The organism is Streptomyces sp. NBC_01198 (genome assembly GCF_036010485.1).
Lineage (GTDB): Bacteria > Actinomycetota > Actinomycetes > Streptomycetales > Streptomycetaceae > Actinacidiphila.
In genome coordinates this window covers 5,290,172-5,345,191 of record NZ_CP108568.1, presented here as the reverse complement: position 1 = coordinate 5,345,191, position 55,020 = coordinate 5,290,172, and the positions used below count along the sequence as shown (strand labels likewise).

The following is a 55,020-nucleotide window of genomic DNA, read 5'->3' as shown; positions in this document are numbered from 1 at the left end:
CGGGGGTGGGGGGCAGGCGGCTACATCATGTCTTCGATGTCCGACGCGATCGGGTCCGCGTCCGTCCCGATGACGACCTGGACCGCGGTGCCCATCTTCACGACGCCATGCGCGCCGGCGGCCTTGAGTGCGACCTCGTCGACGAGGGAGGGGTCGACGACCTCGGTGCGGAGCCGGGTGATGCAGCCCTCGACCTCTTCGATGTTGTCGAGCCCGCCGAGCCCGGCGACGATCTTCTCTGCCTTGGTGGCCATCTGGGTCTCCCTGTGTCTCTGACCCACCACGGGTCCGTAATGTCACGTTAACGCACGGTTGCCCCGCCTTCACGGGCGGTCGACCGCCCGCCGGCCCACCCTGCCGACCACCAGCGCGGGCCGCGGGCTTGGCGGGGTTCGTACGCGGGCGGGCGCCCGGTCTACAGCTCGTAGACCGCGCCCGCCTTCGCCAGTTCCACCGGGCCGTCGAAGGCCGCCTGCGCGTCGCGCAGGTTGGCGGAGGGGCTGGTCCACGGGGGGATGTGGGTCAGGACCAGCCGGGAGACCCCGGCGCGGGCGGCGATCTCGCCGGCCTCGCGGCCGTTGAGGTGCAGCTCGGGGATGTCCTCCTTGCCGGCGGTGAAGGAGGCCTCGCACAGGAAGAGGTCGGCGCCCTGCGCGAGGGCGTCGAGCGCGCCGCAGGGGCCGGTGTCGCCGGAGTAGGCCAGGGCGCGGCCCTGGTAGTCCAGCCGGAAGCCGTAGGCCTCGACGGGGTGGCTGACCCGGTCGGTGGTGACGTCGAAGGGGCCCAGGCGGAAGGTGCCGGGGCGCAGGGTGCGGAAGTCGAAGACCTCGCTCATGCACTTCTCGTCCGGGATGTCGCCGTAGGCGATGTTCAGCCGCTGCTCGGTGCCGGCCGGGCCGTAGACCGGGATCGCGGCGGCCGGGCCGCCGTCGTGCCGGTAGTAGCGGGCGACGAAGTAGCCGCACATGTCGATGCAGTGGTCGGCGTGCAGGTGGCTCAGGACGACCGCGTCCAGGTCGTACAGCCCGACGTGGCGCTGCAGTTCGCCCAGGGCGCCGTTGCCCATGTCGATCAGCAGCCGGAAGCCGTCGGCCTCGACGAGATAGCTCGAGCAAGCCGAGTCCGCGGACGGGAAGGACCCCGAGCAGCCGACGACGGTGAGCTTCATTCCTGGAAACACCTCCGTGGGCGCGCCGCAATCACCCCATTCCTGAAGGGTGGGGGGTGTGGCGGAATGCGGTCCGCCTGTCTTGCGAGGGTAAAGCGCGAGGCGGCGCGCCGGGCCTCCACGGCGCCCCGTTGTGGGCGGAATCACCAGTCCGGGGGGTCTTTTACGTCCCGTACGGCCGCACTTGGCGCTTTGTGCTCGGCTGCCGAACGTATCGTCGAGGTTCTGCCGGGGTAAAGAACCGGCGTTACGCCGGACGGGCGGGCTCTCCCGTCCGGCGCCGTGCGCCCGCCCGCCCGCCCGCTCGGCGCCGGGCCCTGGGGCGCGAGCTGCCGGGCGCGGCGGCCCGGGCCGCAGTCAGGCCCAGAGCTGGCCGTGCAGCGCCTCGACCGCGGCCTCGGTGGTCGGGGCGGTGTATATGCCGGTCGACAGGTACTTCCAGCCGCCGTCGGCGACGACGAAGACCACGTCGGCCCGCTCGCCCGCGCGCTCGGCCTTGGCGGCGACGCCGAGCGCCGCGTGCAGGGCCGCGCCGGTGGAGACGCCGGCGAAGATGCCTTCCTGCTGGAGCAGTTCACGGGTGCGGCGGACCGCGTCCTGGGATCCGACGGAGAAGCGGCTGGTCAGCACGGTCTCGTCGTAGAGCTCGGGCACGAAGCCCTCGTCGAGGTTGCGCAGCCCGTAGACCAGGTCGTCGTAGCGCGGCTCGGCGGCGACGATGGCGACGCCGGGGACCTTCTCGCGCAGGAAGCGGCCGACGCCCATCAGGGTGCCTGTGGTGCCCAGGCCGGCGACGAAGTGGGTGATCGTCGGCAGGTCGGCGAGGATCTCCGGCCCGGTGGTGGTGTAGTGCGCGCCGGCGTTGGCCGGGTTGCCGTACTGGTAGAGCATCACCCAGTCGGGGTGCTCGGCCGCCAGCTCCTTGGCGACCCGCACGGCGGTGTTGGAGCCGCCGGCCGCGGGCGAGGAGATGATCTCCGCGCCCCACATGGTCAGCAGTTCGCGGCGCTCGGAGGAGGTGTTCTCGGGCATCACGCAGACGATGCGGTAGCCCTTGAGCCGGGCGGCCATCGCCAGCGAGATGCCGGTGTTGCCGGAGGTCGGCTCAAGGATGGTGCAGCCGGGGGTGAGCCGCCCGTCGGCCTCGGCCTGCTCGACCATGTGCAGGGCCGGGCGGTCCTTGACCGAGCCGGTGGGGTTGCGGTCCTCCAGCTTCGCCCAGACGCTCACGGCGTCGGACGGTGACAGGCGCGGCAGGCGGACCAGCGGGGTGTTGCCGACCGCCGCCAGCGGGCTGTCGTAGCGCATCAGGCCATGCCCCCGGCGACGGCGGGCAGGATGGTCACACTGTCGCCGTCGGTGAGCTTGGTGGCGATGCCGTCGAGGAAGCGGACGTCCTCGTCGTTGAGGTAGACGTTGACGAAGCGGCGCAGTTCGGCGCCGTCGACGACGCGCTCGCGCAGGCCGGTGTGCCGGGTGTCGAGGTCGGCGAGGAGCTCGTCGAGCGTGCTGCCCGCGCCCTCGACGGACTTCTCGCCGCCGGTGTAGGTGCGGAGGATGGTCGGGATGCGGACCTCGATGGCCATGTCTGCGCTCCAGTGAGTGCGTGGGTGCGGTGCGTGCTGCGGCTCGGTGGCGTGCGGGGTGTGACGGGTGCGGCGGGCTGCGGTGCTGTGCGGGCCGTACGGGGGCTGGCAGCGGCAGGGGGCCCGCGGGGGCGGGCGGTCCTGCCGGTGGTGCGGTCAGGCGCGCGGACAGGCCGCGCTGGTGCGGCGGCACAGGTCGACGTGCAGCCGCGCCACGAGCAGCGAGCCCGGCGCCTTGTCGCTCACGTCGGTGGAAACCATGGGCTCATCGTATCGATTCCCCGAACGGGGCCGAGGCGCGCGTCTCGGTATCCGGGACGTCAGGCGTACGAAGCCACTACTTTGACCGGTTCCTCGGTCACGGCACCGTCCACGATGCGGAACGAGCGGAACTGGAAGTCCTCCGCGGTCGAGACCAGGACGTAGTGCGCGCCCGGTTCGTTGGCGTACGAGATGTCGGTACGCGACGGGTACGCCTCGGTCGCGGTGTGCGAGTGGTAGACGATCACCGGCTCCTCGTCCCGGTCGTCCAGGTCCCGGTAGAGCTTGAGCAGGTCGGTGGAGTCGAACTCGTAGAAGGTCGGCGAGCGGGCCGCGTTCAGCATGGGGACGAACCGCTCTGGCCGGTCGCTGCCCTCCGGCCCCGCCACGACGCCGCAGGCCTCGTCGGGGTGGTCGGCGCGGGCGTGGGCCACGATCGCGTCGTGGAGCTCCTGGGTGATGGTCAGCATGCGGGAAAAGTAACAGGGGCGCCCGCCGCCGCGGCAGGGCGCCACCGTCTCACAGCGCGGGGGCGTCCGGCGCCGGCTGCGGGCCGTCCCGCAGCCCGGTCTCCGGCGCGGGGGGTACGTGCGCGCGGCGGGTGAAGGCGGCGGGGTTGCGCCGCCTGAGCACCCGGTAGCCGGCCGCGAGCGCGGCGAACCACACCGGGACGCCGTACAGCGAGATCCGGGCCTGGCTGTCGGCGCCGATCAGCACCACGACCGCGGCCAGGAAGACCAGCGCCGCCCAGCTGGCCGCGGCGCCGCCGGGCGCGGTGAACCACGCGGTGGCGGCGCGTCCCTCGCGCACCGCGGAGCGGTAGCGGATGTGCGAGGCGAGGATCACGCCCCAGGTCCACACCCCGGCCACCGTGGCGAAGGCGGTGATGTAGGTGAACGCGCCCGCCGGGTCGACGTAGTTGAGCCACACCCCGATGCCCATCACGCCGACCGAGGCGAGGATGCCGGCGGCCGGGGTGCGGCGGCCGGTCAGCCTGCCGAAGACGCGCGGCCCCTGTCCGTTGACGGCCAGGTCGCGCAGCATCCGGCCGGTGGAGTACATCCCGGAGTTGCACGAGGACAGGGCGGCGGACAGCACCACGAAGTTGACGATGCCGGCGCCGAAGGGGATGCCGATCTTCGCGAACGCGGCGACGAACGGGCTGACGCCGGGCCGGAACTCGGTCCAGGACACCACGCAGAGGATCACCGTCAGCGCGCCGACGTAGAACAGCACGATGCGCCACGGCAGGGTGTTGATGGCCTTGGGCAGCGTCTCGCGCGGATTCTGCGCCTCCCCCGCGGTGACGCCGACGAGTTCGACCGCGACGTAGGCGAACATCACGATCTGCAGGGTCAGCAGCGAGCGGCCCAGCCCGTTGGGGAAGAAGCCGCCGTCGTGCCACAGATGGCCGACCGACGCGGTGTCACCGGCCGCGGACAGTCCCAGGGTCAGCACCCCGACGCCGATGAGGATCATCCCCAGGATCGCGGTGACCTTGATCATCGACAGCCAGAACTCGACCTCGCCGAAGAGCTTCACCGAGATCAGGTTGGCCGTGAAGAGCACCACCAGGAAGCCGGCCGCCGCGCTCCACTGCGGCACCTGCGGCCACCAGTACGCCAGATACGTGGCGGCCGCGGTCACCTCGGCCATCCCGGTGACGACCCACATCAGCCAGTACGTCCAGCCGGTGACGTAGCCGGTGAACGGGCCGAGGAACTCGCGGGCGTAGTCGGCGAAGGAGCCGGACACCGGCCGGTAGGTGAGCAGTTCGCCCAGCGCCCGCATGATCGCGAACACCGCGACCCCGGCGACCGCGTACATCAGGATCAGGCTGGGGCCTGCCTGGTGGATGGCGCGGCCGGCGCCGAGGAAGAGCCCGGTGCCGATGGCGCCGCCGATCGCGATCATCTGGATCTGCCGGCTGCCGAGCCCGCGCTCGTAGTCCTCGTCCGTCCCGGCGTGGGGCGTTGCGTCCTTCACGTCCGTCATGCCGGATTCGTACCACGGGGACGCGCTGCCGAAATCCCGGCTGCGCCACCCGAGGGGTGGCGGACACCCGTGGGCCGCCCTACGGGATCAGCGTCTCGACCAGTGACTCCTGGAGGGCGCCGAGCCACAGGTAGGCGACCACCATGGGCTTGCGCTCGTCGTCGTCCGGCAGGTGGTACAGGCCGTTGTCGTCGTCCTCGGTGATGTCCAGATAGGCGCCGATGGTCAGCCGCAGGTCATTGAGGGTGCCCAGCCACTGCCGGGACTCGTCCGGCGTCAGCGCCAGCTTCCCGGCGCCGCGGTCCAGGCAGTGCACCACGGCCAGCGCGTCGTCGCGCTTGCGGGCCCGCAGGTCGTTCTCGGTGAAGCGGCGGAAGTCGGAGGCGTCCGACTGCTCCTCGTAGGCGTCGGGGAACAGCCTGGCGAGCGCCGGGTCCTCCGGCGGTTTGCTGGGGCCCTCGGCGAACAGCTCGGCCAGCGGGTCGTCGTCGGCGTCGGCCGCTCCGGGCCCCGGTCCGACCAGTTCCAGCAACTGCACCACCAGGGAGCGCAGGATGGAGATCTCGCCCTGGTCCAGCACGATGCTGGCGCCGCCGCCCTTGGCCGCCTCGAAGTAGCCCGAACGGGCTCGCCTGCGGGCCATCAGCGGTCCTGCGACAGGGTGGCCCACAGGCCGTAGCCGTGCATGGCCTGCACGTCGCGCTCCATCTCTTCGCGGCTGCCGCTGGAGACCACGGCCCTGCCCTTGTAGTGGACGTCCTGCATGAGTTTGGTGGCCTTGCCCTTCGAGTAGCCGAAGTACGCCTGGAAGACGTACGTCACGTAGCTCATGAGGTTGACCGGGTCGTTGTGCACGAGCGTCACCCACGGAACGTCCGGTTCGGGGACCGCGGACGGCGCTTCGCTCGACTCGGTGCGTTCGGTCTCGACGGGCTCGACTGGGGCGACACTCACAGGTTCCATGCTGCCGCTCTTGTGGGGTCTCGCACAAATGGGCGTGCCCGCACGGGTGTGAGGGCGCGCACAGCGGCGACATCTCGTCACTCTGACGAGATAGGGGGTAGCATCCCGGCCATGAGCACAGCAGAGCTGGGACTGCCGGTGGACGTGCCGTCCACCGCGCTTTTCACCGACCGCTACGAGCTGACCATGCTGCAGGCGGCCCTGCGCAGCGGGGCGGCGGGGCGCCGCTCGGTCTTCGAGGCCTTCACCCGCCGGCTGCCGGAGGGCCGCCGCTACGGCGTCGTCGCCGGCACCGGCCGGGTGCTCGACGCGGTCGAGAACTTCCGCTTCGACGCGCCCGTCCTGGACTTCCTGCGCCGCGAGCACGTCGTCGACGAGGAGACACTCCAATGGCTGAGCGGATACCGCTTCACGGGTGACATCTGGGGCTACCCGGAGGGTGAGGTCTACTTCCCCGGCTCGCCGATCCTGCGGGTGGAGGGCAGCTTCGCCGAGGCGGTCGTGCTGGAGACGGTGATCCTGTCGATCCTCAACCACGACTCGGCCATCGCCGCCGCCGCCTCCCGGATGGCGGTGGCCGCCGCGGGGCGCCCGCTGGTGGAGATGGGCGCCCGGCGCACCCACGAGCTGGCGGCGGTCGCCGCCTCCCGCGCGGCCTTCGTCGGGGGTTTCAGGACCTCCTCCAACCTCGCGGCCGGCTACCGCTACGGCATCCCCACCGTCGGCACCAGCGCCCACGCCTTCACGCTGGTGCACGACACCGAGCGGGACGCCTTCACCGCCCAGGTGGAGTCCCTCGGCCGCGGCACCACCCTGCTGGTCGACACCTACGACGTGGCGACCGCGGTACGGGCCGCGGTGGACATCGCGGGCCCCGAGCTCGGCGCGGTCCGCATCGACTCGGGCGACCTGCTGCTGCTCGCCCACCGGGTGCGCCAGCAACTGGACGACCTCGGCGCGAAGAACACCAGGATCGTGGTCACCTCCGACCTCGACGAGTACGCGATCGCGTCGCTGGCCGCCGCGCCGGTCGACTCCTACGGGGTCGGCACCTCGCTGGTCACCGGCAGCGGCCAGCCGACCTGCTCGATGGTCTACAAGCTGGTCGCCCGTGCGGGTGACGACGGCGAACTGGTGCCGGTGGCGAAGAAGTCGCTGGGCGGCAAGACCAGCATCGGCGGGCGCAAGTGGGCCGCCCGCCGGGTGGACGAGGACGGGGTCGCCGTCGCCGAGGTCGTCGGCAGCGGGCCGGTCCCCGGCGACCTGGCCGACCGGCAGTTGCTGGTCCCGCTGGTGCGCGGCGGTGAGGTCGTCGGGCGCGAACCGCTCGACGCGGCGCGGCTGCGGCACATCGAGGCACGCGCGAGCCTGCCGGTGTCGGCGACCCAGCTCTCCCGGGGCGAGCCGGTGCTCCCCACGGAGGTCCTGTGAGGGCGCGGGGCGCCCGTTGAGGCACCCGCGGGGCCCGGCGGGGCAGAAAGCCGCCCGGCGGCGTGCAAGGCTTCGCGGGCGGGGGAGAATCCCTACGCTCGGCCCACATCAACCGACCCACATCGACCCGCAGCCACCGACCCACACCCACTCATCCGCCGGAAGGGCAAAATGCACCGCGCACTGATCGTCGTCGACGTGCAGAACGATTTCTGCGAGGGGGGCAGTCTCGCGGTGACCGGAGGGGCGGACGTGGCCGCCGCGGTCACGGACCTGATCGGGGAGGCCGCCGGGAACTACCGGCACGTCGTGGCCACCCGCGACCACCACATCGACCCCGGAGACCACTTCTCGGCCGAGCCGGACTTCGTCACCACCTGGCCCGTGCACTGCGTGGCGGGCACCGAGGGCGTCGGGTTCCACCCGAACTTCGCCCCCGCGGTGGCCTCCGGCGCGGTGGACGCCGTCTTCGACAAGGGCGCACACGCGGCCGCGTACAGCGGCTTCGAGGGCCGGGACGAGAACGGCGTGGGGCTCGCGGACTGGCTGCGGCAGCGCGGGGTCGGCGAGGTGGACGTGGTGGGGATCGCCACCGACCACTGCGTGCGGGCCACCGCCCTGGACGCGGCCGGGGAGGGCTTCACGACCCGGGTGCTGGTCGGCCTGACCGCCGGCGTCGGGGCGGAGAGCACGCAGCGCGCGCTCGGCGAGCTGCGCACCGCGGGAGTGGAACTGGTGGAGACCCAGGGCGTCGTCTGAGACGGCGGCCTAGATCCGGTTCAGTGTCGAGATCGGGTGCCAGGGATCGGATGTCCTGGCGTGGTGGTCGCGCCAGATGAGGCCGTCCGGGTGATGCAGCACCGCGGTGATCTCGTCCGGGGTGGGGGGCTCGGCGTTGCCGGTGAGGCGGGTGCCGCGGAAGCCCAGGTTGCTCAGCCGGGTCAGCGCGCGCTGCCGGTTCAGGGCGTGCACCACGACCCTGACCGCGTGCGCCGGCTCGGCAGGGTGAGCCAGCACGAGGGCGACGACCACCGTGCCGCTCGGCAGCTTGACGAAACCTCCGACCGCCATGGTCACATCATCGGCCGTCCGGCCGCCGCCCACCAGCAGGCGACGGCCGAACGCTGCGTTACCGCAGGTCAGACGCCCGATGTCGTCAGCGGTGCGACGGGCCGACCTGGACCGTCATAGTGCTGCCGCTGAGCGGCTCGGCGACGATGCTGATCCGGGTGTTGGTGTCGGGCACCTGCACGCTGCCGTACGGGTTGCTGTCGTACCAGTACGTGCCGTAGTGGTCGTCGAAGATCGGCGAGCCGAGCTTCGCGCCGACCCTGGCGGCGACCCCGTTGTTGTGCAGGGTCAGGCCCTGCGTCGGGTACCAGCTGAAGGTCGAGTCGTAGGCCTGGATGCGGTTGCGCATCAGCGAGCCGTCCGACCACTTCTCCGGCTTGGCGTGGGCGTCGACCGGCAGGATCTCACCGGAGCCCGGGTGCGCGCCGACGTTGTTGTCCGCCTGCGAGGTGTCCCACAGCCACACGAGCAGTCCGTTCTGGTACGGGAAGTGCTCGACCTTCTTGGCCTTGGTGTCCAGCCAGCCGAAGTTGTACGGGCCGGTCTTCAGCGTCTGGTCGAAGCTGACGTACTGCCGGTTCTCGGCGATGTAGAACTCGGGGTAGTCGTTGGTGAAGGACGCGCCGATCCGGGTGAAGCCCTTGGCGGTCCAGCCGTTGTCGTCGGTCTCTGCGCCGTCGCTGACCACGGCCGCGCCGTCGGCGGTCACGGTGATCGCGTCGGCGGTGAAGCCCTTCTGCGCCACGCCGCCGTCGGTGAGGTAGCGGAAGCGCAGCTGGATCTGCTTGCCCGCGTAGGCGTCCAGCGGGAAGGCCAGGTCCTCGTAGGCGCCGCTGGTGCCGGTCAGGGCCGGGGCGTCGCCGCCGTCCCTGGGCAGCGACTTGCCGTTCGCGGTGCCGTCCAGCGCGGTCCAGCTGGCGCCGCCGTCCGCGGAGACCTCGGTGTAGAGGTAGTCGTAGTTCTCCTCGATGTCCCACCACCCCTTGAGGGTGAGCGACGCCGACGACTTGCCCGTGAGGTCCACCGAACGGGTCAGCGTGTTGGACAGGTTGTCACCGCTGCCCGACCACCACTGCTTGCTGCCCTCGGCGGGCGCGGTGATGGAGGTGGTGACGGTCTTGTCCGGCAGCGAGACGATCAGCGCCTGCTTGTCCTTGGTGTTGTACTCGGCGACGCCCAGCTTGGTGGTGGAGCGCGTCGCGGCCTTGGCGGTTCCGTAGTTGAGCCAGCCCAGCTGCAGCTTGTCCCAGGCGTTCATGTCGTCGGGGCGGTCGCCGATGGCGTTCTTGCCGGTGCCCATCCACGAGCCGGACGACATCAGCGTCCAGAAGGCGGTGTTGTTCTCGCCGATGTACGTGGTGTCGTACTCGTCGGGCAGGCCGAGGTCGTGGCCGTACTCGTGCGCGAAGACGCCGAGGCCGCCGTTCTCCGGCTGGAGGGTGTAGTCGCCGACCCAGATGCCGGTGTCGCCGATCTGGGTGCCGCCCGCCTTGTTGGCGGCCGGGCCGGTGCGCCCGGCGTCGGTGCCGTAGGCGTACCAGCGGTGCGCCCACAGCGCGTCGGTGGCCTGCGCGCCGCCGCCGGCCGACTCGTCCTCGCCCGCGTGCACGATCTGGAAGTGGTCGATGTAACCGTCGGGCTCGTTGAAGTTGCCGTCGCCGTCGTAGTCGTAGCGGTCCCACTGGTCGTACTGCGCCAGGTCCGCCTTGATCTGCGCGGAGGTGCGGCCCTGCGCCTGCTGGTCGGCGACGTAGGCGGTGGTGGCGTCGCGGATCAGGTCCCAGGCGCTGGAGCAGATGGTGCTGCCGCAGTAGTTGGAGCCGTAACGGGCCTCGTTCCAGGGCACCTTGACCCAGGCCGAGACCTCACCGTCGACGGAGTAGCGGCCCGAGGACTGCTTCTCGTAGTAGGTGGCCAGCGAGTCCTGACCGGCCTTGTGCGAGAAGTACAGGTCCTTGAAGTGCGCCTGGTTGTAGTCGGCCTGCCAGGCGGTGCTGTTGTCGGTGGCCGGGTCGGGCTTGGCGATGGTGTTGTGCGCCGGGCCCGGGGTGCCGCCGTACTTGGTGACCGGGGCCTCGGGGCCGTCGGGCCCGTCCGGGTCGTAGGTGCTTGTGCTGTCCACCTGGTCGCCGAACTCGGCGAGGATGGTGAAGATCTTGTCGGTCTTCTCCCGGCCCAGCTCGACGTACTTGCTCTTCTTGCCCTTGCCGGAGCCGAGTTGGACGACCTTGGAGGCGCCGATCTGCTGGACCGTCGCCTGCCCGGCGACCACCTGCTGCAGGGCGGCTGAGCGCTCGGCCGACTGCTGCTTGCTGAACGGGCCCGGCAGGTCGTGCGCCTGGCTGTCCGCCGGGTCGTGCGTCGAAGCCGCAGGTACGGTGCCGGTTGCCGGCGCCGCCGCGCCCGCCGCCGCGGCGGTGGGCAGCACGCCCAGGACGGCGATTGCCAGGGCCAGGGCGGCGGGTTGGGTGATCCTCCGCTGATATTTCAAGATTACTTGACCTCCCCTTGGGAAAGGCCATTGCACCGGAGTGGCGGGCGAAAAAACAGACCTTGACTTGAGCATGGCAGGACAGTACGTTTACCGGTTCCACGGCTCCGCTGACCGGACGTCAGGTCCGCCACGTGCCACTTCGGCACTGCCGCGTCGAGACCACGCCGCTCCCGGGCGCCACCACAACCGGACACGCGTGCGACCCCGTGCGCCCCCTCGTGCACCCCGCGGCGGGTTAGGTCATGCTTACCAGGTGTTCGCCCCGGGCATGCCGAACAGGAACCACCCGTCAGCGTGCCCCCGCTTCGACGTACCCGAGGACGGTTCCCCCGATGCCACGTCCGACGACCGCGCAACTCGCCTACGGTTCCCTGACCGTCGTCCTGTCCACCCTCGCGACACTGCTGCTGTCCGACGTACGCTCCGGCGCCGCCGTCGTCGCCGTGGCCGCCGGCGGGCTGCTGCTCGGGCTGCTCGTCGCGGTGGGCGTGACCATGCCGGTGGCCGCCCGCCGCCGCGCCTCGCTCGGACCCGCCCCGATCCCCCCGGCCGCCGTCCCCGTCCCGCGCTCGCGCGTGACGAGCGGCGCGGGCTCCCGGGTCGGAGAGCGTTCGCTGCGGCGCTGACCCGCTGGTGCGGGCCATCAGACGGCGGTCACGACCACGGTCCTGGCCGCCTTCTCATGCAGCCCCTGCTTGTACGGCTTGTCGAACAGCACGGTGATGCCGATGATCAGGAACCAGAAGCAGCTGCAGCAGAAGGCCGGGAGCCACAGGACGGCCGCGCGCACCGCCGCGGCCCGCTGCGTCGGCACGCTGCCGTCGGAGAGCATCGCGGCCCGCAGGCCCGTCAGCCTCTTCCCCACCGTCTGGCCGGTGGACTGCGTCATGTACCACTCGTAGAGGAAGCCGAGCACCGCGGTGAAGACGCCGCCGGTGGCGCCGCGGCCGGCGGTCCAGCCGCTGCTGTGCACCCCGCCGGACGCCCAGTCCAGCAGCGCCGCCGGGATGAAGACGATGATCAGGTCGATGACCCGGGCGAGCACCCTGCGGCCGGAGGCGGCCAGCGGGGGCATGCCGGACAGCGGGTCCTCGCCGCCGCCCCCTCCCCCGCCGTACCCCGGGTCGTCGTACGGGTTGCCGCCGCCGGGGGGCGGGCTGCCGTACGGGTTCCCTGCGGTCGGCTGCTGCGGGGGTGGCTGATCGCTGCTCATACCCCGAGTGAATCCCGCCACCTGACGCACCGCCCGCTACCCGTACCCATCCGGGCGACGCCGGTCCCCCCCCGCCGGCGCGGCGGGGCCCGCCGGGGCGTCAGGTGGCCGAGACGAAGGTGTGCGCGGCCTTGTCGTGCCAGCCCTGGCGCCAGGGGCGGTCGAAGAGGCACCAGGCCACCCCGACGACACCCACCACGAAGAGGTTCAGCACTGTACGGGTCAGCCAGCGCCGCAGGCTCGCACCGAAGGCGGGCGGCTGCTGCGCCTCGATGTCCAGCACCTTCAGGCCGACCAGCTTCTTGCCGAGCGTGCGCCCCCACCTGGCCGTGGGCAGCACTTCGAGCAGCACCCCGGCCAGCAGCGCCACCAGCAGCACCGCGCCCAGCTCCGCGCCGGTCGTGGCGTCGAGCAGCCACACCTTGACCGTCTCACCGGTCAGCTTCGCCGCGTCCACCTTGTCCTTGGCGTGCTGATACGCCGCCGAGCCCAGCGGCACCGCCGCCGCCCCGGTGACCGCGGCGAAGACCACCGTGTCCACCACCCGCGCGGCGAACCGCAGGAGGAGGCCGCCGGGCCGCTCCAGGGAGCGGGAGCTGCCGAACGGGTCGCTCGGCACCGGCCGCCACGGCGCGACGCCCTCGCGGGCGAGCTCGTGCACCTGCTCGGCCCAGGGCGCGGGCGTCTGCGCGGGCACGGCCGGCTCGGGCCGGGCGGGCTGCGGGGTGACCCTCGGCTGCTGATGCGGGGGCCGGTACTCGGCCTCCGCGGCCGGCGCCGGACGCGAGGGCTGCGGCGACGGCTGCGAGCCCGGCGCTCCCCAGGAGATCGGCGGCAGTTCGGTGCCGGGTGCGCCCGCCGCCGCGGGCCACGCGGGCGCGGGGGCGGGCTCGGCGGCGGGCGACGGAACCGGGGCGGATGCGGGTGCGGGCGCCGGCGGGGGCGTCTCCGGGACGCCCTGCACGGCGGCCGGCGCCGCCGGATCCGCGTCGAGGAACATCGGCCCCGACTCGTCGACCGCGGGCTGCGCGGCGGCCGGCTGCGAGCCCTCGGGCGCGGGCCGGCTCGTACCCGGCACCCAGCCCGATCCGTCCCAGTAGCGGATGTAGTTCGGGATCGACGGGTCCGGGTAGTAACCCGGCGCCGGGGACGCGGACGGCGAAGAACCGGGGGAGCCAGAAGGAGGTGCGCTCATGGTTCACAGGTTCCGTATCTGCTCGGCCGGGGGTGTGCAGCGTCCAGACATACCAGACCGGCGGACCCGGCGGGACCGCGCCGCCGTACACCACCCTCTCTGACATGTCCTTACCCCCCCGGCGCGCCGCGCGCCCCCTCTTCCGGGATTTTGAACCGAATCTCGCGAACCCGCGTAATGGTGGGAGTGGCACGCGCTCTCTCCAGGTGCTGGCCCCGATCGCGAAACCCGCCAAGAGGGGCCGCCGCGCCAAGGAAAGGACGTCGACTCGATGCAGACCGTGGTGGAACGCGAACTCGAAATGCAACTGATGCTGTCGCCCGAGCGCAGCATCCCCGTACCGGCCAAGCTTGCCTACCGCACGGACGATCCGTTCGCCGTGCACGTCACCTTCCACGTGGGCTCCGACGCGCCCGTGAACTGGACGTTCGCCCGGGAGTTGATCGTGGAGGGGGTGTTCAGACCCTGCGGCCACGGCGATGTCCGGATCTGGCCGACGAAGGTCAACGGCCGCAGCGTGCTGTGCATGGCGCTCAGTTCGCCGGACGGCGAGGCGCTGCTCGAAGCGCCGTCCTCGCCGGTGGCGTCCTGGCTGGAGCGGACCCTGCGGGTGGTGCCGCCGGGCACCGAGCACGAACAGCTGGGCATGGACGACGGGTTGAGCCGCCTGCTGGCCCCGGTGGCGGGCGACGAGCTGTGGCTGGGCAACCCGTCCCCCGGGCAGGGCCGGCCGGACGACACCCCCGACGCGAGTGCGTGACGGCCGCTGCCGCGGTCAGAAGACCTTGCCCGGGTTCAGCAGTCCGAGCGGGTCGAAGACGGCCTTGATGCCGCGCTGCAACTCCATTCCGGTGGGCCCGAGTTCACGTGCGAGCCAGTCCCTTTTCAGCAGCCCCACCCCGTGTTCGCCGGTGATGGTGCCGCCCAGCGCCAGCCCGAGCGCCATGATCTCGTCGAAGGACTCCCTGGCCCGCCGGGACTCGTCGGGGTCGTGCGCGTCGAAGCAGACCACGGGGTGGGTGTTGCCGTCGCCGGCGTGCGCGCACACGCCGATCGTCAGGCCGAAGCGCTCGGCGACCGCGGCGACCCCGTCCAGCATCTCGCCGAGCCGCCCGCGCGGTACGCACACGTCGTCGATCATGGTGGCCGTCGAGACCTTCTCCAGTGCGGTGAGCGACAACCGCCTGGCCTGCAGCAGCAGTTCGGACTCCGCCGCGTCCTGCGCCGGCACCACCTCGGCGGCCCCGGCCGCCCTGCACAGCTCGCCGAGCGCGGCCAGGTCGGCCGCCGGGTCCGGGGTGTCGAAGGCGGCAAGCAGCAGCGCCTCGGTGGACTCCGGCAGCCCCATCTGCGCCATCGCGTTGACCGCGCGGATGGTGGTGCCGTCCATCAGCTCCAGCAGCGACGGCACATGGCCGCCCTCCATGATCGCGCAGACCGCGGCGCACGCGGCGGCCGCCGTGGGGAACTCCGCGACCAGCGCGAGCTGTTGGGGCGGGGCCGGGCGCAGGGCGACGACCGCCTTCACCACCACGCCGAGGGTGCCCTCCGAGCCCACGAACAGCCGCGTCAGGTCGTAGCCGGCGACCCCCTTGGCCGTACGCCGCCCGGTGCTCAGCAGCCGGCCGTCGGCGAGCACCACGTCGAGGCCGAGGACGTATTCGGCGGTGACCCCGTACTTCACGCAGCACAGGCCGCCCGCGCCGGTGCCGATGTTGCCGCCGATGGTGCACTGCTCCCAGCTCGACGGGTCCGGCGGGTAGTACAGCCCGCGCTCGGCGACCGCGCGGGACAGCACCGCGTTGACGACGCCGGGTTCGACCACGGCGATCCGGTCCACCGGGTCGATCTCCAAGATCCTGTCCATCTTCCGCAGCGACAGCACGATGCAGCCGTCCACGGCGTTGGCGCCGCCGGACAGCCCCGTCCGCGCCCCCTGCGGCACCACCGGCACGCGGGCGGCGGTGGCCGTGCGCATCACGTGCTGGACGTCTTCGGCGGTGCGCGGCAACACCACCGCCTGCGGCGCGCCCGCCTCGGAGAAGCTCGCCATGTCGTGCGCGTACGACGCCATGACCTCCGGGTCGGTCATCACTGCCCCTGGGGGCAGCCCCGCCGTCAACATCTCGATCACGTCACCCATCCCCCCACCATGGCACTCCGCGCCACCCGGCGTAAGTCGGCACCCCCCAGGTGCGCGGGGAACGGCGCGACCAGCCCCCACCGGGGCGTGGGTCGCCACCGACCCAAAGGGGCAGATCGGTCCGATCCGGACCACCGGCCGGTGGTGGGCTGGTCGCGCAGTTCCCCGCGCCCCTGATGGGCACCCCCTTGCACAAGGGGAACCCACCGACCGCCGCGGCCCGCGGGATGGCGTACCCCCCGCCGCGGGGTGCGGCTAGAGGTTGCCGCGACGGGCCTGCTCTCGCTCGATCGCCTCGAAGAGCGCCTTGAAGTTGCCCTTGCCGAAGCCCATCGACCCGTGCCGCTCGATCATCTCGAAGAAGACCGTCGGCCGGTCCTGCACCGGCTTGGTGAAGATCTGCAGCAGATACCCGTCCTCGTCCCGATCCGCCAGGATCTTCAGCTCGCGCAGCTCGGCCAGCGGCACCCTCGTGTCGCCGACCCACTCGCCGAGGGTGTCGTAGTACGACTCGGGGGTGTCGAGGAATTCGACGCCGGCGGCCCGCATCGCGCGCACCGAGGCGACGATGTCGTTGGTGGCCAGCGCGATGTGCTGGACGCCGGGGCCTCCGTAGAATTCCAGGTACTCGTCGATCTGGGACTTCTTCTTGCCCGCCGCCGGCTCGTTGAGCGGGAACTTGACCTTGAGCGTCCCGTCGGCGACGACCTTCGACATCAGGGCGGAGTATTCGGTGGCGATGTCGTCGCCGACGAATTCCTTCATGTTGGTGAAGCCCATGACCTGGTTGTAGAAGGTCACCCACTCGTTCATGCGGCCGAGTTCGACGTTGCCGACGCAGTGGTCGACGGCCTGGAAGTAGCGCTTGGCCGGCGGTTCGACGACCGGCGGCACCGCGTCGTAACCGGGCAGGTAGGGGCCGTCGTAGCCGCTGCGGTCGACCAGGGTGTGCCGGGTCTGGCCGTAGGTGGCGATCTCGGCGAGCACCACTGTGCCGTGCTCGTCCTTGAGTTCGTAGGGCTCGGCGAGGCCCTGCGCGCCGTGGGCGACGGCATACTCGTAGGCGGTGCGGGCGTCGGGGACCTCGATGGCCAGGTCGATGACGCCGTCGCCGTGCGCGGCGACGTGGTCGGCGAGGAAGCGGCCGTGCTCGGTGGCCGGCTTGATGACGGATGTCAGGACGAAGCGGGCGCCGCCGGACTCCAGGACGTACGAGGCGGTCTCGCGGTTGCCGTTCTCGGGTCCCGAGTACGCCACCTTGCGCATCCCGAACGCGGTCGAGTAGTAGTGCGCGGCCTGCTTCGCGTTGCCCACCGCGAAGACCACCGCGTCCATGCCCTTGACGGGGAAAGCGTCCTTGGTCTCAGTCATGGCAAAAGCGTCCCGCCGACCTCCAGGGTGCGCAACAGTTCCGGTTCTCGCTGGACAGACTGCACAGCACGGGTGACGATCGACGGGTCAATCTGTGCAGGATGACCATGGAAAAGGCGGGCGGGGATGGGCATCGACAGGCTGGACGGGCGGCTGATCACGCTGCTCGACCGGGAGCCGCGGATAGGCGTGCTGGAGGCGTCGCGCCGGCTGGGGGTGGCGCGCGGCACCGTGCAGGCGCGGCTCGACCGGTTGCAGGCACACGGGGTGATCCGCGGTTTCGGCCCGCAGGTGGACCCGGCGGCGCTGGGCTATCCGGTGACGGCGTTCGCGACGCTGGAGATCAAGCAGGGGCAGGGCGTCGACGTCCGCGCGCATCTGGCGTCGGTGCCCGAGGTGCTGGAGCTGCACACCACGACCGGCGAGGGCGACATGCTGTGCCGGCTGGTGGCCCGCTCGAACGCGGACCTGCAGCGGGTGATCGACAAGGTGGTCGGGTTCGAGGGCATCGTGCGCGCGGCGACCGCGATCGTGATGGAGAATCCGGTCCCGCTGCGGATCATCCCGCTGGTGGAGCAGGCCGCCAGGGACACCTGGCCCCCGGCGTGACCGCCGGCCCGGCGCCGCCGCCCGTGGCGGCCGCCGGCCCCGGCGGGGGGGCCGCTGTCAGCAGGCCGGCGTCTGCTTGCCCGCGTCCAGTGCGGACAGGGCCGCCAGGGCGCCGTCGAGGGTGTCGACGGGGATGAGCCGCAGGCCGCCGGGGAGCTGGGCGGTGGCGTCGGAGCACTCGGCGCGCGGCACCAGGAAGACGGTGGCGCCGTCCTTGCGGGCGGCCAGCTCCTTGAGCGGTACGCCGCCGACCGCGCCGACCTTGCCCGCCGCGTCGATGGTGCCGGTGCCGGCGATGCTGCGGCCGCCGGTGAGGTCGCCGCCGTGGCCGTCACCGTCGATCTTGTCGATGATGCCGAGGGTGAACAGCAGCCCGGCGCTGGGGCCGCCGACGTCGGCGAGCCGCAGGTTCACCTTCACCGCGGACGGCGACAGGTGGAGGTGGCCGAGCGCGGCGGTGGTGGCCGCCTCCTGCGAGTCGGTCATCTCCTTGAGGTTGGCCTTCTCGATGGCCTTGACCGAGCCGCCGCTGGGGTAGACCGAGTCGCGCGGCATCGCGGCCCTGCTGGTGTCGAACCAGGACCTCGCCACGTCGACGAAGTGCACCGGGGTGTCCGGCGAGGTCGCCGCGATGGTGACCAGCCGCAGCTGCCCGCTGGTGGCGCGTACCGGCGTCCCGCTGACCGTGATGACCTGGGTGCCTCCGTTGCTGCCCAGCACGTCCGCGGTCAGCCCGGGCTGCACGATGGACACCGGCAGCGGCGCGAAGGCGGCCACGGCCAGCAGTGCGGCCACGACCGCCGCGCACACGGCGAGGGCCAGGGACCGGCGGGAGAGCGTAGGCATGCGCCCGACCTTAATTCACCGCCGACCCCGCCCAGAAACCGCGGGTTGGTTCACCCGGTCAGCGCAGTGCGTCCGACACCTCCGTCGCCGCCTCCACCACCCGCGGACCGACCCGTTCCGGTACCGCCTCGGAGAGCATCACCACGCCGACGCTGCCCTCCACCCCCGGCACCCCGAGCAGCGGGGCGGCGGCGCCGCTCGCGCCCGCCTCAAGCTCGCCGTGGGTCAGGACGTAGCGGACCTGGTCGGTGGCCAGGCTGGTGGCGACCGAGGCGCTGCCGATCCGCACCATCGCGCCGCCGTCCTCGTCCAGCGGGTCCTGGCCGCTCTCGCGGCCCTCCAGGTCGTCCTGGCCGTCGTGGGCGTCCGCGAAGCGCTCCCAGCGGCTCCCGTCGGGCGTCGGCTGCATGCCGCGGCCGGCGAGGATCGCCCGGCCCGCCGCGCCCCGGTCCAGCGGGTGGCGGAAGCCGGTGCGGTAGGCGACGTGGTAGTCGGTCCAGGTCGGTTCGACCACGGCGACGGCCAGCGCCTCGCTGCCGTCGACCAGGGTCAGGTGGGCGGTCGCCCCGATGTCCTCGGCGAGCGAGCGCAGTGCGGGCAGCGCCGCCTCGCGCAGCAGCGGGTGGACCTGGTGGGCCAGGCCGAGCACGCCGAGCCCGACCCGGGCACGGCCGCCGAGGTCGCGGCGCACCAGCGAGTGCTGTTCCAGGGTGGCGAGCAGCCGGTAGACCACCGTCCGGTTCACCCCGAGTTTGGCCGCCAGCTCGGTCACGGTCAGGCCGTGATCGGTGTCGGCGAGCAGTTTCAGGACCCGCAGGCCCCGATCCAGTGTCTGAGACGTCTCCGCGGTCACGACGCCCCCTCCTCATAGAATCGGCGGCGCTTGTCACGAAGACGACGCACCGCCGGTCCCGCGGCAGTGCGCGGAGAGGCCGCCGGTTGTCGGCTTACCGGCTGCGCTCCGCGGCGGCTCTGCCACGGCGCGTGCGTGATCGGCACGGTAGCGAGGTTGTACCGCTCAGCGGAAGAGGCCGTCCACAATCCGGGCACCGAGATGACGGCTCGTCGCTTGTCATATCCGGGTAACACCGCGGAAATCATCGCATTCGGGTGGCCCACTCCTGCACCTTCTTGATCCGTTCGCCGAGCTGCCCGGCGGTCGCCTCGGCGCTCGGCGGACCCCCGCAGACCCGGCGCAGCTCGTTGTGGATCACACCGTGCGGCTTGCCGCTCTGATGGTTGTACGCGGCCACCAGAGTGTTCAACTGCTTTCTCAGTTCCAGCAGTTGGCGGTGGGAGACCACCGGGCGCCGGTCCGCGGGGAGCTCCAGCAGGTCGGCCTCGTCGTCCGGCTTCTTGCGGCTGTGCGCGATCTGCCGGGCCTGCCGGCGCTGCAGCAGTATCTGTACCTGGTCCGGTTCCAGCAGGCCCGGGATGCCGAGGTAGTCCTGCTCCTCCTCGCTGCCCGGGTGCGCCTGCATGCCGAACTCGGCGCCGTCGTAGAGGACCCGGTCGAAGACGGCGTCGGACTCCAGGGCCTCGAAGGGCAGTTGGTCGTCCTCGGTGTCCTCGTCCTCGGCCTTCTCGGCGTCCGCGAGCAGCTGGTCCTCCTCGGCGAACGGGTCCTCCTCGCCCGCCTTCTTCGGCTTGTCGAGCACGTGGTCGCGCTCGACCTCCATCTCGTTGGCGAACTCCAGCAGCATCGGGATGGTGGGCACGAACACCGACGCGGTCTCGCCGCGCCGCCGCGACCGTACGAAACGGCCCACCGCCTGCGCGAAGAACAGCGGCGTGGAGATCGTGGTGGCGTACACCCCGACCGCGAGGCGCGGCACGTCCACGCCCTCGGAGACCATCCGCACCGCGACCATCCAGCGGTCCTCGGAAGTGCTGAACTTCTCGATGCGCTTGGAGGCGCCGGTGTCGTCGGACAGCACCACGGTCGGCTTGTGCCCGGTCAGCTCCTTCAGCAGCTTGGCATACGCGCGGGCCGAGTCCTGGTCGGTGGCGATGACCAGGCCGCCGGCGTCCGGGATGCCCTTGCGCACCTCGGTCAGCCGCTGGTCGGCGGACCTGAGCACGTTGGGGATCCAGTCGCCGGTCGGCGACAGCGCGGTCCGCCAGGCCTGCCCGGTGGCGTCCTTGGTCATCGGCTCGCCGAGCCGGGCCGCGATCTCGTCGCCCGCCTTGGTGCGCCAGCGCATGTTGCCGCTGTAGGACAGGAAGATCACCGGCCGCACGACACCGTCGGCCAGGGCGTTGCCGTAGCCATAGGTGTAGTCGGCCGAGCTGCGCCGGATGCCGTCGTTGCCCTCCTCGTAGGCCACGAACGGGATCGGGTTGGTGTCCGACCTGAACGGCGTCCCGGTCAGCGCGAGCCGCCTGGCGGCCGGGTCGAAGGCCTCAAGGCACGCCTCGCCCCAGGACTTGCTGTCGCCCGCGTGGTGGATCTCGTCCAGGATCACCAGCGTCTTGCGCTGCTCGCACCGGTTGCGGTGCAGCATCGGCCGCACGCCGACGCCCGCGTACGTCACCGCGACGCCGTGGTATTCGCGTCCCACCGGACCCGCGCTGTACTGCGGGTCCAGCTTGATCCCTATCCGCGCCGCCGCGTCCGCCCACTGCGTCTTCAGGTGCTCGGTCGGCGCGACGACGGTGATCTGCTGGACCAGGTGGTTGTGCAGCAGATACGACGCGAGCGAGAGCGCGAACGTCGTCTTTCCCGCGCCGGGGGTCGCCACCGCCAGGAAGTCGCGCGGCTGCCGCGCGACATAGGCGTCGATGGCCCCCTGCTGCCAGGCCCGCAGCTTGTTCGCCGTTCCCCACGGCGCACGGCCGGGGAAGGCGGGAGACAGGTGATGGGGGTGCGAGGCGGTGGTAGTCACGGTCTCCGGGTGAGGGTAGGGCGGCGGCCGCCCCCGGTCCCGGTGGCACGGCCCGTACGAAAACCGCCCCAGCCTAACCGGCCCGCGGCCCGCGCCCCGCCGTCGGCGTCCGCCCCTTCCGCGGTGCGACCGACATCACACCCGGCGCCGCTCCGCCGCGGCGGGCGACCCGCCGGCGGGCGGCGGCACGGCACCGCGGACCGGCCCGGCGCCTCCCTTCGTGACCCGCGGGCGCGCCCGCGCTCACACCCCGGCCTGGTCGGCATCGTCCTGGCCCGCAGGAACCGCTGACCCTACGTCGCCGGGGTGGGGCGGAGGCGGAGGGCGACGGCGGCGGCCGCCAGGGCGAGGGCGGCCGCCGGGAGGAAGACGGCGGCGAAAGCCGCGGGGTGGGCCGGGACGGTGGCGGCGGAGGTGGCGGACGGTGCGAGGGACCCGCCGCCGAGGGCCGCGAAGACCGTGCCGGCGGCGGCGACCAGCACCACGTTCGCCAGCGCGTCGCTGACCTGGAGGGCCGCCGAGTTCGTCCCCGCGTCCCGGGGCGCGGACATCCCCATCATCAGCACCGTCAGCGTGGAGATCGCCATCCCCATCCCCATCCCCGCCAGGCACCACGCGGCCGCGACGATCCACACCGGCACCGCGTGGTCCAGCGTCAGCGGCACCGCCGCGATCGCCGCGGCGGTCAGGACCATGCCGATCTGCACCAGCCGCTCGCGGGCCGGCTGGAAGCGCGGCCTGGCCTGCAGGTACGAGCCCAGCGCCCAGGTCAGGCCGCCGCCGGCCAGCGACAGGCCGGCCATCGTCGCTGACAGCCCGCGCTGGGTGACCAGCATCAGCGGGATGAAGGTCTCGGCGGCGGCGAAGGTGCCGGCCGCCAGGCCGCGCATCAGCACCACCGTGGGCAGCCCGCGGGCCGCCAGGAACGTGCCGGGCGGCAGCAGCCGGCGCGCGGCCGGTACGAGCAGCGCGGCGCCGGCCAGCGCGGGCAGCACGGAGAGCAGGCGCAGGTCCTGGCCCGCGTACTGCAGCAGCACCGCGCCCGCGGCGAGCGCCACCGCGAGCCAGATCCGCCGCCCGTCCATCCCTGGCCGCGGCCCCACGTCGTGCCCGGGGGCGGCGACCGTGCGCCGCAGCGCGGGCAGCATCACCGCGAGCGGCAGCACCACGAGCACCGGGATGGCCAGGAAGACCCAGCGCCACCCCAGTTGCTCGGTCACCGTCCCCGACACCAGCGGCCCGACGATGGACGGCACCACCCAGGACGCCGAGAACGACGCCATCACCGACGGCCGCAGCCGTACCGGATACGCCAGCCCCACCACCACGTACAGCGCGACGATGACCAGCCCGCCGCCGAAGCCCTGGACGGCCCGCCCCAGCACGAACGTGGTCATCGTGCCGGCCGTCCCGCTCACCACGAGCCCGGCGGCGAAGGCCGCGATCCCGGCGGTCAGCGGCGCCAGCGGCCCGCTGCGGTCGCTCCACTGGCCGCTTATCACCATCGCGAGCAGCGAGGTGGTGAAGTAGCCGGAGAAGCCGAACGCGTACAGCCCGAGGCCGTGCAGGTCGCGCGCCGCGATCGGCATCGCGGTGCTCACCGCGGTGGCCTCGAAGGCCACCAGCAGCACCACCGAGACCACCCCGAGCGTCAGCGCCCGGTACTCCCGCCCCAGGATGCCGCCCGTTCCCTCCTCGGGTATCAGCTGCCCGGCGGCGCGTTCCTCTGCAACAGTCACCGGCCCAGCGTAAGGGGCAATACGGCATTTCACCCCTGCCGCGAGACCGTACCGGCCTCCGCCATCCGTCCTACGCCCACCGGCCGGTTTGTAAACGGCGCATGGCAGTCCCGTGGCGTCCGCCCGCGCGCCGTTGACCCGGACCACCCCGACCCGCCATTGTCGAAGCAGAACGCACGACACGGCCGTGTGCCCGAGTGGTTGAGGGACTCGCCTGCAAAGCGAGTTACGCCGGTTCGATTCCGGTCACGGCCTCCATTGCCTGCCCGCCGCCTGGACAGGCGGCGGTCCGGGCCGGGAGCATGAGCAGGGGCTCCTGCCGGGCCCAGCCCTCGCGACAGCGCGCTCGCTCCACCGGCGCTCGGTGCCGTGGTCGCGCACCGGCCACGGGGGAGGTTGGCGGGCCGTCAGTTCGCGGGCGGTTCGGCCGCGTCCAGGACGGCTGCCCAGGGCAGCTCGCGTCCCGGCGGGTCCGCCCGGGGCTCGTGGAGCGGCCACACCTGCGGCCCGTGGATGAGGCGGGCGTCCGCCGCCCGCAGGGCGGCCAGGTGGCGCTCCCACGCCGGATGGCGGGTGTGGGCCGAGTTCACCCGGGGGAAGACGACGACCGGCACCCCGGGCATGCCCAGCGCCTCGCACACCTGCGTCAGCGCCTGGTTGTCTGCGATTCCGGCAGCGAGCTTCGCCACCGTGTTCGCGGACGCGGGGGCCACCACGTAGCAGTCGGCCTGCGGATGCGGCCGGGCCTCGTCGGGGAAACGGGGGGCGTCCCGTACGGGCAGGCCCGTCACCTCCGCCAGGCGCTCGACCTCGCCGATCCGCCGGAGCCAGGCTCCCGCGGTCGGGGTCAGCGTGACAGCCACCCGCCAGCCGCGTGCCAGCGCGGGTTCCACCAGTCCCGTGCGCAGGGACTCCACTCCCCCGGCAGCCGACGCCACGACTCCCAGCACGCCACGCACCGCCGTCGTCACCGCACCGCCTCGCGTCGTCGGGCCATCACGAACACCTCCGAGGGGCGCGACCCGGCGGCCCCGGGCGACTGCCCGGTGAGGTCCGCGGCGTCTCGCGCGCCCTCGGATTGTCGCGCACGAGGCCCGCTCGCGTGGCGCGCGTCCCGGAGACGCGGCGGACGCGGCGGACGTCGCGCACACGGGATTGGCCCAGGATTTCCGCTGCCGAGTGGCACACTCCGGGGCGGCGCGACGCCGTAACGTCGGGCCCATGACGGAGCGGACGAAGGAAAGAGCGGTCGGGACCGGCGCGGACGTGTTGCGCGCGCTGCATCTCGGGCGGGAGGCCGGCGATCCACTGGTGCTGCCCGGGCCGTGGGACGCCGCAAGTGCGCGGGTCTTCGCCGACGCCGGTTTCCCGGCGCTGGCCACGCCCAGCGCCGGGATCGCCGCGTCGCTCGGCTACGAGGACGGCGAGGGCACGCCCCCCGGCGAGATGTTCGCCGCGATCCGCCGCATCACCCGGGCCGTGGACGTACCCGTGACCGCGGATGTCGAGGCGGGTTACGGGCTCCCCGCCGCCGAGCTGGTCGAACGGCTGCTGGAGGCCGGTGCGGTGGGCTGCAACCTGGAGGACTCCGACCTGGCCGCCGGGACCCTGGTCGAGGCCGGGCGGCAGGCCGACCGGCTGGCCGAGGTGCGGGCGGCGGCCGGCTCCGCGCTGGTGATCAACGCGCGGGTCGACACGTATCTGCGCGGGGAGCGGACGCCCGCCGCCGCGGTGGAGCGCGGGCTGCGGTACGCCGCCGCCGGCGCCGACTGCGTCTATCCGATCCTCGCCCCCGCGACGCACCTGGCGGCCATCGCCGAAGGGGTCGGCGTCCCGGTCAACGCCCTGTGCAAGCCCGGCACCCCCTCCCCGCGCGAGCTCGGGGCGCTGGGCGCCACCCGCGTCACCTTCGGCGGCGGCCTCCAGGCCGAGGCGCTGGAGGCGGTCAGGACGATGGCCGTCGGCATGGTCCGCTGAAAGGACCGGACCGGACCGAACCGGACGGAGCCGGAGCGGGCGCCCCCCCGGGTCAGTCGCTGCCGCAGTAGCCGTCCGGGCAGAAGGAGTCGCGCAGGACCTGGAAGACGTTCCGATACGTGGACCAGTCGTCGTCCGGGCCGGCGACCAGCAGCGCGTACTGCACGCCGTCCGGCCCGGTGAAGGCGCGGTCGACCACGTGGCGGGTGCCGCCCCCGTCGCGGGTGTAGGTGTATTCGAGCTCGGCGGCGTCGGGGGCCTGGTCGTCGCTGAGGTAGCTCAGGCCGACCAGCTGGAAGCCGTCGTGGTGGGAGACGGTCTCCTGGGTCGCCGCCAGCGACTGGTAGGGCGTCGTCTCCGGCCCGTTGAGGGCGAAGATCTGGATCAGGCTCGCCCCGTCCGCGCTGCGGTAGTAGACGCTGGCGCCCTCGGTGGTGCGCTCCCAGGACTGCGGCACGTCGACGGTGAAGCCCGCCGGGTCCGTGAGCTGTTCGAAGCCGTCCGGCGGCGTGCTGAGCGGCGGCGCCGTGGAGGGGACGTCGGTCGTCGGCGAGGCAGTGCCGTCCCAGTCGCCGGCCCCTGCCGAGCCGCCCGCAGAGTCGCCCGCGGAGTCGTCCGTCGAGCCGGGATCGTAGGTCGAGCCGGGATCGTACGTGCTGCCCGCGCCGCCGGACGTCTCCGGGCCGGTCGAGTACGCCGACGTGCCGGCGGTGCCGAAGCCCGGCAGCCCGCCCGCGCTGTCGGAGCCGCCGCTCCCGCCGGACGTCACCGCCCACAGGCCGGCGCCGGCGGCCGCGCAGACCGCCACCACGGCGAACGCCACGATCAGCACCCGCCTGCTGCTGTTGCCGCGCGACAGCACACCCAGTGCCGGCGGCACCGCCACGGGCAGGGTGTCACCGTCCGCTCCCGGCGCCGGGTCCTGCACCCAGCGCTGGTTCTCCGCGTCCCATCGGGCCATCGCGGCCACCCCCTTCTCAGCCGAGCAGTTCCAGGCACGCCTGGACGACGGCCGCGGCGGAGGCCAGCCCGGCCGCGGCGGTCGCGCCGAGGTCGAGCCGGTCGCGCAGCCACTGGAGCCGGCTGCGCCGCACCAGGCCGCCCTCGGCGATCTCCCGTTCCGCCCCGGCCAGTTCCGCGTCGACCTCGGCGGTCTCCTCGCTGGGCGCCAGCACCCGCAGCTGCTCGCGCAGCACGCCGACGGCGGCGGCCAGTTCGGCGGACGCCGCGACGTACTGCGTCGAGGCGTCGACCGCCCGGGCGCCGCGGCCGGCGGCCACCGCCCCGCCGGTCATCACACCGACGCCGATCCCGGCGCCCGGCGCGGGCAGCGGCGGACCGGCGTACGGAGGCGGCGGGGGCGCCGCGGCCCGGTGGGCGCGGTCCTCCGCCCGGGCGTTCTCGCCGGCCGCGGCCGCCCCGCCGGTCATCACACCGATCGAGATGCCGCCCGTGCCGGACGCCGCGGGCGGCGCCTGCCGCGCGGCGTCCTGCTCCGCCGCGTCCTGGTCCTCGTGCTCCGCCGCCATCAGGCACCGCCTTCCGTGTGCTTCGCCGACGCCCGGTCCCCTGTCGCGACCGCGCCGCCGCTCATCGCACCGATGTAGACGCCGCCGCCGCTGACGTTGACGATCTGCTGCTCGAACTCACCCGTCGCGTAGCCCTTCAGCCGCAGCGCGTCCCGCACGCCGCTGGCGATCCGGTCCTGGACGGTCTTCACGTAGCGGCTGATGTCCATCTCCTGGAAGAGCGACACCTCCCGCACGCTGCCCAACTCCCGCACCGACGTGGTCGGCCCGTCGGGCAGTGCGTGCTCGGGGTCGGCGAGCCAGGTGCGGAAGACCGCCACGCCGGTACGCACCAGCGACGCCATCGCGGCGAGCCCCGCGGCCGGGCTCGCCAGCAGGCTGCGCAGCGCGTGCCGTACCGGGTCGGCCTGGCCGCGGTCCGCGATCACGTCCACCGCCCTGAACTCCGGGCGCACCGGGGTCAGGACGTGCGGGACGACCTCCAGCACGAGCATGCCGCCCTGGGTGTGCACCCGGACCAGGATCGACACCACGATCTGCTCCTCCCACGCGCCGACCCTGATCCGCAGGAAGTGCCGCCGCGCCTCACCGCCCTCGCCGGCCGCCGCCGCCAGGTGCTCGTCGACCGTGCCCGCCGCGTAGACCACCTCGGCCCGGCGCAGTCCGGCGGGCAGGTAGACGAACTCGTCGATCTCCAGCGAGCGCAGCCGGTCCCGGCTGGCCGCCGCGGAGTCGCGCAGCGCCGTCATGCGCGGCTTGATGAGGTCGATGACCTCGCGCCCGGTCAGCCGTGGCGGCTCCGCCGCCATCGCGGCCTTCGCCGGGTCGGCCGGCTTCAACTCCATGGCCAGTGACCAGGGTTCGTACGGCTTGCCGGCGCCGATGAAGGGCCGGAAGGGGTCGTAGATGGTCAGCGGCGAGTGCTGCTCGCGGTCGATGGCCGCGCCGATCCGCCGCCACTGCGGGGAGCCGCCGAGGGTGGCGCGGGGCGCGTGCGCGTAGGCCGTACGGCCCAGCTCCCGGCACATCACGGTGGTGACGTGGCCGCGGTGCAGCCAGACCGGCAGCGCGAGCAGGAACGGGAAGAACACGCCCGCCCAGGCGTTGTCGCCGCTCAGCAGCGTGATGAGCACCGCCCCCGCGTAGACCACGCCGACCAGCGGGGTGAACACCGGCAGCAGCAGCTTCAGCCGGCCGCTGGTGGCCTCCTTGAGCATCGCACGGTCCAGGGTGAAGACCGCCACGCCCACCCCGGCCGCGCTGCGCCTGGCCCAGGCCATCGCGCACAGCAGCGCGTACACCGCGAACCACGGGACGCGCAGCACCGAGTCCGAGGCGGTGCCGGTCACCGCGAAGCCGGCGAAGACCACCCAGATCAGCACCACCCACGCCCCGGTCTGCGCCTCCCGGCGGCGGGCGCGCAGCGCGTGCGCGAGCACCGGCAGGGCGTCGATGCCGAGCGAGGGGGCGACCGGCCGCTCCTCGTGCTCGACCAGCTCCTCGATGACGCGGGTGCGGAAGCCGGTGTCGAAGTAGACCCCGGCGCTGAGCAGCCGGGTGGTCTCGGTGCGGAAGGCCGGCGGCCGGGTGCCGTCCCTGGGCTGCGGAACGGGCCGGGTGGCTGTGCTCATACGTCCCCCGTGGTCCCCTGCGCCCTGCGAGCCGCGCAGGCTGTGCAACTGACGTCACTGTGAGTATGACGGCCCGTCAGGCCGCACGCACAGTTCCGCGGGACAACGGTGGGACCAGAAAACCTACGTCTGCGGCTTCACGATGGCCGCCTGGGGACGGATGGGGAGCCGCGCGACGGGGCGGCCGGTGGCGGCGCGGACCGCGGCGGCCACCGCGGCGGGCGAGGTCACGACGGGCACCGCGCTGACGGCCTTGGCGCCGAAGGGGGCGACGACGTCGCGCTCCTCGACGAGTTTGACGATGCGGACGTCCGGCGCGTCGAGGGCGGTGGGGAGGGCGTAACCGGTGAGGCTGGGGCGTTTGATGATGCCGCGGGGGGCGCGCAGGTCCTCCATGAGGGCCAGCCCGACACCCTGGGTGACGCCGGCCTCGATCCGGGCGGTCAGCTGCCGCGGGTTGAGGATCCGGCCGACGTCCTGGGCGACGGCCAGTTCCACCACCCGCACGGCGCCCAGCTCGATGTCGACGTCGACCACCGCGCGGATCGCGCAGAAGGTCAGCCCGACGAAGGCGTCGCCCTGGCCGGTCTCGTCCAGCCGGTCGGTGGGGTGCGGGCGGCACTGCGCGGTCGCCCACAGCTCCTTGCCGTCCAGCGTCTCGGCGACGGTCGTGGACAGCACCCCGTCGTAGGAGGTGATCTTCCCGTCGGCGATGGTCAGCAGCTCCACGGACATGCCGAACTTCGCGGCCAGCGGCTGCAGCAGCTGCGTCCGCACCATCTTCGCGGCCCGCTCGACGGCCCCGCCGGAGACCCAGGTGTGCCGGCCGCGCGCCGAAGGCCCGGCTGGCGGCTGGTCGGTGTCGGAGGGCAGCACCCGGACGTCCTCGACACCGAGCACCTCCTGGACGATCTGCCGGGCCAGCGTGGTGAAGCCCTGGCCGGTCTCGACGGCGGCGCAGATGACGGTGGCGCGGCCGTCGTGCACCCTTACGGTCGCGGTGGACACCTCGTCGGTGCCTTCGGCGCCGAGGACGTGCACCATGCCGAGCGCGTAGCCGACACCACGGCGCACCGCACCGGGCTCGCCCGCGCCCGAGGTGCCGCCGGGCAGCAGCCACTGCGACTCGTCGTCGCCGTCGGGCAGCGGCGGCAGGTCGGCGTCCCTTACCGCCTTCAGCAGCTCGCCGACCGGGGCCGGGCAGGTGACGGTCTGCCCGGTGGGCAGCAGGTCGCCGGTCGCCAGCACGTTGCGCATCCGGATCTCGGCGGGTTCCAGGCCGAGTTTGGCGGCGAGCTTGTCCATCTGGCCCTCGTAGGCCGTGCAGACCTGGAGGGCGCCCTCGCCGCGTACGTGCCCGGACGGCGGGTTGTTGGTGCGCACCGCCCAGCCCTCGACGAAGACGTGCGGGACGACGTAGGGCCCGGCGGCGAAGGACACCGCGGCGGCCAGCGCGTCGGAGGAGGCGTCGGCGTAGGCTCCCGCGTCCAGCAGGATCTGCGCCTCGACCTTCACCAACCGCCCCTCCGCGTCCGCGTGGTGGCGGTAGCGCAGCAGGGTGGGGTGCCGGTGGGCGTGGCCGAGGAAGGACTCCTCGCGGGTCGCGACGAATTTGACCGGGCAGCCGGTCCTGAGCGCCAGCAGCCCGAGCGGCAGCTGGATGCCGGAGTCCTCGCGGTCGCCCATCGCACCGGGCACACCGGTGACGACGACCTTCACATGGTCGGCCTCCAGGCCGAAGCAGGCCGCGGCGATGTCGCGGTCGGCGTGCGGGTCGGTGGAGGCGACGTAGAGCTCGACGCCGCCGTCCGGCCGCGGCACCGCGAGGCCCGCCTCGGCGCCGATCGGGGCCGGGTCCTGGCGGCCGACGCGGTACAGGCCCTCGACGATGACCTCGCCGACGGTGTCGGGGTCGCCGAAGCGCAGCGGGATGTGCCGGATCAGGTTGCCGTCGGGGTGCAGCGGCTCGGCGGCGAAGGCCTTCTCCGGGTCGGTGACCGGTTCAAGCACCTCGTACTCGACCAGGATGGCGGCGGCCGCGAGCCTGGCGGTGTCCGGGTGGTCGGCGGCGACCGCGGCGATCGGCTCGCCGTGGTGGCGCACGATGTCCTTGGCGAAGACCGGCCGGTCGGCGACCAGCCGCCCGTGCATGGCGTCCCCGGGCACGTCCTCGTGCGTGACGACGGCGCGCACGCCGGGCATCGCGACGGCCTCGGCGGTGTCGATCCGGACGATGCGGGCGTGCGGGTACGGCGAGCGCAGCACCGCGGCCCACAGCAGGCCCTCGGCCCACAGGTCGGCCGCGTACGGATAGGTGCCCTGCGTCTTCGCCGGGTCGTCGGTCGACGGCACGGAGGTGCCGATGCCGTGCGGCGGCCCGCCGGCCAGGGTCTCGGCGACGGCGCCGGGTTCGTCGATGACGCTCATCGGGCGCCTCCCGCGCGTACGGCGCTTCGTCTCCATGGGCCCACCCGCAGCCACCCGCGCGAGTGAGAGGTCGTGTGCGACTGCCCCTGCCGGGGTACGCCGCAGGTGGCCGCGCGCCCGTGCGGACGGGAGAGCGGGCCGGGTCGCGATGTCGCACGGCGGCCGTCCCCGCGGGGGACGCCGGGTTCGCGCGGCGGGGTCATACGGCGCCCTCCGTGGCGGCGGGGCCGGACTGGGCGGGGATGCGGGCGGCGGGCGGCGGGTCCTCGGCGTCGCGGGCGGCGACGACCTGGCGGACCGCGTCGACCACCCCGCGGTAGCCCGAGCAGCGGCACAGGTTGCCGGACAGCGCCTGGCGCGTTTCGAGGTCGGTGGGGCGGTGGTTGCCCTCCAGCAGGTCGTGCATCGTCATTGCCATGCCGGGGATGCAGAAGCCGCACTGGACGGCGCCGCAGTCGACCAGCGCCTGCTGGACATCGGAGAGCCGGCCGTGGGCCGACAGGCCCTCGACGGTGCGGACCTCGCTGCCGGCCGCGGTGGCGGCGGGCACCAGGCAGGACGCGACGAGCCGCCCGTCGACCTGGACCGAGCAGGCGCCGCACTCGCCCTGCTCGCAGCCGTCCTTCGCGCCGGCCAGGCCCAGCCGCTCGCGGAGCACGTACAGCAGCGACTCGCCGAGCCAGGCGTCGGTGACGGGCCGCTCGGTGCCGTTGACCCGCAGCAGGTAGGAGGCGAGCGGGTGTTCGCTGCGGGTCTCGGCCGCGGCCTCAGGCTCCGGCTCCGGCTCCGGCTCCGGCTCCGGCTCAGGTTCGGACTCCGGCCGCGATCCCGGCTCGGGACCGGGGTCCTGCCCGGTGACGACGTCGGGATCGGGGTCGGAGTCGGGGTCGGGATCCGGCTCCCGGTCCGCCGCGGGCTCGGCCCCGGCGTCGGGCACCTCGTCCACCACCGCGGACCAGGCGGCCTCAGCCGCCGAGTGGTCGGCCGGCTGCCAGGGCGCCGCCTCGCCGCCGAACGCCGACCAGTGGCCGTCGGGTTCGGCCCCGGCCTCGGCAGGCTCCGCGGGGTGCGCGGCCGCGGCCTGCACCGCCGCCGCGCCCTGCCCGAACATCCCGGCGGGGAAGGACTGGGTGGGCGCCGCGGGCGAGGGCGCCCGGTCCCAGGAGGAGGTGAAGGCGCCGACCGCGTACTCGCCGGAGTCGCCCTCCGCCTCGTCCCTTATCACCGGGATCGTCCACTGGGTGGCCGGGTCGGTGTCGCCGACCGGGCCGTGCGCGATCAGCGGGTCCTCGCCCGGGCGCGGTTCCGGCGGCAGTTGGGCGGCGAAGGAGACATGCATGGTCTGGTCGGGGTCGTAGTCCCCGCCGCCCGGGACGGGCTGCCACGCACCGGAGTTGCCGGGCGGACCCGGCTGCTGCGGCTGGTCGGTCATGCCAGGGCCCTCCCGAGCGCTCGGCGGGACAGTGCGGCCACCGTACGGCGCAGCTGGACGGCGGCCGGGGGCAGTTCGACCCCCGGCTGGTCGGGGATGCACGCGGCGGCGACGTACTCCCCGAAGGCGGTGCACGCCTCGGATGCCAGGGTGCGCTCGCCGTCCCAGTCGATCAGCCCGGCGACCCACTGCTCGGCCTCCAGCGGCCGCAGCGGCACCTGGGCGACCGCGCCGACGGCGCACCGCACCTGGCGCCGCGCCGGGTCCACCACGAGCGCGACGGAGGCGACCGCGCGGCCGGGACCGGTGCGGCCGGTGGCCTTGAGGAAGGTCTGCGGGGCGTGCAGCAGCGGGATGCGGACGAAGGCCAGCAACTCGCCGGGCCGCAGCGGGTCCATGCCGGTCAGCAGGTGGCTGACCGGGATCTCCCGGTCGGCCTCTGGGCCGGCCAGGATGACGCTCGCCTCCAGCGCGGCCAGCACCGGGAGGGCGTCACCGGTGGGCGCCGCGGAGACGATGTTGCCGCCGAGGGTGCCCGCGTTGCGGATCTGCGGCGGCCCCGCCGACCGTGCGGCGGCGGCCAGCGCGGGGATGAGCGCGGCGAAGTCGGGGCGCCCCATGCGCGCGTGGGTGAGTCCCGCGCCGAGCAGCGCGGCCCCGTCGGCGTACTGCCAGCCGCGGATCTCGGCGATGCGGCCCAGGCCGACGAGCGCGGCCGGCCGCAGCAGCCCGGCGTTCACCGACGCCATCAGGTCGGTGCCGCCCGCGACAGGCACGGCGCTGGGCATGGCGGCGAGCGCCGCCACCGCCTCGTCGAGCGAGGACGGCAACGTGACATTCTCCGCGGTCTGCTGTGCATACGTGCTCACGCAGCTGCCCCTTCCCGGCCTTCCTCCGTCACGCGGTAGCCGTACCGTACGTGCTGAGCGCCCGGACGTGGCAACTCTGGCACATCTTCCCCCGGGGTCGGCGCGAGGGTCCACGAAGTACCGATCCGTCCGCCACGCGTGTGATCGTACGTCTCCCGGGGAAAACGGCACAGTGCCGGAATTGCCATCCTTCATGCAGGTAACGGCGGTTACGGGTCCACCGTGCCAGGTCCGCCCGCGGCCCGGGGCGGAAGTTGCCGAACGGTCACACGATCGTGGGCGAACCGTCCAACGGCCGCCCCAGGACGCCGGGCCGGCGCTGCCAGGGCCGCGGGCCGCCGGGCGGGCGGTACTCGACGCCGAGGGCGTCCAGCCGGGCGTAGTGCGTCCGCATCCTGGCCTCGAAACCGGGCCAGTCCCGCTCCCGCGGCGCGGGCAACGGCGACCAGGCGACCTCGGCCAGGGCGGCCAGCCGCGGGTAGACCGCGTAGTCCACCGCCCGCGGGGAGTCCAGGACTTCGGTCCACACGTTGGCCTGGGTGCCGATGACGTGTGCCGCCTCCGCCGCGGTCAGTTCGGCGGGCACCGGCTCGAAGCGGTAGACGTCCTCCAGGGTCCGCACGTGGGAGACCGGCACCGGCTCGTCCGGGCCGTCCGCCTGCCGCCAGTCCAGATACACCTGGCTCTGCGGGCACATCACCACGTCGTGCCCCGCCCTGGCCGCCGCCACGCCGCCCGCGTAGCCCTGCCAGGACGACACCGCGGCGCCCTCCGCGAGCCCGCCCTCCAGGATCTCGTCCCAGCCGATCAGCCGCCGCCCGCGGTCCGCCAGCCAGCGGTCGAAGTGCCGGATGAGCGCGCTCTGCAGCCCGTCCTCGTCCCGCACCCCCAGCTCGGCGATCCGCGCCTGGGCGGCGGGCGAGGCCCGCCACTGCTCCTTGGGGCACTCGTCGCCGCCGATGTGCACGAAGGTGCCGGGGAAGATGTCGAGCAGCTCGGTCAGGACGCCCTCGTAGAACCGCAGGGTCGCCTCGGTGGGCGCCAGCACGTTGGGGTTCACCCCCCACTCCGGCCAGACCCGCAGGGCGGCGGTGTCCACGACGTCGGTGTTGCCCAGCTCCGGATACGCGGCGATGGCCGCCTGCGAGTGGCCGGGGATGTCGATCTCCGGCACCACCGTGACGCAGCGGGCCGCCGCGTACGCCACGATCTCCCGGAGGTCGTCCTGGGTGTAGTACCCGCCGTGCGGGCGCTCGTCCCACAGCGGGGACTCCCGCAGGCCCACCTTCGTCCGGTGCCGCCACCCGCCCACCTCGGTCAGCCGCGGGTAGCGGGTGATCTCGGGGCGCCAGCCCTGGTCGTCGGTGAGATGCAGGTGGAGCACGTTCAGCTTGTGCGCCGCCATCAGGTCGAGGTGGCGCAGGACGCCGTCCTTGGGCATGAAATGGCGTGCGACGTCCAGCATGAAGCCGCGCCAGTGGAAGCGGGGCCGGTCCTCGATCTCGCAGACCGGCAGGGTCCAGGTCGGGGCCTGGCGGACCGGGGCCCGGCGGAAGGCCTCGGGCGCCATGAGCTGGCGCAGCGTCTGGGCGCCCCAGAAGACGCCGGCGGCGTCCCCGCCGGTCACCTGCGCGGTGTGCGGTGTCACGGCCAGGCGGTACGCCTCGGGCCCGAGGCCCGGATCCACGTCCAGCCGGATGCTGCCCGCGGTCCCGTCGAACCCCAGCCCGAGCGCCGGGCCGAGCACCCCGCGCACCCACCGCGCGGCCCCCTCGGCCCCCGCCCCCACCTCCAGCCCCGTCCCTTCCCCGACCACGAACCTGCCGTCACCTGTCCGCGCGAGCCGCGCCTGCGGGATGAGATCCATGCGCCTCATCATCCCTCCCCACCCACCCGCTACCCGCGGGGGGGTTCACCACCGCGCCCCCGCCCGGGGGCCCTTGCCACGTGCGGCGGCGCCTCGCTTTCCCCCCGCCCCGGCCGGTCGCGCAGTTCCCCGCGCCCCCGAGGGGGTGCCACTTCCTGTGGCGGTCCGACTTCCCCGCCGTCGTGGCTGGTCGCGCAGTTCCTCGCGCCCCTGAGGGGTTGCCGCTTGCGGTGGCGGTTCGACTTCCCCGCCATCGTGGCTGAGCGCGCAGTTCCCCGCACCCCTGAGGGGTTGCCCTCTGCGCAGAGGGTGACCGTTTTTCGGGGCGCGCGGGGGTACCCCCAGGCGAAGCGCTGGGGGAGAACGGAGCGACCGGCCCCCACCGGGGCGCGGGCGAGACGCCACCGCAAGTGGCAGGACCAGGGGTGCCGGGCCGCAGGCACGGGCGGGGGCGCCCGGGGGCGCGAGGTTGGCGGGGACGGTCAGAGGGACCGGGAGCGCATCGTGCGGGCGTGGGTGGCGACGGTCGCGGCGGCCATCCAGGAGAGCAGGAGCCAGCCGGCGTGGGCCAGGGCCAGGTCCCGCCAGGTGGACGTCGTGGCGGAGCCGGCCACCGCGGCGGCGAGCGTGGCGCCCAGCAGCAGGGCCGGCAGGACGATCTGGAGCCGGCCGAACCAGGAGAAGAGGAACGCCCGCCGGGCGAACTCCGGGCCGTACCACCAGCGCACGCCGGCCACGGCGAGGGCGACGCCGGCGATACCGGCCGCGGTCACCGGCACCGCGGCCCACAGCGGCCACAGCTCGCGCCGCCAGGCCCGGTCGGCGATCAGGCCGGTGGTGATCAGCGGCGCCACGGGGATGGCGGCGCCGACGTGGGCGGCCCGGATCTGCCAGAGCCGGTCGTCCACGGCGAGCTCCGTGCGGACGGTCGCCCGGATCCCCCGCAGCCGCGCCCGCGCCCCCGTGCCCGTACGCCGGCTGTGGACGCGTACGACGACCGCGAGCAGCGCCGCGGTGACGAGCAGGACGACGCCGGCGGCCACGAACTGCCAGTTGTCACCGGTCTCGATCCGGTAGAGCTGGATGCCCCAGAGCAGGGCGACGGCGAGCCCGCCGGTCAGGACGCCGGCCCGCGGGGCCTGCAGCTGGCCGGGATCCGCGCCGAGCAGCAGCGAGCGCTCCACCGCCGTACGGTGCTCGGCCCGCAGCCGGCGGGGTATGCGGCCGAGGATGCTGCGGCCTGCGCTGAGCGAGCGGGCCAGCGCGACCTGCGCCTCGGCTTCCCGCGGGGCCATCTCGACGGCCCGGCGGGCGGCGGCGACGGCGTCGGGGACGCGGCCGAGCCGCCGGTAGACGTCGGAGAGCAGAACGGCCGGCTCCCAGCCGTCCGGGTCTGACCCGGTGGCGCGCAGCGCGACGATCAGCGCGTCGTGGGTCTCGTCGAGTGAGAGAAGGACCACACCGGCGAGCACGAAGACGTCGGCCGCCTCGGCGGGCCCGGCGAGTGCCAGCGCCCAGTCGACGGCCTCGCGGGCCTCGGGCCCGCGCTTCTCCTGCGCGAGGACCCAGGCCCGCAGCAGATATCCCGCGCTGCCGTTGCGCTCCACGAAGGCGTCGCCGACCACGGCGTGCGCCTCCGCGAAGCGGCCCTGTCCGACCAGGGCGTGCACGCGCTCGCCGCTGGTGGAGTCGTCGTCGGGCGCGTCCGGCGTACCGAACACGCCTCCGTCACCCTCGTCGCCTTCCACGGGCCTCCCCTGTCCGCCGGAAGGGCGTCAGGCGTTGCCGCCGCTGCCCTTGCCCGACTTGTCCTTGTCGCCGCCGCCGAGCGGCATGCCCTCGTAGATCTCCTTGCACATCGGGCAGACCGGATACTTCTTCGGATCGCGGCCGGGGACCCAGACCTTGCCGCACAGCGCGACGACGGGCGTGCCTTCCAGCGCGCTCGCCATGATCTTGTCCTTCTGGACATAGTGCGCGTAGCGCTCGTGGTCGCCGTCACCGTGGGAGAGCTGCGGAGTCGGCTCGACCAGAGTGCCGGTGCCCGCCCCGCGCTCGGGCTCAAGAGTGCTCATGGAAGTCAAGACTAGTTGAGAGACGGATCGTCCGGATACGTGGCCACCATCGCCAGCTTGTTGCGCTGCCTGCGCAGCACCGCCCGCCACAGCCGTTCCGGGTCGGGGGCGGACACGTCACCCGGCTCGGAGTCGACCACGTACCAGGCGCCGCCGGTCAGCTCGCGCTCCAGCTGGCCGGCCCCCCAGCCGGAGTATCCGGCGAAGATCCGCAGGCTGCCCAGCTCGGCGGCGAGCAGTTCGGGCGGGGCGTCCAGGTCGACCAGGCCGATCGCCCCGTGCACCCGGCGCCAGCCCAGCACCTCGACGGGCTCGCCGCGCGACTCGCCGGGCACCACCGCAAGGCCCAGAGCGGAGTCCAGCGAGACCGGGCCGCCCTGGAAGACCACCTGCGGCAGCACGGCGAGGGCGGCCCAGGGCTGCAGCACGTCACCGACGCCGACCGGCGTGGGGCGGTTCAGGACGACCCCGATCGACCCCTTCGCGTCGTGCTCGAGGACGAGCACGACCGCCCGGTCGAAATTGGGGTCGGCCAGTTTCGGCGTGGCCACGAGCAGCCGTCCGGTGAGCGAGGACACCTCGGTCATGCTCCACATGATCCCGCATGCCGGGCCGCGGCGGAGGGTCGTACGGCGTACCCGCGGCGCGCCGGGGCATACGCGGTGGTACGGCCCAGCAGCGGGGGTCGCGGGGCGCATTACCATTTCCTCTGTTCTCCGGCTCCACCCGTTCCGACGATCGCGAGATCCATGACCGACATCGCCGATGTACTGCTTGTCCATGGCGGAACCCCCCTCGAAGGCGAGATCCGGGTCAGAGGCGCGAAGAATCTCGTGCCCAAGGCCATGGTCGCCGCCCTCCTCGGCAGTGAACCCAGCCGGCTGCGCAACGTGCCGGACATCCGCGACGTCAGAGTGGTGCGCGGGCTGCTCCAACTGCACGGTGTGACGGTCAACGCCGGCGAGGAACCGGGCGAGCTGGTGCTCGATCCGACCCGGGTGGAGAGCGCCAACGTCGCGGACATCGACGCGCACGCGGGCTCGTCGCGCATCCCGATCCTGTTCTGCGGCCCGCTGCTGCACCGGCTCGGCCACGCGTTCATCCCCGGGCTCGGCGGCTGCGACATCGGCGGCCGGCCGATCGACTTCCATTTCGACGTGCTGCGCCGCTTCGGCGCGACGATCGAGAAGCGGGCCGACGGGCAGTATCTGGAGGCCCCGCAGCGGCTGCGCGGCTGCAAGATCCGGCTGCCGTACCCGTCGGTGGGCTCCACCGAGCAGGTGCTGCTGACCGCGGTGCTCGCCGAGGGCGTCACCGAGCTGTCGAACGCCGCGGTCGAACCGGAGATCGAGGATCTGATCTGCGTCCTGCAGAAAATGGGCGCGATCATTTCCATGGACACCGACCGTACGATCCGGATCACCGGTGTCGACACGCTGGGCGGTTACACGCACCGCGCCATTCCTGACCGCCTTGAGGCGGCGTCGTGGGCGAGCGCGGCGCTGGCGACCGAGGGCGACATCTACGTGCACGGCGCGCAGCAGCGTTCGATGATGACGTTCCTGAACACCTTCCGGCGGGTCGGCGGCGCCTTCGCGATCGACGACGAGGGCATCAGGTTCTGGCACCCGGGCGGCCCGCTGAACGCCATCGCGCTGGAGACCGACGTCCACCCCGGCTTCCAGACCGACTGGCAGCAGCCGCTTGTGGTGGCCCTCACGCAGGCGTCGGGGCTGTCCATCGTGCACGAGACGGTCTACGAGTCCCGGCTCGGCTTCACCTCCGCGCTCGGCCAGATGGGCGCGCACATCCAGCTCTACCGCGAGTGCCTGGGCGGCAGCGCGTGCCGGTTCGGCCAGCGCAACTTCCTGCACTCCGCTGTGGTCTCCGGGCCGACCAAACTGGAAGGCGCCGACCTGGTCATCCCGGACCTGCGCGGCGGCTTCTCGTACCTGATCGCCGCGCTGGCGGCGCAGGGCACCTCGCGGGTGCACGGCATCGACCTGATCAACCGCGGCTACGAGAACTTCCTGGCCAAGCTGGAGGGCCTGGGCGCGCACATCGAACTGCCCGGCATGCCCGCGCACGCGGGGAGCGCCGCCGCGTCGGCGGCGGCGGTCGCCTGACGCAAGCCCCCCGGCGCCCGGCGCACGCGGCAAACGGAAGGGCGGCCCCCCGGCACCGGGGGGCCGCCCTTCGACGCGCTCCGAGGCTTACTTGCCCTTGGCGGATTCCTTCAGCTTGGAACCCGCGGAGACCTTCACGCTGTATCCGGCCGGGATGTTGATCGGCTCACCCGTCTGCGGGTTGCGGGCGGTGCGGGCGGCACGGTGAGTGCGCTCGAAGGTCAGGAAGCCGGGGATCGTGACCTTCTCGTCGCCCTTGGCCACGATCTCACCGACGGTCTCAGCGAACGCGGCCAGAACGGCGTCGGCGTCCTTACGGGTCACCTCTGCGCGGTCGGCCAGGGCGGCCACCAGCTCACTGCGGTTCATATCTGTACTCCCGTGTTCTTTCTGCCATGGGGGCGCGAGCTCGAAGCTGTTGCTGTGTGCCTCACTGCCCAGGTGTGCATCCTGCCCCCATATATGGGCGGAAAGCCAATCGCCTGCCCGCGCGAGTCGTGGAAAAAGCGTTGCGGCACGGCGGGGATGACGGATTGTCGTCACATGCTCGACGCTCGGAATACGAATCCGGCTCTTTCCCGCCCTACAACCCTTGGCTCGCCGGAGCGGCCACCGCGGCGGACACCGCAGGACCCTGCGCCCTGGCCGCGTCGCGCACCGCGTCGGCGACCGCGCCGGCCACCTTGTCGTTGAAGACGCTGGGGATGATGTAGTTCGGGTTGAGCTCGCCGTCGGCCACCACGGCCGCCAGCGCGCGGGCCGCGGCCAGCATCATCTCGGTGTTGACCGTACGGGACTGGGCGTCCAGCAGGCCGCGGAAGACGCCGGGGAAGACCAGCACGTTGTTGATCTGGTTGGGGAAGTCGCTGCGCCCGGTGGCGACCACGGCCGCGGTCTGCCGGGCCACGCCCGGGTCCACCTCGGGGTCCGGGTTGGCCAGCGCGAAGACGATGGCGCCGTCCGCCATCGCCGCCACGTCCGTGCCGTCGAGCACGTCCGGCGCCGACACGCCGATGAAGACGTCGGCGCCGACGACCGCCTGCTTCAACGTGCCCGTGACACCCTCGGGGTTGGTGTTGTCGGCGATCCACCGCAGCGCCGAGCCCGCGGACGCACCGACCAGGTCCTCGCGGCCGGCGTGCACCACGCCGTGGATGTCGGCGACCACCGCGTGCTTGACGCCCGCGGCGATCAGCAGCTTCAGGATCGCGGTGCCGGCCGCGCCCGCCCCCGACATGACCACCCGCAGGTCGCCGATGTGCTTGCCGACCACCCGCAGCGCGTTGGTCAGCGCCGCGAGCACCACGATGGCGGTGCCGTGCTGGTCGTCGTGGAAGACCGGGATGTCCAGCGCCTCGCGCAGCCTGGCCTCGATCTCGAAGCAGCGCGGCGCGGAGATGTCCTCCAAGTTGATCCCGGCGAAGCCCGGGGCGATCGCCTTGACGATCGTGACGATCTCGTCGGTGTCCTGGGTGTCCAGGCACAGCGGCCACGCGTCGATCCCGGCGAACCGCTTGAACAGCGCCGCCTTGCCCTCCATCACCGGCAGCGCGGCCTTCGGCCCGATGTTGCCCAGTCCCAGCACCGCGGAGCCGTCGGTGACCACGGCGACGCTGTTGCGCTTGATCGTCAGCCGGCGGGCGTCCTCGGGGTTCTCCGCGATGGCCATGCAGACCCGCGCCACCCCCGGGGTGTAGATCATGGACAGGTCGTCACGGTTGCGGATCGGGTGCTTGGACTGCATCTCGATCTTGCCGCCGAGGTGCATCAGGAACGTACGGTCGGAGACCTTGCCGATCGCCACACCCTCGATGCCGCGCAGCTTGCCGACGATCTCGCCGGCGTGCTCGGTGGAACTCGCGGCGACCGTCACGTCGATCCGCAGCCGCTCGTGCCCCGACGCGGTGACGTCCAGACCCGTGACCGAGCCGCCGGACGACTCCACGGCGCTGGTCAGCGCACTGACGGCGGTCCCGCCCGCGGGGACTTCCAGCCGTACCGTGATCGAGTAGGAGACGCTTGGCGCCGTTGCCATGACGACCTTCTTCCGGTTCCTGCCTGAGGGTGTTCGTACCCGTGGAAGACTACTTCCACGATGTGAAGACGCCGCAACACCCCGGTTTTGCCCGGCACGGGAAGAGCTTCCGCCAAGCGTTTGTTAGCCTGAGTACGGCACCGGCCCGATCCAAGCCCCCGGGCCCAACCTTAGGCGCTTCGAGCGCCCACTTGCCGCGAGGCGAGCATGGCGGGTCGGTGCCACCTCTTCTCTCTTCCCGCGCCCCAGCTGCCTGCCACTTGCGCTGGCGTTCGCGGCTTTCCCCCCGTCTCCGCTGAGCGCGCAGTTCCCCGCGCCCCTGGGGCTTGCCCTCTCCGCAGAGGGTGAGCGTTTTTCAGGGGGCGCGGGGAACTGCGCGACAAGCCACGACGCGCCCGCAGGCAAGAACCCACCGCAGGTGGCACTCACCCCAGGGGCGCCTGGGGGCCGGATCCGGCAGCGGGCCGGGCGAGGGCCGGTGGAAAAGCCGGCTGCTCAAGCCATTGGGCGGAGGAGGTCAGGGACGCCTGCGGCGTCAGGGGCGTCGCGGTCGGCCGCGAGGACGGTGAGCCGCTGTGTGGCCCGCGTGAGGGCCACGTACAAAACGCGCAACCCCGCAGGGGACTCCTCCGCGATCTCCGCCGGCGAAACCACCACCGTGGCGTCGTATTCGAGGCCCTTGGCCTCAAGGCTGCCGAGCGCGACGACCCGCTCGCCGAGCCCTTCGAGCCAGCCGCGGGCCTGCGCCCGCCGGTTCATGGCCACCACGACCCCGACGGTCCCGTCGACCTCGGCGAGCAGCCGGCCCGCCGCGGCGCGGACGTCGGCGCCCAGGTCGGCACCGGCGACCTCGTAGCGCGGGACGACGCCGGTGGAGCGCACCGCCCGCGGCGACTCCATCCCCGGCATGGCCAGCGCCAGCACCGTCGCCGCGACCTCGGCGATCTCCGCCGGGTTGCGGTAGTTGACGGTGAGGGTGAAGCGGCGCCGCGGCCGGCTGCCGAGTGCCTCGTCCCGCGCGCGGGCCGCCTCCTCCACGTCGGACCAGGAGCTCTGCGCCGGGTCGCCGACGATCGTCCAGGTGGCCGTACGCCCGCGGCGGCCGACCATCCGCCACTGCATCGGCGTGAGGTCCTGCGCCTCGTCCACGATGACGTGCGCGTATTCGGTGCGCTCCTCGTCCAGCCGCTCCCCGCGCCCGCGCCGGCCCGTCGGCATCCGGTCGGCGTAGGTGGTGACCTCGTCCAGCCCGGTGAGCTGGTCGAGCGGGTCCGCCTCGCGCCGCTTGGGCCGGGGCGCGGGGCCGAGCAGCGTCTCCAGCTCGTCCAGCAGCGCCACGTCGTGCGCGCTGCTGCCGTCCCTTCGCAGCGACCGGGACACCCGCCGCACCTCGGGCGGCGACAGCACCCGGCGTGCCCAGCGGGCAAGCCGCTTCTCGTCGGCGAGCGCGGCAAGCACCCCGCGCGGATCGAGGACCGGCCACCAGGCGTCGAGGAAGTCGATGAAGTCCTGCTCGGTGGAGATGTCCTCGTCGAAGCCCTGCCGCTCCTCCGCGGCCAGTTCCGCGTCGTCGAAGCGCCGCCCGCTCTTGCGCCACAGCACGTCGAGCAGCAGCCGCCGGGCGCGCGGGCGCAGCAGATTGACCGGGGCGGTGCCGCTGAGGGCGTTGTGCCGTACGTCGGCCAGTTCGCCCGCCGACAGCTCGACGCGGCGGCCGAAGGCCACCACCCGCAGCGTCGTGGGGGCGTCCTGGACCAGGTCGAGGCAGCCGCGGGCGGCGTTGCGCAGCACCTTCTGCATCCGCAGCGACCCCTTGACGCGGGCCGTGGCCGGCTCGTCGTAGAGGTCCGCGGTCACCCCGTCGACCAGCGAGCCGACCGCCCTGATCGCGACCTGCCCCTCCTCGCCGAGCGAGGGCAGCACGCCTTCGGTGTACGCCACCAGCAGCGGTGTCGGGCTGACGCACAGGATGCCGCCGGAGTAGCGGCGCCGGTCCTGGTAGAGCAGGTAGGCCGCCCGGTGCAGCGCCACCGCGGTCTTGCCGGTGCCTGGGCCGCCGGTCACCTCGGTGACCGACGCGGCGGGCGCCCTGATCACCAGGTCCTGCTCGGCCTGGATGCTGGACACGATGTCCCGCATGGAGTGCGTCCTGGCCTGGCCGAGCGCGGCCATCAGGGCCCCGTCGCCGACCACGGGCAGGCCGGTGGTCAGCTCCGGGCGCAGCAGGTCGTCCTCGACGCCCAGCACCCGGCGGCCCTTGGACCTGATCACCCGGCGCCGCACGACCCGGCCGGGGGCGACCGGCGTCGAGCGGTAGAAGGGCGCGGCGGCCGGCGCCCGCCAGTCGATGACCAGCGGGGCGTAGTCGGTGTCCAGCACGCCGATCCTGCCGATGTGCAGGGTCTCGGCGATGTCGGCGGTCGCGTCGTCGCGGACCGCGTCGTCGGCCGGGTCGACGGAGGTGAAGGCGCCGTCCGCGCCCTTCTTGCCGTCCTTGCCGCGCAGCATGTCGATCCTGCCGAACAGGAAGTCCTCGAACTCGCTGTTGAGCCGGTTCAGGTGCACCCCTGCCCGGTAGACCTGCGCGTCCCGCTCGGCGAGCGCGCCGGGCGTCCCCACCTGGCCCCTCTTGGCGGCGTCGCTCATCAGGAACTCCGCCTCGTGGATCTTCTCCTCAAGGCGCCGGTAGACCCGGTCGAGGTGCTGCTGTTCGACGGCGATCTCCCGTTCTCTGACCCCGCCGCCCCCCTGCCGGTCCTGAACTGCGGTCTGCGCGGCCACGCAGGACCCCCTTCGTCTGTACGTCGTGCGCCACCCCGCGGGTTACCGTTCCCCGCGCGAGGGGCAGCCTGCAACCGTACGCGACCTGCGCCCTTCTGCCCACCCGGCACATCCGCCCGGCGCCGGGAATTCCCTCCCCCGGAGTCCTCGTCAGGCGTTGCGCAGCGCCCGGCTGCTCCGCCGCCGGTGCCTGGCGACCCGTTCGCGGTTGCCGCACACCTCGCTGCTGCACCAGCGGCGCCGGCGGCCCCGGGAGGTGTCCAGGTAGACCAGGGCGCAGTTCTCGCCCTCGCAGCGGCGCAGCTGGGAGCGGGCGACGGGGTCGGTGAACAGGTCCACCGCGTCCCTCGCCACCGCCGCGAGCAGGGACGCCGCGTCCGGCGGCGCCGCGAGTGCCCTGGTCAGGGAGCCGTCAGAGCCGAGCACCGCCCGGGTCGCGGGCGGGGCGGCGGCCCGCGCGACCTCGTTGAGCCGCGCCACCGCCTCCGGCGCGGCCGGGGTGCCGGTGAGCTGCGCGGCCACCAGTGCCTCCAGGAGCGTACGGAGGTCCTGCAGGCCCCGCGCCCAGTCCGGCTCCGCCGGCACCGCTGTCCCCGGCGGGACGAGCCCGGTGCCGTACACCCACTCGACCACCCGCTCGACCCGGTCGAGCCGCTCCCCCACCGGCCGCGCGACCCGCGTCGCCACGAGGTCCAGGCACACCCGCCCCCCGTCGAACCTCAACTCCCCCATCGCCCCTTCCCTCCGTCGCCCCCCAGAGTGCCGGTACCTCCCGGTCGGGGGCTAGGCCGTGTCTGACAAATCCCGCCTGGCCCGCGGCGCCTGGCACCCCTACGTGATTGCCCCACGGCGGGGCCCCTCCACGTCCTGCCCCCTGCGGCGCCACCCGCACATGGTGCTGCGCTCGGCTGCCAGGTGCTTGCCACTTGCTGTGGCGTTCGCATCTCCCCGCCACCCCGGCTGAGCGCGCCCCTGGGGGCTTGCCCTCTGCGAGGAGGGTGACCGTTCTTCAGGGGCGCGTGGGGCACCCCCAGGCGAAGCGCTGGGGGAGAACTGCGCGACCAGCCACGACGGCGCCGCAGGCGGGTGCGCACCGCAAGTGGCAGTCGCCCAGGGGCGCGAGGAGGTGCGCGCGCAACCACCCACCCGCCGAAGGTCCCGGCACCGGGGCGCGGGGGCACCCCCGAAGGGCCCACCCCCGGCAGCGGAGCGACATGCGCTCAGCCGGGAGCGTATTTGTCCGCGTGGGGGTCGAGGGACAGTCGGTACCCCCGCTTGACCACCGTCTGGATGAGCTTCGGCGCCCCCAGCGCGGAGCGCAGCCGCGCCATCGCCGTCTCGACGGCGTGCTCGTCCCGCCCCGCCCCCGGCAGCACCCGCAGCAGGTCCGCGCGGGAGACGACCCAGCCGGGGCGCCGGGCGAGGGCCCGCAGGAGGGCCATCCCGGCCGGCGGCACCGGCCGGAGCGCGCCGTCGACCACCACGGCCTGGCCGCGGATCTCCACCTGGTGCCCGGCCACCGGCAGCGGCCGTACCCGCCCCGGCAGCTCCCTGGCGACGAGCTGGACGAGCGGCCCGAGCCGGAAGCGTTCCGGCTGCACGGTGGGGATGTCGTGCGCCTGCAGGGGCAGCGCGGTGACGGGCCCGACGCAGGCGACCAGCACGTCGCGCCGGAAGGCGGCGAGCAGGTCGTCGAGCCGCCCGCGCTGCCCGGCGCGGTCGAGGAGCGAGGCCGCCGCGGGCGCGCTGGTGAAGCTCACCGCGTCCAGCGAGCGCGCGAACACCGCGTCGAGCAGCCGGTCGACAGGACCCAGGTCCTCCGGCGGCATCCAGCGGTAGACGGGGACGGCCACCACCCGCGCCCCGGCCACCCGCAGCGACTCGATGAAGCCGGGCAGCGGCTCCCCGTGCAGCTGCACGGCGACCCGGCGCCCGTCGACGCCCTGGTCGAGGAGCCGTTCCAGCACCTCGGCCATGGACTCCGAGGCGGGCGACCACGCCTCGGTGAGCCCGGCCGCGCGGACCGCGCCGCGTACTTTCGGGCCGCGGGCGAGGAGTTCGACCTCGCCGAGCCGCCGCAGCAGAGCCTCGCCGAGGCCCCATCCGTCGGCCGCCTCGATCCAGCCGCGGAAGCCGATCGCGGTGGTGGCGACCACGACGTCGGGTGCGTCGTCGAGCAGTTGCTTCGTCCTGGCCATCAGTTCCGCGTCGTCGGGCAGCGGCACGATCCGCAGCACCGGCGCCCGCAGCACGGCCGCGCCGCGCCGCTCAAGCAGCGCGGCCAGCTCGTCGGCGCGGCGGGCGGCCGTCACGCCGACGGTGAAGCCCGCCAGCGGCGCCACCGGTCCTGGTCCGCCGTTCCCGCTCGGCTCTTGCGCCCGCATCGATCCGCCCACCTTGCCGCTGAGGTTCCGTTGGCCTCCCCGTCGCCCCGCCGGGGTTCCGGCATCGTCCCAAGGCGGGGTGACGGCTTCGGTTCGCCGGGATTTCCCCGGTGTTACGTACGGGGCAGGTGCTCACACCTCCGCGTAGACGGCCGTACCGGTGGGAGCGCTCTGCCCGGTGCCCGCGGCGGTACGTGCCGGGCGCCGCAGGTATACGGCCCAGGTGACGACGAAACAGATCCCGTAGTAGGCCAGGAAGCAGACGAAGGCGGGGGTGCCGGACCGGGCGTTCAGGAAGCTCTCCCGGAAGGCCAGGTTGATGCCGACCCCGCCGAGCGCGCCGACCGCGCCGATCAGGCCCATCGACGCACCCGACAGCCGCCGCCCCTGCGCCGCCGCGGCCTCGCCGGTGAGGCCCCTGGCCTCGGCCTTGCGCTGGAAGATGCCGGGGATCATCTTGTACGTCGACCCGTTGCCGAGCCCGCTGAGCACGAACAGCACGATGAAGCCGGGCAGGAACAGCCCGAGCGACTTCCGCTCGGACGCCACCACGACGACCCCGGTGGCGGCGGCCATGGCCAGGAAGGTCCACAGCGTGACGCGCCCGCCGCCGAAGCGGTCGGCGAGGCGGCCGCCGGCCGGCCGGATGAGCGAGCCGAGCAGCGGCCCGATGAAGGTCAGGTAGGCCGCGTGCAGCGGGGTGCGGCCGAACTGGTTCTGCAGGACCAGGCCGAAGGCGAAGCTGTAGCCGATGAAGGAGCCGAAGGTGCCGATATAGAGGACCGACATGATCCAGGTGTGCGGGTCCTTCGCCGCGTCGACGGCCGCCCCGGTGTCGTTCCGCACCGTCGTGAGGTTGTCCATGAACAGCGCCGCCAGCGCGGCGGCGACCACCGTCAGCGGGATGTAGACGGCGAGCACGACCCGCGGGTGGGCGGCCCCAGCGGTGGCGATGACCAGCAGCCCGACCAGCTGGACCGCGGCGACGCCGAGGTTGCCGCCGCCGGCGTTGAGGCCGAGCGCCCAGCCCTTCTCCCGCAGCGGGTAGAAGGAGTTGATATTGGTCATGGAGGAGGCGAAGTTGCCGCCGCCGACCCCGGTGAGCGCCGCGACCACCATGAGAGTGCCGTAGGAGACGCCGGGTTCCATCACGAAGGCCGCGGTCACCGTGGGGATCAGCAGCATCAGCGCACTGACGATCGTCCAGTTCCGCCCGCCGAATTTCGCCACAGCGAAGGTGTACGGCACCCGCAGCACCCCGCCGACCAGCGTCGGCGTCGCCACCAGGAAGAACTTCCCGGCGGGATCCACGTGGTATTCGGGCCCCATGAACAGCACCATCACCGACCAGAGGCTCCATATGGAGAAGCCGATGTGTTCGGAGAGCACCGAGAAGACCAGGTTCCGCAGCGCGACCCGGCTGCCGCCACCCTCCCGCCAGAACCGCTCGTCCTCGGGGTCCCACCGCTCGATCCACCGGCCTGCCCATCGACTCATGGCGCGCCTCCCTGTGACCCGGCCCCGTGCTCCGCGGGGTGTGCCACCGACGATAGGAACGCCGCGTTACCACCCCGTGCCACCAGGTCACACGAACGCAACCGTGCTCTCATTCCCCCGAGCCCCCCACTGTGAGCCCCCAGAAACGCCGGACGGCGCCCCCCGCAGCGGGGGGCGCCGTCCGGCGCATGGGATGAGTGGAGATGGCGGGAATCGAACCCGCGTCCTGTGGTGCAAAAACAGGGCTTCTCCGAGCGCAGTCCGCTGTGCTTTTCTCGGCCCCGGCAGTCACGCGGACAAGCTGCCGACGGGCTCAGTCACTGTTTGATTTCCTTCTGGGACCCGTGACCGGTCCTAGAAGTTTAGATCCCTTGATGATGCCAGGATCCGGGTCGGGATCACCCCCGGGCTGACACTTCGCAAGTCGCTACTTAGGCAGCGAGGGCGAAGGAATCGCGCTTGGTGTTGGCGATTATTGGTTGCGACATATGGTTAACGAGATCATTGCCGCTTCCTCGGCTCGCTTCCCCTGCTTCGACATCCCCAGTCGAAACCGATCATCCCCATGTGGTGTTTTCAATGTGCACACCGGACTCACCATGGTCCGGTGCTGCTGGTTCCATCGTACGTGATCAGCGCGCGGCGCGGCCAGCGTATTCCCGGCGGGGTCCGCCGTACGGGTCAGGCGTACGGGTCCGCCGTACGGGTCGCTCAGCCCCGCGGCACCCGCACGGCCGGGGCGCCGGCGGGTCAGGCGCGCTGGCGGCGGCGGGCGGCGGAGACCGCGCGGTCGGACTCGCGGCGGTCCTGCTTCTCCCGCAGCGTCTGGCGCTTGTCGTACTCCTTCTTGCCCTTCGCCAGCGCGATCTCGACCTTCACCCGGCCGTCCTTGAAGTACAGCACCAGCGGCACGATGGTGTGGCCGCTCTCCTGGGTCTTGTGGACCAGCTTGTCGATCTCGGCCCGGTGCAGCAGCATCTTGCGCTTCCTGCGGGCCGAGTGGTTGGTCCAGGTGCCCTGGGTGTACTCCGGGATGTGCACGTTGTGCAGCCATGCCTCGCCGTCGTCGAGCTGGGCGAAGCCGTCGACGAGCGACGCGCGGCCCATGCGGAGCGACTTGACCTCGGTGCCCGTGAGCACCAGGCCCGCCTCGTACGTGTCGAGGATGAGGTAATCGTGTCGCGCCTTCTTGTTCTGCGCGATGATCTTGCGACCGGTCTCTTTTGCCATAGCCCCGTCATTCTCCCACTAGGAGGGGGTGCCGAGGCCAGCGATTACCTCGCGCGCCTCGGCTGCCGGGTCCGCGCCGCCGGTCACCTGGACGTCGGGGTCGATGCCGCGGCCGTCGACCCCGCGGCCGTCCGGCAGGCTGTAGTGGCCGACGGTCAGCTCGGCGACCGAGCCGTCGGGCAGGGCGCTGGGCATCTGGACCGAGCCCTTGCCGAAGGTGCGGGAGCCGACCACCACCGCCCGGCCGCGGTCCTGCAGCGCCCCGGCCAGCAGTTCCGCGGCGCTCATGGTGCCGCCGTCGACCAGGACCACCAGCGGCTTCGCGGTGTCGCCGCCGGCGGCCGCGTAGAGGGCCTGCTGCCGGCCGTGCACGTCGTAGGTGGCGACCAGGCCGCCGTCGAGGAACGCGGACGCCACCGCGACGGCCTCCTCGACCAGCCCCCCGGAGTTGCCCCGCAGGTCGAGCAGCACGCCGTGCTCGGCGGTGCGCACCGCCGCCTGCACCTGCTTGCCGGTGCCGAGGGTGAAGGCGTCGATGGCGATGTCGGTGGGGCCGTCCTGGCCGCCGGGGTGGCTGACGGTGACGGCCTCGGTGGCGAGGGTGGCCCGCTGCATCGTGACGGTCCACGCGCGGCCGCCGCGCTGCAGGGCGAGCGTGACGGTGCTGCCCGGCGTGTTGTCGCCGCGCAGGTCGGCGACGACCTCGGTGACCGCGAGGCCGCCGCACCGGGTGGAGTCGATCGAGGCGAGCATGTCGCCGACCCGGACGCCGGCCCGCTGGGCCGGGCTGCCGGACTGCACCCGGGCGATCTGGACGCGGCCGCCGTCGATCCGCCGCACCCACAGCCCGACGCCCACGTAGCGCCCGTCCAGGGCCTCCTGGAGGCCGGCGTACTCCTGCGCGGTGTAGAAGGACGACCAGCGGTCGCCGCTGCGGCTGACGAGTTTCTGCACGGTCTGCGCGCCGACCTTGCCCTGGGCGATCTCCTGGGCGATGCGCTCGCTGTCGACCGGTGCGCGCCCGCTGCCTTCCGCGGCCTTCTGCTGCGGGCCCTTGGCGTCGCCGGGGGTGCTCGCGGCGCCGGTGCGGGCCGGGTTGGCGCCGTGCCGGCCCGGATCGGCCGCGGTGGCCGCCGCGATGCGCACCCGGGGGCGCTGCTGCGTTTCCGTCAGGCTGCCGGCCGCGGCACCGGTGGCCAGCAGGGTGCCGAAGACCAACGTCAGGGTCGCCCCACGGCGGATGCGGCGGGGCGTCCCGAACAGCAACGGGCCGGACATGGCGGGAAGTCTAGGCCAGAAACAGGCGCGGTACGGAAAGATACGACGACCGCGGCGGCCGTGGTGGACGCCCGGGCCCGGCCCCCGGTCAGACCCTCAAGTACCGCCGCAGGGCGATGAACGCGGCCGCCGCGGGCATCAGGAATCCGATCAGCAGGACCAGCGGCAGGACTTGGACGACGGGCCCCCAGCCGAGGAAGGACACCAGCGGGATCTTGTCCTGGAGCTTGAGCCCGGCGTCGATCATGAAGTACCGCCCGCCGAGCAGCATCACGCAGGCGACGCCCGCTCCGACCAGGCCGGCGAAGGCCGCCTCCATGATGAACGGCATCTGGATGTAGAAGCTGGACGCGCCCACCAGCCGCATGATGCCGGTCTCCCGGCGGCGGCTGAACGCCGACACCCGCACGGTGTTGATGATCAGCAGCATCGCGACGGTCAGCATGAAGGCCAGCACCACGTAGGCCGCCTTGGTCATGCCGCCGAGCAGCGAGAACAGGTTCTTCAGCACCGCCCGCTGGTCCTCCACCGACTGGACGCCGGGGCGCCCCTGGAAGGCGCTGGCGATGACGGTGAACTTCGTCGGGTCCTTGAGCTTGACCCGGTAGTTCTCCGGCATCTGGTCCGGCGTGATGGAGGTGGCCATCGGCGAGTTCTTGAACTGCTTCTCGTAGTTCTTGTACGCGCCCTCGGCGCTCTCGTAGTAGACCTTCTCCACGATCGGGAGCTTCTTGAGGTCCGCGAGGATCTGCGTCTTCTGGTCGTCGGTCACCGCACCCTTGGCGCAGCTGGGCGTGGAGCCCGCGTCGCTCTTGTTGCACATGTAGACGGTGACCTGGACCTTGTCGTACCAGAAGCCCTTCATCGAGTCGACCTGCTTGTTGGCCAGCAGGGCGCCACCGGCGAGGGCGAGCGAGAGCGCCACGGAGATGATCACGGCGAAGGTCATCGTGAGGTTGCGACGGAGGCCGACGCCGATCTCCGACAGGAAGAACTGGAGGCGCATGGGGGTCGAGGTTCCTTTCGGAAGGGCTGACGTTGTCGGTTCGGCCGGCTGCTAGTGCTGGTAGCCGTAGACACCGCGCGACTGGTCGCGTACCAGCCGCCCCTTCTCCAGTTCGATGACGCGCTTGCGCATCTGGTCGACGATGTTCTGGTCGTGGGTGGCCATCACCACGGTGGTGCCGGTCCTGTTGATCCGGTCGAGCAGCCGCATGATGCCCACGGACGTCTGCGGGTCGAGGTTTCCGGTCGGCTCGTCGGCGATCAGCAGCATGGGCCGGTTGACGAACGCCCGGGCGATCGCCACGCGCTGCTGCTCACCGCCGGACAGCTCGCCCGGCATCCGGTCCTCCTTGCCGGCCAGGCCGACCAGGTCCAGCACCTCGGGCACGGTCTTGCGGATGGTGCCGCGGGGTTTGCCGATCACCTCGAGGGCGAAGGCGACGTTCTGGGCGACCGTCTTGTTCGGCAGCAGCCGGAAGTCCTGGAAGACGGTGCCGAGCTGGCGCCGCATGTGCGGGACCTTCCAGTTCGACAGCCGGGCCAGGTCCTTGCCCAGCACGTGCACCATGCCGGTGTCGGTCCGCTCCTCGCGCAGGATCAGCCGCAGGAAGGTCGACTTGCCCGAGCCCGAGGAGCCCACCAGGAAGACGAACTCACCCTTCTCGATCTCCAGCGACACGTCCCGCAGCGCGGGCCGGTTCTGCTTGGGGTAGGTCTTGGTGACGTTGTCGAATCGGATCACGTTCGCACCAGGGGTTTGCGGGATGGGCGGACAGGGGATGAGGCGACACTACGCGACAGGGCAAGCCGTGCGCAGTCGTCGTACCGGGTTGGTGGGCCGTCCCACAGGGCATATCCGGGCAACCCCGCCATTCCCTGCTTCTGCCGCCCCCGCGAGCGCCGCGGCCGGGAAGCTGAGAGACTGGAGACCACGTACGCACTGCCGCCCGGAGGACTGGAGCAGACCCCCCTCGGGAACCATTCACCCACCGGGAGCGTTCACCGGACGGAGTGAGGAGATCACCATGACAGTCGACAGGCTGGTCTGCGCGAACTGTTCCGGCCCGGTGGCCGAAGGCCGCTGCCCGGTGTGCCGCGCCAACCGTGCTCGTATGGAGCAGGAGCCGGGCTGGTCGTCCATATCTCCCGCGGCCCTGATCGCGCTGCTCATCGCCCTGCTGGCCGTGGTCCTGGTCGTGGAGCACGCCACGGCGTGACGCGGCCTTCCGGAGCCTGCCGGGGGCCCCGCTCAGTTGCCCTCGCGGCGCCCCGCGTCGAACCGCCGCAGCACCCGCACCACCCGCCACACTCCGAGCGCACCCCCGGCGAGGCCGCCCCCGGCCAGCAGGCTGCCGCGGCCCTCGCCTGAGACCCCGCACAGCAGCGTGAGACCCGCGACGACGCCGAAAACGGCCCCGGCGAGCACGCACCCGGTGACCAGTGCGAAGACGATCTCGACGGTCATGGCGTCCTTGTCCCAGCGTGCTTCCCGCCCCATGTCCACGGCCCAAGTCTCACACGCCCCGGCGAGGGCCGGACACCTCTTGACCGGACAGCCGCCCCCGCTTGCGCAGGGGGTCGCGGCATGCAAAGGGGCCGGAACGCTGGTGCGTTCCGGCCCCGTACCCCGTGCCGTGCTGGTGGCGTCAGGCGGCGTTGCGGCGGTTGGCCGCCAGGCGCGGGCTGATGCGGAAGCCGATGCCGCCGGCGATCAGGGTCGCGGCGCCGATCAGCAGGAAGGCGGTGCCGTTCGAACCGGTCTCGGCGAGCTGGCTCGACGTGTCGCCCTGCGGGACCGGCTGCGTGTTGTCGGTGTTGGTGTCGTTGTTGCCGCAGTCGACACTCTCACCGGTCAGGGTGCAGGTGTTGTTGTTGCCGTCGGGGTTGGTGCCGGACGGCGAGCTGGGCGGCGCCGAGGTGCCGCCGTTCGCGTTGCCGCCGTTCGCGCCGGACGTGGTGCCGGTGGTCGGCGGGTTCGTGGTCGGCTCGTCCGTCGGCGGGTTCGTCGTCGGGTCGTCCGTCGGCGGGTTCGTCGTCGGGTCGTCCGTCGGCGGGTTCGTCGTCGGATCGTCCGTCGGCGGGTTCGTCGTCGGATCGTCCGTCGGCGGGTTCGTCGTCGGGTCGACCGGGCCGCCGTTCGCCCCGCTCAGCGGGTCGGTCGGGCCCGTCGTCTCGTCCATGACGTGGATGGACGGGGTGGACGCACTGTCGTTGGTGACGGCCTGGGCTGCGCCCACGGCTGTCAGGGAGGCGCCGCCGGCTATGACGGCCGCCGCGGCAATGCGGGCGACACGCAGCCGCGTATTGCGCTTGCTCATGAGTCAATTACCCCCAGTAGATGTCTGCTTCGGGCTGCGCAGACAAGGAGAGGGCTTGTCACCGGAGGGAGTCCTCAACGCTCACCCCCGTGAGCTGACGCCTCAGTCATGCGCATGCCGCGCATCACCCTCGCCCCTTTCCCCCGGAGCGTCAAGGCCATTAAGCACACAATGTACGAATTACCCCTGTGTGCCCGGCACTTCTCCACAGCTCTGTGACATCCGCGACGCCGTGAGGGCTCAAGCCGCGGCCTTTTCACGGGACTTGCGCCAGCGGATGCCCGCCTCGATGAAGCCGTCGATGTCGCCGTCGAGGACGCCGTGGGGGTTGCCGACCTCGTAGTCGGTGCGCAGGTCCTTGACCATCTGGTACGGGTGCAGGACGTACGAACGCATCTGGTTGCCCCAGGAGTTGCCGCCGTCGCTCTTGCCGAGGGAGTCCATCAGGGCCTGCTCCTCCTGGCGGCGGCGTTCCAGCAGCTTGGCCTGGAGGACGTTCATGGCGCTGGCCTTGTTCTGGATCTGGGAGCGCTCGTTCTGGCAGGAGACGACGATGCCGGTGGGAATGTGGGTGATGCGGACCGCGGAGTCGGTGGTGTTGACGCCCTGGCCGCCGGGACCGGAGGCACGGTAGACATCGACACGCAGTTCGGACTCGTCGATCTCGACGTGGTCGCTCTGCTCCACGACCGGGAGCACCTCGACGCCGGCGAAGGACGTCTGGCGGCGGCCCTGGTTGTCGAAGGGGGAGATCCGCACCAGGCGGTGGGTGCCCTGCTCGACGGAGAGAGTGCCGTACGCGTAGGGGGCCTTGACGACGAAGGTGGTCGACTTGATGCCGGCCTCCTCCGCGTACGAGGTCTCGTAGACCTCGGTGGAGTAGCCGTGGCGCTCGGCCCAGCGCAGATACATCCGCTGGAGCTGCTCGGCGAAGTCCGCCGCGTCGATGCCGCCGGCCTCCGCGCGGATGTTGACCAGGGCCTCGCGGGCGTCGTACTCGCCCGACAGCAGCGTCCTGACCTCCATCTCGTCCAGCGACTTGCGGACCTCGTCCAGCTCGGCCTCGGCCTCGGTGCGGGTGTCGGCGTCGTCCTCCGCCTCGGCGAGCTCGAACAGCACGGCGAGGTCGTCGATACGGCCGCGCAGCGTCTCGACCTTGCGCAGCTCGGCCTGCAGGTGGGAGAGCCGGCTGGTGATCTTCTGCGCGCTCTCCGGGTCGTCCCACAGGGACGGGACGGCGGCCTGCTCCTCAAGCGCGGCGATGTCGTTCCGCATCCGGTCGAGGTCGAGGACGGCCTCGATCGACCCCATGGTCGAGGACAGGGATTTCAGTTCTTCGGATACATCGACGATTGCCACGGGTCCAGCGTACCGGCTGGCCGAAACCTACCGCCCCGGTCGTGCCGGGACGGTCTCCAGGCCTACACCGACGCCGTCGCCCGGCTGAGGGTGCCGGAGGACGTGCGGGTGAAGATCTCCAGGGTGTGCGCCGACGCCGCCGCCGCGCCCAGGGCGGTGGGCGTGCCCGGCAGCGGGGCGGTGGACCAGTCGGCGTCGGGGGCGACCGCGGCCTGCCCGCCGGGCGCGAA

At 72.8% G+C, this 55,020-nt stretch carries 50 protein-coding genes, 1 tRNA gene, 1 other RNA gene and 1 pseudogene; 9 read left to right on the top strand and 44 right to left on the bottom strand.

Annotation, left to right across the window (positions count from 1 at the left end; genetic code table 11):
• Nucleotides 1-20: 20 nt before the first annotated feature.
• The 9 genes from OG702_RS23820 to clpS form a co-directional block, all read right to left on the bottom strand.
• Nucleotides 21-254 carry a PTS glucose/sucrose transporter subunit IIB gene (locus OG702_RS23820; RefSeq protein WP_327290968.1) on the bottom strand — a complete coding sequence of 78 codons (234 nt, stop codon included), beginning with the start codon at nucleotides 252-254 and terminating at the stop codon, nucleotides 21-23.
• A gap of 161 nt (nucleotides 255-415) precedes the next feature.
• Nucleotides 416-1,168: an MBL fold metallo-hydrolase gene (locus tag OG702_RS23815; RefSeq protein ID WP_327290967.1), complete on the bottom strand. Its 753-nt coding sequence runs from the start codon at nucleotides 1,166-1,168 to the stop codon at nucleotides 416-418.
• Between the two features lie 357 nt (nucleotides 1,169-1,525).
• Nucleotides 1,526-2,476 (bottom strand): PLP-dependent cysteine synthase family protein, encoded by a 951-nt coding sequence (locus tag OG702_RS23810; RefSeq protein WP_327290966.1) that lies wholly within the window; start codon nucleotides 2,474-2,476, stop codon nucleotides 1,526-1,528.
• Complete coding sequence (locus OG702_RS23805; protein ID WP_327290965.1) at nucleotides 2,476-2,754, bottom strand: MoaD/ThiS family protein; 279 nt, start codon at nucleotides 2,752-2,754, stop codon at nucleotides 2,476-2,478. Before OG702_RS23805 ends, OG702_RS23810 begins: the two co-directional genes overlap by 1 nt.
• Before the next feature lie 156 nt (nucleotides 2,755-2,910).
• A complete protein-coding gene (locus tag OG702_RS23800) occupies nucleotides 2,911-3,015 on the bottom strand; it encodes a putative leader peptide (RefSeq protein ID WP_327290964.1) in 105 nt (34 codons plus the stop codon).
• A 59-nt stretch (nucleotides 3,016-3,074) separates the two neighbouring features.
• Nucleotides 3,075-3,485, bottom strand: coding sequence for a M67 family metallopeptidase (locus OG702_RS23795; protein WP_327290963.1), 411 nt, complete (start codon nucleotides 3,483-3,485; stop codon nucleotides 3,075-3,077).
• 49 nt (nucleotides 3,486-3,534) lie between these two features.
• Entirely contained in the window at nucleotides 3,535-5,010 is a 1,476-nt protein-coding gene (locus OG702_RS23790; RefSeq protein ID WP_327290962.1) for an amino acid permease, read from the bottom strand.
• A 79-nt stretch (nucleotides 5,011-5,089) separates the two neighbouring features.
• The gene (locus OG702_RS23785; RefSeq protein ID WP_327290961.1) at nucleotides 5,090-5,653 is read right to left on the bottom strand and encodes a DUF2017 domain-containing protein; all 564 of its coding nucleotides are present in this window, start codon (nucleotides 5,651-5,653) and stop codon (nucleotides 5,090-5,092) included.
• Nucleotides 5,653-5,973 (bottom strand): ATP-dependent Clp protease adapter ClpS, encoded by a 321-nt coding sequence (gene clpS / locus OG702_RS23780; RefSeq protein WP_327290960.1) that lies wholly within the window; start codon nucleotides 5,971-5,973, stop codon nucleotides 5,653-5,655. Before clpS ends, OG702_RS23785 begins: the two co-directional genes overlap by 1 nt.
• A gap of 111 nt (nucleotides 5,974-6,084) precedes the next feature.
• Between clpS and OG702_RS23775 the strand changes: the two genes are divergently transcribed.
• Both OG702_RS23775 and OG702_RS23770 read left to right on the top strand, forming a co-directional pair.
• Nucleotides 6,085-7,404: a nicotinate phosphoribosyltransferase gene (locus OG702_RS23775; RefSeq protein WP_327290959.1), complete on the top strand. Its 1,320-nt coding sequence runs from the start codon at nucleotides 6,085-6,087 to the stop codon at nucleotides 7,402-7,404.
• A 171-nt stretch (nucleotides 7,405-7,575) separates the two neighbouring features.
• The gene (locus OG702_RS23770) at nucleotides 7,576-8,163 is read left to right on the top strand and encodes an isochorismatase family protein (RefSeq protein WP_327290958.1); all 588 of its coding nucleotides are present in this window, start codon (nucleotides 7,576-7,578) and stop codon (nucleotides 8,161-8,163) included.
• 9 nt (nucleotides 8,164-8,172) lie between these two features.
• Here OG702_RS23770 and OG702_RS23765 read toward each other — a convergent pair whose 3' ends face one another.
• Nucleotides 8,173-8,475 (bottom strand): hypothetical protein, encoded by a 303-nt coding sequence (locus OG702_RS23765; protein ID WP_327290957.1) that lies wholly within the window; start codon nucleotides 8,473-8,475, stop codon nucleotides 8,173-8,175.
• Nucleotides 8,476-8,560: 85 nt separating this feature from the next.
• Complete coding sequence (locus OG702_RS23760; RefSeq protein ID WP_327290955.1) at nucleotides 8,561-10,966, bottom strand: immune inhibitor A domain-containing protein; 2,406 nt, start codon at nucleotides 10,964-10,966, stop codon at nucleotides 8,561-8,563.
• 335 nt (nucleotides 10,967-11,301) lie between these two features.
• Between OG702_RS23760 and OG702_RS23755 the strand changes: the two genes are divergently transcribed.
• A complete protein-coding gene (locus OG702_RS23755; protein WP_327290953.1) occupies nucleotides 11,302-11,595 on the top strand; it encodes a hypothetical protein in 294 nt (97 codons plus the stop codon).
• A gap of 17 nt (nucleotides 11,596-11,612) precedes the next feature.
• Here OG702_RS23755 and OG702_RS23750 read toward each other — a convergent pair whose 3' ends face one another.
• Nucleotides 11,613-12,182, bottom strand: a complete 570-nt coding sequence (locus OG702_RS23750) for an RDD family protein (RefSeq protein WP_327290952.1) — start codon at nucleotides 12,180-12,182, stop codon at nucleotides 11,613-11,615.
• A gap of 100 nt (nucleotides 12,183-12,282) precedes the next feature.
• Nucleotides 12,283-13,377 (bottom strand): RDD family protein, encoded by a 1,095-nt coding sequence (locus OG702_RS23745; RefSeq protein ID WP_327290951.1) that lies wholly within the window; start codon nucleotides 13,375-13,377, stop codon nucleotides 12,283-12,285.
• A gap of 271 nt (nucleotides 13,378-13,648) precedes the next feature.
• Here OG702_RS23745 and OG702_RS23740 point away from each other — a divergent pair, with 271 nt between their 5' ends.
• Nucleotides 13,649-14,137, top strand: a complete 489-nt coding sequence (locus OG702_RS23740; RefSeq protein WP_327290950.1) for an SsgA family sporulation/cell division regulator — start codon at nucleotides 13,649-13,651, stop codon at nucleotides 14,135-14,137.
• Nucleotides 14,138-14,152: 15 nt separating this feature from the next.
• On the opposite strand, the gene OG702_RS23735 is transcribed toward OG702_RS23740, so the two are convergent.
• Nucleotides 14,153-15,520 (bottom strand): FAD-binding oxidoreductase, encoded by a 1,368-nt coding sequence (locus OG702_RS23735; protein ID WP_327290949.1) that lies wholly within the window; start codon nucleotides 15,518-15,520, stop codon nucleotides 14,153-14,155.
• 255 nt (nucleotides 15,521-15,775) lie between these two features.
• On the bottom strand, nucleotides 15,776-16,891 hold the full coding sequence (gene hppD / locus OG702_RS23730; protein WP_327290948.1) for a 4-hydroxyphenylpyruvate dioxygenase: 1,116 nt from the start codon (nucleotides 16,889-16,891) through the stop codon (nucleotides 15,776-15,778).
• 126 nt (nucleotides 16,892-17,017) lie between these two features.
• Here hppD and OG702_RS23725 point away from each other — a divergent pair, with 126 nt between their 5' ends.
• On the top strand, nucleotides 17,018-17,500 hold the full coding sequence (locus tag OG702_RS23725) for an Lrp/AsnC family transcriptional regulator (RefSeq protein WP_327290947.1): 483 nt from the start codon (nucleotides 17,018-17,020) through the stop codon (nucleotides 17,498-17,500).
• A gap of 57 nt (nucleotides 17,501-17,557) precedes the next feature.
• Here the strand turns inward: OG702_RS23725 and OG702_RS23720 are convergent, their stop codons facing one another.
• The 4 genes from OG702_RS23720 to OG702_RS23705 form a co-directional block, all read right to left on the bottom strand.
• On the bottom strand, nucleotides 17,558-18,346 hold the full coding sequence (locus OG702_RS23720) for a S16 family serine protease (RefSeq protein ID WP_327290946.1): 789 nt from the start codon (nucleotides 18,344-18,346) through the stop codon (nucleotides 17,558-17,560).
• A gap of 58 nt (nucleotides 18,347-18,404) precedes the next feature.
• Nucleotides 18,405-19,199: an IclR family transcriptional regulator gene (locus tag OG702_RS23715; RefSeq protein ID WP_327290945.1), complete on the bottom strand. Its 795-nt coding sequence runs from the start codon at nucleotides 19,197-19,199 to the stop codon at nucleotides 18,405-18,407.
• A gap of 244 nt (nucleotides 19,200-19,443) precedes the next feature.
• Nucleotides 19,444-21,231, bottom strand: a complete 1,788-nt coding sequence (locus tag OG702_RS23710; RefSeq protein WP_327290944.1) for a DEAD/DEAH box helicase — start codon at nucleotides 21,229-21,231, stop codon at nucleotides 19,444-19,446.
• A 293-nt stretch (nucleotides 21,232-21,524) separates the two neighbouring features.
• On the bottom strand, nucleotides 21,525-22,970 hold the full coding sequence (locus OG702_RS23705) for an MFS transporter (protein ID WP_327290942.1): 1,446 nt from the start codon (nucleotides 22,968-22,970) through the stop codon (nucleotides 21,525-21,527).
• A gap of 183 nt (nucleotides 22,971-23,153) precedes the next feature.
• On the opposite strand from OG702_RS23705, the gene OG702_RS23700 reads away from it, so the two are divergent.
• Nucleotides 23,154-23,228, top strand: a tRNA-Cys gene (locus OG702_RS23700).
• A gap of 149 nt (nucleotides 23,229-23,377) precedes the next feature.
• On the opposite strand, the gene OG702_RS23695 is transcribed toward OG702_RS23700, so the two are convergent.
• The gene (locus OG702_RS23695) at nucleotides 23,378-23,941 is read right to left on the bottom strand and encodes a flavoprotein (RefSeq protein ID WP_327290941.1); all 564 of its coding nucleotides are present in this window, start codon (nucleotides 23,939-23,941) and stop codon (nucleotides 23,378-23,380) included.
• Nucleotides 23,942-24,191: 250 nt separating this feature from the next.
• Between OG702_RS23695 and OG702_RS23690 the strand changes: the two genes are divergently transcribed.
• Nucleotides 24,192-24,947, top strand: a complete 756-nt coding sequence (locus OG702_RS23690; RefSeq protein WP_327290940.1) for an isocitrate lyase/PEP mutase family protein — start codon at nucleotides 24,192-24,194, stop codon at nucleotides 24,945-24,947.
• 52 nt (nucleotides 24,948-24,999) lie between these two features.
• On the opposite strand, the gene OG702_RS23685 is transcribed toward OG702_RS23690, so the two are convergent.
• The 10 genes and pseudogenes from OG702_RS23685 to OG702_RS23640 form a co-directional block, all read right to left on the bottom strand.
• Nucleotides 25,000-25,908, bottom strand: coding sequence for a hypothetical protein (locus OG702_RS23685; RefSeq protein WP_327290939.1), 909 nt, complete (start codon nucleotides 25,906-25,908; stop codon nucleotides 25,000-25,002).
• A 16-nt stretch (nucleotides 25,909-25,924) separates the two neighbouring features.
• Nucleotides 25,925-26,476: a hypothetical protein gene (locus OG702_RS23680; protein WP_327290938.1), complete on the bottom strand. Its 552-nt coding sequence runs from the start codon at nucleotides 26,474-26,476 to the stop codon at nucleotides 25,925-25,927.
• Nucleotides 26,476-28,107, bottom strand: coding sequence for a hypothetical protein (locus tag OG702_RS23675; protein ID WP_327290937.1), 1,632 nt, complete (start codon nucleotides 28,105-28,107; stop codon nucleotides 26,476-26,478). Before OG702_RS23675 ends, OG702_RS23680 begins: the two co-directional genes overlap by 1 nt.
• Before the next feature lie 123 nt (nucleotides 28,108-28,230).
• Nucleotides 28,231-30,534 carry a xanthine dehydrogenase family protein molybdopterin-binding subunit gene (locus OG702_RS23670; RefSeq protein WP_327290936.1) on the bottom strand — a complete coding sequence of 768 codons (2,304 nt, stop codon included), beginning with the start codon at nucleotides 30,532-30,534 and terminating at the stop codon, nucleotides 28,231-28,233.
• A gap of 199 nt (nucleotides 30,535-30,733) precedes the next feature.
• A pseudogene (locus OG702_RS23665) lies at nucleotides 30,734-31,525 on the bottom strand ((2Fe-2S)-binding protein); the annotation flags it as partial.
• A gap of 437 nt (nucleotides 31,526-31,962) precedes the next feature.
• Nucleotides 31,963-32,835: an FAD binding domain-containing protein gene (locus tag OG702_RS23660; protein ID WP_327290935.1), complete on the bottom strand. Its 873-nt coding sequence runs from the start codon at nucleotides 32,833-32,835 to the stop codon at nucleotides 31,963-31,965.
• A gap of 265 nt (nucleotides 32,836-33,100) precedes the next feature.
• Nucleotides 33,101-34,702 (bottom strand): beta-N-acetylhexosaminidase, encoded by a 1,602-nt coding sequence (locus OG702_RS23655; protein ID WP_327290934.1) that lies wholly within the window; start codon nucleotides 34,700-34,702, stop codon nucleotides 33,101-33,103.
• 482 nt (nucleotides 34,703-35,184) lie between these two features.
• Nucleotides 35,185-36,450, bottom strand: coding sequence for a hypothetical protein (locus OG702_RS23650; RefSeq protein WP_327290933.1), 1,266 nt, complete (start codon nucleotides 36,448-36,450; stop codon nucleotides 35,185-35,187).
• 27 nt (nucleotides 36,451-36,477) lie between these two features.
• Entirely contained in the window at nucleotides 36,478-36,777 is a 300-nt protein-coding gene (locus OG702_RS23645; protein WP_327290932.1) for a DUF3039 domain-containing protein, read from the bottom strand.
• An 11-nt stretch (nucleotides 36,778-36,788) separates the two neighbouring features.
• Complete coding sequence (locus tag OG702_RS23640; RefSeq protein WP_327290931.1) at nucleotides 36,789-37,364, bottom strand: YqgE/AlgH family protein; 576 nt, start codon at nucleotides 37,362-37,364, stop codon at nucleotides 36,789-36,791.
• Between the two features lie 162 nt (nucleotides 37,365-37,526).
• Here OG702_RS23640 and murA point away from each other — a divergent pair, with 162 nt between their 5' ends.
• The gene (gene murA / locus OG702_RS23635; RefSeq protein WP_327290930.1) at nucleotides 37,527-38,903 is read left to right on the top strand and encodes a UDP-N-acetylglucosamine 1-carboxyvinyltransferase; all 1,377 of its coding nucleotides are present in this window, start codon (nucleotides 37,527-37,529) and stop codon (nucleotides 38,901-38,903) included.
• Between the two features lie 87 nt (nucleotides 38,904-38,990).
• On the opposite strand, the gene OG702_RS23630 is transcribed toward murA, so the two are convergent.
• From OG702_RS23630 to ftsE, 11 genes are all read right to left on the bottom strand, one after another.
• Nucleotides 38,991-39,272, bottom strand: a complete 282-nt coding sequence (locus tag OG702_RS23630; protein WP_033176253.1) for an HU family DNA-binding protein — start codon at nucleotides 39,270-39,272, stop codon at nucleotides 38,991-38,993.
• 214 nt (nucleotides 39,273-39,486) lie between these two features.
• A complete protein-coding gene (locus OG702_RS23625; RefSeq protein ID WP_327290929.1) occupies nucleotides 39,487-40,938 on the bottom strand; it encodes an NAD-dependent malic enzyme in 1,452 nt (483 codons plus the stop codon).
• Between the two features lie 495 nt (nucleotides 40,939-41,433).
• Nucleotides 41,434-43,719, bottom strand: coding sequence for a HelD family protein (locus tag OG702_RS23620; protein WP_327290928.1), 2,286 nt, complete (start codon nucleotides 43,717-43,719; stop codon nucleotides 41,434-41,436).
• 150 nt (nucleotides 43,720-43,869) lie between these two features.
• The gene (locus OG702_RS23615) at nucleotides 43,870-44,451 is read right to left on the bottom strand and encodes a CGNR zinc finger domain-containing protein (RefSeq protein WP_327290927.1); all 582 of its coding nucleotides are present in this window, start codon (nucleotides 44,449-44,451) and stop codon (nucleotides 43,870-43,872) included.
• A 488-nt stretch (nucleotides 44,452-44,939) separates the two neighbouring features.
• A complete protein-coding gene (locus tag OG702_RS23610) occupies nucleotides 44,940-46,103 on the bottom strand; it encodes a uroporphyrinogen-III synthase (RefSeq protein ID WP_327290926.1) in 1,164 nt (387 codons plus the stop codon).
• Between the two features lie 132 nt (nucleotides 46,104-46,235).
• The gene (locus tag OG702_RS23605; RefSeq protein ID WP_327290925.1) at nucleotides 46,236-47,600 is read right to left on the bottom strand and encodes a nitrate/nitrite transporter; all 1,365 of its coding nucleotides are present in this window, start codon (nucleotides 47,598-47,600) and stop codon (nucleotides 46,236-46,238) included.
• Nucleotides 47,601-47,795: 195 nt separating this feature from the next.
• Nucleotides 47,796-48,165: a transfer-messenger RNA gene (ssrA, locus tag OG702_RS23600) on the bottom strand.
• Between the two features lie 185 nt (nucleotides 48,166-48,350).
• Nucleotides 48,351-48,830 carry an SsrA-binding protein SmpB gene (gene smpB / locus OG702_RS23595; RefSeq protein WP_327290924.1) on the bottom strand — a complete coding sequence of 160 codons (480 nt, stop codon included), beginning with the start codon at nucleotides 48,828-48,830 and terminating at the stop codon, nucleotides 48,351-48,353.
• 18 nt (nucleotides 48,831-48,848) lie between these two features.
• On the bottom strand, nucleotides 48,849-50,108 hold the full coding sequence (locus OG702_RS23590; RefSeq protein WP_327290922.1) for a S41 family peptidase: 1,260 nt from the start codon (nucleotides 50,106-50,108) through the stop codon (nucleotides 48,849-48,851).
• 88 nt (nucleotides 50,109-50,196) lie between these two features.
• Complete coding sequence (gene ftsX, locus OG702_RS23585) at nucleotides 50,197-51,114, bottom strand: permease-like cell division protein FtsX (RefSeq protein WP_327290921.1); 918 nt, start codon at nucleotides 51,112-51,114, stop codon at nucleotides 50,197-50,199.
• 51 nt (nucleotides 51,115-51,165) lie between these two features.
• On the bottom strand, nucleotides 51,166-51,855 hold the full coding sequence (gene ftsE / locus OG702_RS23580) for a cell division ATP-binding protein FtsE (protein WP_251497822.1): 690 nt from the start codon (nucleotides 51,853-51,855) through the stop codon (nucleotides 51,166-51,168).
• Between the two features lie 283 nt (nucleotides 51,856-52,138).
• Here ftsE and OG702_RS23575 point away from each other — a divergent pair, with 283 nt between their 5' ends.
• A complete protein-coding gene (locus tag OG702_RS23575) occupies nucleotides 52,139-52,330 on the top strand; it encodes a hypothetical protein (RefSeq protein WP_327290919.1) in 192 nt (63 codons plus the stop codon).
• 32 nt (nucleotides 52,331-52,362) lie between these two features.
• On the opposite strand, the gene OG702_RS23570 is transcribed toward OG702_RS23575, so the two are convergent.
• From OG702_RS23570 to prfB, 3 genes are all read right to left on the bottom strand, one after another.
• On the bottom strand, nucleotides 52,363-52,617 hold the full coding sequence (locus OG702_RS23570) for a DUF6332 family protein (protein ID WP_327290918.1): 255 nt from the start codon (nucleotides 52,615-52,617) through the stop codon (nucleotides 52,363-52,365).
• 142 nt (nucleotides 52,618-52,759) lie between these two features.
• Nucleotides 52,760-53,431 carry an LPXTG cell wall anchor domain-containing protein gene (locus OG702_RS23565; RefSeq protein ID WP_327290917.1) on the bottom strand — a complete coding sequence of 224 codons (672 nt, stop codon included), beginning with the start codon at nucleotides 53,429-53,431 and terminating at the stop codon, nucleotides 52,760-52,762.
• A gap of 240 nt (nucleotides 53,432-53,671) precedes the next feature.
• Nucleotides 53,672-54,790: a peptide chain release factor 2 gene (gene prfB / locus OG702_RS23560; RefSeq protein ID WP_327290916.1), complete on the bottom strand. Its 1,119-nt coding sequence runs from the start codon at nucleotides 54,788-54,790 to the stop codon at nucleotides 53,672-53,674.
• Nucleotides 54,791-55,020: the final 230 nt, after the last annotated feature.

Excerpts from the sequence above, each read along its gene's own strand:
- OG702_RS23820 (WP_327290968.1), bottom strand. The coding sequence starts at position 254 with ATGGCCACCAAGGCAGAGAAGATCGTCGCCGGGCTCGGCGGGCTCGAC.
- OG702_RS23815 (WP_327290967.1), bottom strand. The coding sequence starts at position 1,168 with ATGAAGCTCACCGTCGTCGGCTGCTCGGGGTCCTTCCCGTCCGCGGAC.
- OG702_RS23810 (WP_327290966.1), bottom strand. The coding sequence starts at position 2,476 with ATGCGCTACGACAGCCCGCTGGCGGCGGTCGGCAACACCCCGCTGGTC.
- OG702_RS23805 (WP_327290965.1), bottom strand. The coding sequence starts at position 2,754 with ATGGCCATCGAGGTCCGCATCCCGACCATCCTCCGCACCTACACCGGC.
- OG702_RS23800 (WP_327290964.1), bottom strand. The coding sequence starts at position 3,015 with ATGGTTTCCACCGACGTGAGCGACAAGGCGCCGGGCTCGCTGCTCGTG.
- OG702_RS23795 (WP_327290963.1), bottom strand. The coding sequence starts at position 3,485 with ATGCTGACCATCACCCAGGAGCTCCACGACGCGATCGTGGCCCACGCC.
- OG702_RS23790 (WP_327290962.1), bottom strand. The coding sequence starts at position 5,010 with ATGACGGACGTGAAGGACGCAACGCCCCACGCCGGGACGGACGAGGAC.
- OG702_RS23785 (WP_327290961.1), bottom strand. The coding sequence starts at position 5,653 with ATGGCCCGCAGGCGAGCCCGTTCGGGCTACTTCGAGGCGGCCAAGGGC.
- clpS (WP_327290960.1), bottom strand. The coding sequence starts at position 5,973 with ATGGAACCTGTGAGTGTCGCCCCAGTCGAGCCCGTCGAGACCGAACGC.
- OG702_RS23775 (WP_327290959.1), top strand. The coding sequence starts at position 6,085 with ATGAGCACAGCAGAGCTGGGACTGCCGGTGGACGTGCCGTCCACCGCG.
- OG702_RS23770 (WP_327290958.1), top strand. The coding sequence starts at position 7,576 with ATGCACCGCGCACTGATCGTCGTCGACGTGCAGAACGATTTCTGCGAG.
- OG702_RS23765 (WP_327290957.1), bottom strand. The coding sequence starts at position 8,475 with ATGGCGGTCGGAGGTTTCGTCAAGCTGCCGAGCGGCACGGTGGTCGTC.
- OG702_RS23755 (WP_327290953.1), top strand. The coding sequence starts at position 11,302 with ATGCCACGTCCGACGACCGCGCAACTCGCCTACGGTTCCCTGACCGTC.
- OG702_RS23750 (WP_327290952.1), bottom strand. The coding sequence starts at position 12,182 with ATGAGCAGCGATCAGCCACCCCCGCAGCAGCCGACCGCAGGGAACCCG.
- OG702_RS23745 (WP_327290951.1), bottom strand. The coding sequence starts at position 13,377 with ATGAGCGCACCTCCTTCTGGCTCCCCCGGTTCTTCGCCGTCCGCGTCC.
- OG702_RS23740 (WP_327290950.1), top strand. The coding sequence starts at position 13,649 with ATGCAGACCGTGGTGGAACGCGAACTCGAAATGCAACTGATGCTGTCG.
- OG702_RS23735 (WP_327290949.1), bottom strand. The coding sequence starts at position 15,520 with ATGGGTGACGTGATCGAGATGTTGACGGCGGGGCTGCCCCCAGGGGCA.
- hppD (WP_327290948.1), bottom strand. The coding sequence starts at position 16,891 with ATGACTGAGACCAAGGACGCTTTCCCCGTCAAGGGCATGGACGCGGTG.
- OG702_RS23725 (WP_327290947.1), top strand. The coding sequence starts at position 17,018 with ATGGGCATCGACAGGCTGGACGGGCGGCTGATCACGCTGCTCGACCGG.
- OG702_RS23720 (WP_327290946.1), bottom strand. The coding sequence starts at position 18,346 with ATGCCTACGCTCTCCCGCCGGTCCCTGGCCCTCGCCGTGTGCGCGGCG.
- OG702_RS23690 (WP_327290940.1), top strand. The coding sequence starts at position 24,192 with ATGACGGAGCGGACGAAGGAAAGAGCGGTCGGGACCGGCGCGGACGTG.
- OG702_RS23685 (WP_327290939.1), bottom strand. The coding sequence starts at position 25,908 with ATGGCCCGATGGGACGCGGAGAACCAGCGCTGGGTGCAGGACCCGGCG.
- OG702_RS23680 (WP_327290938.1), bottom strand. The coding sequence starts at position 26,476 with ATGGCGGCGGAGCACGAGGACCAGGACGCGGCGGAGCAGGACGCCGCG.
- OG702_RS23675 (WP_327290937.1), bottom strand. The coding sequence starts at position 28,107 with ATGAGCACAGCCACCCGGCCCGTTCCGCAGCCCAGGGACGGCACCCGG.
- OG702_RS23670 (WP_327290936.1), bottom strand. The coding sequence starts at position 30,534 with ATGAGCGTCATCGACGAACCCGGCGCCGTCGCCGAGACCCTGGCCGGC.
- OG702_RS23655 (WP_327290934.1), bottom strand. The coding sequence starts at position 34,702 with ATGGATCTCATCCCGCAGGCGCGGCTCGCGCGGACAGGTGACGGCAGG.
- OG702_RS23645 (WP_327290932.1), bottom strand. The coding sequence starts at position 36,777 with ATGAGCACTCTTGAGCCCGAGCGCGGGGCGGGCACCGGCACTCTGGTC.
- OG702_RS23640 (WP_327290931.1), bottom strand. The coding sequence starts at position 37,364 with ATGACCGAGGTGTCCTCGCTCACCGGACGGCTGCTCGTGGCCACGCCG.
- murA (WP_327290930.1), top strand. The coding sequence starts at position 37,527 with ATGACCGACATCGCCGATGTACTGCTTGTCCATGGCGGAACCCCCCTC.
- OG702_RS23630 (WP_033176253.1), bottom strand. The coding sequence starts at position 39,272 with ATGAACCGCAGTGAGCTGGTGGCCGCCCTGGCCGACCGCGCAGAGGTG.
- OG702_RS23625 (WP_327290929.1), bottom strand. The coding sequence starts at position 40,938 with ATGGCAACGGCGCCAAGCGTCTCCTACTCGATCACGGTACGGCTGGAA.
- OG702_RS23615 (WP_327290927.1), bottom strand. The coding sequence starts at position 44,451 with ATGGGGGAGTTGAGGTTCGACGGGGGGCGGGTGTGCCTGGACCTCGTG.
- OG702_RS23610 (WP_327290926.1), bottom strand. The coding sequence starts at position 46,103 with ATGCGGGCGCAAGAGCCGAGCGGGAACGGCGGACCAGGACCGGTGGCG.
- OG702_RS23605 (WP_327290925.1), bottom strand. The coding sequence starts at position 47,600 with ATGAGTCGATGGGCAGGCCGGTGGATCGAGCGGTGGGACCCCGAGGAC.
- smpB (WP_327290924.1), bottom strand. The coding sequence starts at position 48,830 with ATGGCAAAAGAGACCGGTCGCAAGATCATCGCGCAGAACAAGAAGGCG.
- OG702_RS23590 (WP_327290922.1), bottom strand. The coding sequence starts at position 50,108 with ATGTCCGGCCCGTTGCTGTTCGGGACGCCCCGCCGCATCCGCCGTGGG.
- ftsX (WP_327290921.1), bottom strand. The coding sequence starts at position 51,114 with ATGCGCCTCCAGTTCTTCCTGTCGGAGATCGGCGTCGGCCTCCGTCGC.
- OG702_RS23575 (WP_327290919.1), top strand. The coding sequence starts at position 52,139 with ATGACAGTCGACAGGCTGGTCTGCGCGAACTGTTCCGGCCCGGTGGCC.
- OG702_RS23565 (WP_327290917.1), bottom strand. The coding sequence starts at position 53,431 with ATGAGCAAGCGCAATACGCGGCTGCGTGTCGCCCGCATTGCCGCGGCG.